The 57671-nt window shown below is 43.3% G+C and carries 57 protein-coding genes and 1 tRNA gene (2 of these 58 running past the window's edge); 25 read left to right on the top strand and 33 right to left on the bottom strand.

Features of this window, described 5'->3' with window-relative positions; translation table 11 throughout:
- The 3 genes from HFD85_RS21860 to HFD85_RS20910 form a co-directional block, all read left to right on the top strand.
- Positions 1–701: the final stretch of a helix-turn-helix domain-containing protein gene (locus tag HFD85_RS21860; RefSeq protein WP_167614233.1), read on the top strand. The gene continues 1750 nt to the left of window position 1, outside the view; the window shows 701 of its 2451 coding nt (coding positions 1751–2451); its start codon lies beyond the left edge, outside the window; it ends in the stop codon at positions 699–701.
- 101 nt (positions 702–802) lie between these two features.
- The gene (locus HFD85_RS20915; RefSeq protein ID WP_167614231.1) at positions 803–2440 is read left to right on the top strand and encodes an ABC-F family ATP-binding cassette domain-containing protein; all 1638 of its coding nucleotides are present in this window, start codon (positions 803–805) and stop codon (positions 2438–2440) included.
- Between the two features lie 109 nt (positions 2441–2549).
- Positions 2550–3260, top strand: a complete 711-nt coding sequence (locus HFD85_RS20910) for a L,D-transpeptidase family protein (RefSeq protein ID WP_167614229.1) — start codon at positions 2550–2552, stop codon at positions 3258–3260.
- Positions 3261–3360: 100 nt separating this feature from the next.
- Here HFD85_RS20910 and HFD85_RS20905 read toward each other — a convergent pair whose 3' ends face one another.
- The 3 genes from HFD85_RS20905 to HFD85_RS20895 all read right to left on the bottom strand — a co-directional run bounded on the left by HFD85_RS20905 (position 3361) and on the right by HFD85_RS20895 (position 7986).
- Positions 3361–4635 carry a zinc-binding dehydrogenase gene (locus HFD85_RS20905; protein ID WP_167614227.1) on the bottom strand — a complete coding sequence of 425 codons (1275 nt, stop codon included), beginning with the start codon at positions 4633–4635 and terminating at the stop codon, positions 3361–3363.
- Between the two features lie 108 nt (positions 4636–4743).
- Entirely contained in the window at positions 4744–6708 is a 1965-nt protein-coding gene (locus HFD85_RS20900; RefSeq protein ID WP_167614225.1) for an SDR family NAD(P)-dependent oxidoreductase, read from the bottom strand.
- 39 nt (positions 6709–6747) lie between these two features.
- A complete protein-coding gene (locus HFD85_RS20895) occupies positions 6748–7986 on the bottom strand; it encodes a hypothetical protein (protein ID WP_167614223.1) in 1239 nt (412 codons plus the stop codon).
- A 136-nt stretch (positions 7987–8122) separates the two neighbouring features.
- Here HFD85_RS20895 and HFD85_RS20890 point away from each other — a divergent pair, with 136 nt between their 5' ends.
- On the top strand, positions 8123–8491 hold the full coding sequence (locus tag HFD85_RS20890) for a DUF423 domain-containing protein (RefSeq protein ID WP_167614221.1): 369 nt from the start codon (positions 8123–8125) through the stop codon (positions 8489–8491).
- 113 nt (positions 8492–8604) lie between these two features.
- Positions 8605–9390, top strand: a complete 786-nt coding sequence (locus HFD85_RS20885; protein ID WP_167614219.1) for a peptidoglycan DD-metalloendopeptidase family protein — start codon at positions 8605–8607, stop codon at positions 9388–9390.
- 404 nt (positions 9391–9794) lie between these two features.
- Here the strand turns inward: HFD85_RS20885 and HFD85_RS20880 are convergent, their stop codons facing one another.
- Positions 9795–12263, bottom strand: a complete 2469-nt coding sequence (locus tag HFD85_RS20880; protein WP_167614217.1) for an alpha-ketoacid dehydrogenase subunit alpha/beta — start codon at positions 12261–12263, stop codon at positions 9795–9797.
- Positions 12264–12364: 101 nt separating this feature from the next.
- Positions 12365–13642: a dihydrolipoamide acetyltransferase family protein gene (locus HFD85_RS20875; RefSeq protein ID WP_167614215.1), complete on the bottom strand. Its 1278-nt coding sequence runs from the start codon at positions 13640–13642 to the stop codon at positions 12365–12367.
- Between the two features lie 183 nt (positions 13643–13825).
- On the opposite strand from HFD85_RS20875, the gene HFD85_RS20870 reads away from it, so the two are divergent.
- The 3 genes from HFD85_RS20870 (at position 13826) to HFD85_RS20860 (ending at position 16946) form a co-directional block, all read left to right on the top strand.
- Complete coding sequence (locus HFD85_RS20870) at positions 13826–14533, top strand: GntR family transcriptional regulator (RefSeq protein WP_167614213.1); 708 nt, start codon at positions 13826–13828, stop codon at positions 14531–14533.
- A 90-nt stretch (positions 14534–14623) separates the two neighbouring features.
- Positions 14624–15514, top strand: coding sequence for an alpha/beta hydrolase (locus HFD85_RS20865; RefSeq protein WP_167614211.1), 891 nt, complete (start codon positions 14624–14626; stop codon positions 15512–15514).
- 115 nt (positions 15515–15629) lie between these two features.
- Complete coding sequence (locus HFD85_RS20860; RefSeq protein ID WP_167614210.1) at positions 15630–16946, top strand: aspartate kinase; 1317 nt, start codon at positions 15630–15632, stop codon at positions 16944–16946.
- A gap of 61 nt (positions 16947–17007) precedes the next feature.
- Here HFD85_RS20860 and HFD85_RS20855 read toward each other — a convergent pair whose 3' ends face one another.
- Genes HFD85_RS20855 through HFD85_RS20845 form a run of 3 tightly spaced genes read right to left on the bottom strand, consistent with a single transcriptional unit; the run spans position 17008 to position 18984 of the window.
- Positions 17008–17769, bottom strand: a complete 762-nt coding sequence (locus tag HFD85_RS20855; protein ID WP_167614209.1) for an MBL fold metallo-hydrolase — start codon at positions 17767–17769, stop codon at positions 17008–17010.
- Positions 17770–17773: 4 nt separating this feature from the next.
- Positions 17774–18316: an isochorismatase family protein gene (locus tag HFD85_RS20850; RefSeq protein WP_167614208.1), complete on the bottom strand. Its 543-nt coding sequence runs from the start codon at positions 18314–18316 to the stop codon at positions 17774–17776.
- 50 nt (positions 18317–18366) lie between these two features.
- Positions 18367–18984: a KpsF/GutQ family sugar-phosphate isomerase gene (locus HFD85_RS20845; RefSeq protein WP_167614206.1), complete on the bottom strand. Its 618-nt coding sequence runs from the start codon at positions 18982–18984 to the stop codon at positions 18367–18369.
- A gap of 290 nt (positions 18985–19274) precedes the next feature.
- Between HFD85_RS20845 and sucC the strand changes: the two genes are divergently transcribed.
- A complete protein-coding gene (gene sucC, locus HFD85_RS20840) occupies positions 19275–20408 on the top strand; it encodes an ADP-forming succinate--CoA ligase subunit beta (RefSeq protein ID WP_167614204.1) in 1134 nt (377 codons plus the stop codon).
- A gap of 26 nt (positions 20409–20434) precedes the next feature.
- On the top strand, positions 20435–21307 hold the full coding sequence (gene sucD / locus HFD85_RS20835) for a succinate--CoA ligase subunit alpha (protein ID WP_167614202.1): 873 nt from the start codon (positions 20435–20437) through the stop codon (positions 21305–21307).
- Between the two features lie 77 nt (positions 21308–21384).
- On the opposite strand, the gene HFD85_RS21720 is transcribed toward sucD, so the two are convergent.
- The 16 genes from HFD85_RS21720 to HFD85_RS20760 form a co-directional block, all read right to left on the bottom strand.
- Positions 21385–21675, bottom strand: a complete 291-nt coding sequence (locus HFD85_RS21720) for an ORF6N domain-containing protein (protein WP_206082046.1) — start codon at positions 21673–21675, stop codon at positions 21385–21387.
- 38 nt (positions 21676–21713) lie between these two features.
- Entirely contained in the window at positions 21714–21890 is a 177-nt protein-coding gene (locus tag HFD85_RS21960) for an ORF6N domain-containing protein (protein WP_206082045.1), read from the bottom strand.
- Between the two features lie 155 nt (positions 21891–22045).
- The gene (queF, locus tag HFD85_RS20825; protein WP_167614200.1) at positions 22046–22516 is read right to left on the bottom strand and encodes a preQ(1) synthase; all 471 of its coding nucleotides are present in this window, start codon (positions 22514–22516) and stop codon (positions 22046–22048) included.
- On the bottom strand, positions 22513–23172 hold the full coding sequence (queC, locus tag HFD85_RS20820; RefSeq protein ID WP_167614198.1) for a 7-cyano-7-deazaguanine synthase QueC: 660 nt from the start codon (positions 23170–23172) through the stop codon (positions 22513–22515). The genes queF and queC overlap by 4 nt, the downstream gene beginning before the upstream one ends.
- A 1-nt stretch (position 23173) precedes the next feature.
- Positions 23174–23854 carry a queuosine precursor transporter gene (locus HFD85_RS20815; RefSeq protein WP_167614192.1) on the bottom strand — a complete coding sequence of 227 codons (681 nt, stop codon included), beginning with the start codon at positions 23852–23854 and terminating at the stop codon, positions 23174–23176.
- 114 nt (positions 23855–23968) lie between these two features.
- Positions 23969–24307, bottom strand: a complete 339-nt coding sequence (gene arsC / locus HFD85_RS20810; protein ID WP_167614190.1) for an arsenate reductase (glutaredoxin) — start codon at positions 24305–24307, stop codon at positions 23969–23971.
- Between the two features lie 11 nt (positions 24308–24318).
- Positions 24319–26403, bottom strand: a complete 2085-nt coding sequence (gene ppk1, locus HFD85_RS20805; protein ID WP_167614188.1) for a polyphosphate kinase 1 — start codon at positions 26401–26403, stop codon at positions 24319–24321.
- 87 nt (positions 26404–26490) lie between these two features.
- Positions 26491–27580, bottom strand: a protein-coding gene (gene prfB / locus HFD85_RS20800; RefSeq protein WP_167614186.1) for a peptide chain release factor 2 whose coding sequence is annotated in 2 segments (ribosomal slippage) — positions 26491–27516 and positions 27518–27580 — 1089 coding nt in all. Because the reading frame shifts where the segments join, the coding sequence is not laid out codon by codon here.
- A 109-nt stretch (positions 27581–27689) separates the two neighbouring features.
- Positions 27690–28067 (bottom strand): diacylglycerol kinase, encoded by a 378-nt coding sequence (locus tag HFD85_RS20795; protein ID WP_167614184.1) that lies wholly within the window; start codon positions 28065–28067, stop codon positions 27690–27692.
- Positions 28068–28112: 45 nt separating this feature from the next.
- Positions 28113–28583, bottom strand: coding sequence for a regulatory protein RecX (locus HFD85_RS20790; RefSeq protein WP_167614182.1), 471 nt, complete (start codon positions 28581–28583; stop codon positions 28113–28115).
- Between the two features lie 77 nt (positions 28584–28660).
- Positions 28661–29389, bottom strand: a complete 729-nt coding sequence (locus HFD85_RS20785) for an ABC transporter ATP-binding protein (protein WP_167614180.1) — start codon at positions 29387–29389, stop codon at positions 28661–28663.
- Positions 29390–29442: 53 nt separating this feature from the next.
- Positions 29443–30906, bottom strand: a complete 1464-nt coding sequence (locus HFD85_RS20780) for a DUF5687 family protein (RefSeq protein ID WP_167614178.1) — start codon at positions 30904–30906, stop codon at positions 29443–29445.
- Positions 30907–30980: 74 nt separating this feature from the next.
- The gene (locus tag HFD85_RS20775) at positions 30981–31688 is read right to left on the bottom strand and encodes a hypothetical protein (protein ID WP_167614176.1); all 708 of its coding nucleotides are present in this window, start codon (positions 31686–31688) and stop codon (positions 30981–30983) included.
- Positions 31689–31694: 6 nt separating this feature from the next.
- Complete coding sequence (locus tag HFD85_RS20770) at positions 31695–32399, bottom strand: hypothetical protein (RefSeq protein ID WP_167614174.1); 705 nt, start codon at positions 32397–32399, stop codon at positions 31695–31697.
- Positions 32400–32732 carry a PadR family transcriptional regulator gene (locus tag HFD85_RS20765; protein ID WP_167614172.1) on the bottom strand — a complete coding sequence of 111 codons (333 nt, stop codon included), beginning with the start codon at positions 32730–32732 and terminating at the stop codon, positions 32400–32402.
- A 51-nt stretch (positions 32733–32783) separates the two neighbouring features.
- Positions 32784–34223, bottom strand: coding sequence for a lamin tail domain-containing protein (locus HFD85_RS20760; protein WP_167614170.1), 1440 nt, complete (start codon positions 34221–34223; stop codon positions 32784–32786).
- 80 nt (positions 34224–34303) lie between these two features.
- Here HFD85_RS20760 and HFD85_RS20755 point away from each other — a divergent pair, with 80 nt between their 5' ends.
- Positions 34304–35314: an aspartate-semialdehyde dehydrogenase gene (locus tag HFD85_RS20755; RefSeq protein ID WP_167614168.1), complete on the top strand. Its 1011-nt coding sequence runs from the start codon at positions 34304–34306 to the stop codon at positions 35312–35314.
- Positions 35315–35415: 101 nt separating this feature from the next.
- Positions 35416–36951 carry a bifunctional GNAT family N-acetyltransferase/carbon-nitrogen hydrolase family protein gene (locus HFD85_RS20750; RefSeq protein WP_167614165.1) on the top strand — a complete coding sequence of 512 codons (1536 nt, stop codon included), beginning with the start codon at positions 35416–35418 and terminating at the stop codon, positions 36949–36951.
- On the opposite strand, the gene hflX is transcribed toward HFD85_RS20750, so the two are convergent.
- Complete coding sequence (gene hflX / locus HFD85_RS20745; RefSeq protein WP_167614162.1) at positions 36948–38156, bottom strand: GTPase HflX; 1209 nt, start codon at positions 38154–38156, stop codon at positions 36948–36950. The two genes, HFD85_RS20750 and hflX, sit on opposite strands and share 4 nt — an antisense overlap.
- A gap of 72 nt (positions 38157–38228) precedes the next feature.
- Positions 38229–38918: an energy transducer TonB gene (locus HFD85_RS20740; protein ID WP_167614160.1), complete on the bottom strand. Its 690-nt coding sequence runs from the start codon at positions 38916–38918 to the stop codon at positions 38229–38231.
- Between the two features lie 320 nt (positions 38919–39238).
- On the opposite strand from HFD85_RS20740, the gene HFD85_RS20735 reads away from it, so the two are divergent.
- Positions 39239–39315, top strand: a tRNA-Ala gene (locus HFD85_RS20735).
- A gap of 61 nt (positions 39316–39376) precedes the next feature.
- Positions 39377–39628, top strand: coding sequence for a GIY-YIG nuclease family protein (locus HFD85_RS21955; protein WP_167614158.1), 252 nt, complete (start codon positions 39377–39379; stop codon positions 39626–39628).
- 401 nt (positions 39629–40029) lie between these two features.
- On the opposite strand, the gene HFD85_RS20725 is transcribed toward HFD85_RS21955, so the two are convergent.
- From HFD85_RS20725 to HFD85_RS20700, 6 genes are all read right to left on the bottom strand, one after another.
- Positions 40030–41706 carry a carboxylesterase/lipase family protein gene (locus tag HFD85_RS20725; protein ID WP_167614156.1) on the bottom strand — a complete coding sequence of 559 codons (1677 nt, stop codon included), beginning with the start codon at positions 41704–41706 and terminating at the stop codon, positions 40030–40032.
- A 33-nt stretch (positions 41707–41739) separates the two neighbouring features.
- A complete protein-coding gene (locus HFD85_RS20720) occupies positions 41740–42555 on the bottom strand; it encodes an MBL fold metallo-hydrolase (RefSeq protein WP_167614154.1) in 816 nt (271 codons plus the stop codon).
- A 91-nt stretch (positions 42556–42646) separates the two neighbouring features.
- The gene (locus HFD85_RS20715) at positions 42647–43840 is read right to left on the bottom strand and encodes an esterase (RefSeq protein WP_167614150.1); all 1194 of its coding nucleotides are present in this window, start codon (positions 43838–43840) and stop codon (positions 42647–42649) included.
- A gap of 172 nt (positions 43841–44012) precedes the next feature.
- A complete protein-coding gene (gene aqpZ, locus HFD85_RS20710; RefSeq protein WP_167614148.1) occupies positions 44013–44699 on the bottom strand; it encodes an aquaporin Z in 687 nt (228 codons plus the stop codon).
- A gap of 151 nt (positions 44700–44850) precedes the next feature.
- Complete coding sequence (locus HFD85_RS20705; RefSeq protein WP_167614146.1) at positions 44851–46086, bottom strand: efflux RND transporter periplasmic adaptor subunit; 1236 nt, start codon at positions 46084–46086, stop codon at positions 44851–44853.
- Positions 46087–46342: 256 nt separating this feature from the next.
- The gene (locus HFD85_RS20700) at positions 46343–47047 is read right to left on the bottom strand and encodes a hypothetical protein (RefSeq protein ID WP_167614144.1); all 705 of its coding nucleotides are present in this window, start codon (positions 47045–47047) and stop codon (positions 46343–46345) included.
- Between the two features lie 41 nt (positions 47048–47088).
- Between HFD85_RS20700 and HFD85_RS20695 the strand changes: the two genes are divergently transcribed.
- From HFD85_RS20695 to HFD85_RS20675, 5 genes are all read left to right on the top strand, one after another.
- Positions 47089–47787: a M48 family metallopeptidase gene (locus tag HFD85_RS20695; RefSeq protein ID WP_167614142.1), complete on the top strand. Its 699-nt coding sequence runs from the start codon at positions 47089–47091 to the stop codon at positions 47785–47787.
- 131 nt (positions 47788–47918) lie between these two features.
- Positions 47919–48248: a hypothetical protein gene (locus HFD85_RS20690; RefSeq protein WP_167614140.1), complete on the top strand. Its 330-nt coding sequence runs from the start codon at positions 47919–47921 to the stop codon at positions 48246–48248.
- Positions 48249–48343: 95 nt separating this feature from the next.
- Positions 48344–49810, top strand: a complete 1467-nt coding sequence (locus HFD85_RS20685; protein ID WP_167614138.1) for a TrkH family potassium uptake protein — start codon at positions 48344–48346, stop codon at positions 49808–49810.
- Positions 49811–49890: 80 nt separating this feature from the next.
- A complete protein-coding gene (locus tag HFD85_RS20680; protein ID WP_167614136.1) occupies positions 49891–51219 on the top strand; it encodes a deoxyguanosinetriphosphate triphosphohydrolase in 1329 nt (442 codons plus the stop codon).
- A 158-nt stretch (positions 51220–51377) separates the two neighbouring features.
- Complete coding sequence (locus HFD85_RS20675) at positions 51378–51977, top strand: helix-turn-helix domain-containing protein (protein WP_167614134.1); 600 nt, start codon at positions 51378–51380, stop codon at positions 51975–51977.
- A 91-nt stretch (positions 51978–52068) separates the two neighbouring features.
- On the opposite strand, the gene HFD85_RS20670 is transcribed toward HFD85_RS20675, so the two are convergent.
- Complete coding sequence (locus HFD85_RS20670; RefSeq protein WP_167614132.1) at positions 52069–52839, bottom strand: TIGR00266 family protein; 771 nt, start codon at positions 52837–52839, stop codon at positions 52069–52071.
- 99 nt (positions 52840–52938) lie between these two features.
- On the opposite strand from HFD85_RS20670, the gene HFD85_RS20665 reads away from it, so the two are divergent.
- The 6 genes from HFD85_RS20665 to HFD85_RS20640 all read left to right on the top strand — a co-directional run.
- On the top strand, positions 52939–53895 hold the full coding sequence (locus tag HFD85_RS20665; RefSeq protein ID WP_167614130.1) for a pseudouridine synthase: 957 nt from the start codon (positions 52939–52941) through the stop codon (positions 53893–53895).
- A 97-nt stretch (positions 53896–53992) separates the two neighbouring features.
- Positions 53993–54481 carry an RNA polymerase sigma factor gene (locus HFD85_RS20660; protein ID WP_167614128.1) on the top strand — a complete coding sequence of 163 codons (489 nt, stop codon included), beginning with the start codon at positions 53993–53995 and terminating at the stop codon, positions 54479–54481.
- Positions 54482–54485: 4 nt separating this feature from the next.
- A complete protein-coding gene (locus HFD85_RS20655; protein ID WP_167614126.1) occupies positions 54486–55169 on the top strand; it encodes a hypothetical protein in 684 nt (227 codons plus the stop codon).
- A gap of 172 nt (positions 55170–55341) precedes the next feature.
- Complete coding sequence (gene glmM, locus HFD85_RS20650; RefSeq protein ID WP_167614124.1) at positions 55342–56724, top strand: phosphoglucosamine mutase; 1383 nt, start codon at positions 55342–55344, stop codon at positions 56722–56724.
- 245 nt (positions 56725–56969) lie between these two features.
- On the top strand, positions 56970–57443 hold the full coding sequence (locus HFD85_RS20645) for a methylglyoxal synthase (RefSeq protein WP_167614123.1): 474 nt from the start codon (positions 56970–56972) through the stop codon (positions 57441–57443).
- Positions 57444–57531: 88 nt separating this feature from the next.
- On the top strand, positions 57532–57671 hold the start of the coding sequence (locus tag HFD85_RS20640; RefSeq protein ID WP_167614121.1) for a carbohydrate-binding family 9-like protein. It continues 967 nt past the right edge of the window; the window shows 140 of its 1107 coding nt (coding positions 1–140); its start codon is at positions 57532–57534; the stop codon falls past the right edge of the window.

The following is a 57671-nucleotide window of genomic DNA, read 5'->3' as shown; positions in this document are numbered from 1 at the left end:
GCGAGCATTTCTCGGTCAAAGAAATTATGGATGCACGGGCCTTAGCACTGATCGATACCGGCAGCTCAAAATCCAAAAAGAAAAAAGCACGTGAGTTGGAGAGCTATACAAATATTCCGCATCCGGAAGTATATAATCTGCTGCGTTCGTGGCGATATGAGAAATCACAGGAACTTGGCCAGCCTGCATATATGATTTTCTCGCAGAAATCTTTGGTCGAATTGGTAACTTATTTACCGGTCAGCTCAGCAGAGCTGAAACTGATCAACGGACTGGGAAAACGAAAAATCGATCAGTTTGGTGAAGATATAATCGATTTGATCAGGGAGTATTGTGAAGCGAATACTATTGATCGTGGAGAAATTCCCTTAAAAGACAATCCGAAGAAGGAAAAGAAACCCAAAGTGGATACAAAAAAGGTAAGTTTTGAAATGTTCCAATCAGGAAAAACCGTTGAAGAAATTGCAAAAGAACGCGGTCTGGTGGAGACTACAATAATAAGTCATCTGGCGCACTTTGTAAAAGTGGGCGAATTGGATGTGCTTCAGTTCGTAGAGAAAGAGAAGCTCGATAAAATCGTGGACTATTTCAAAAGTACCGAAGACAGAAACCTGGGATCTGCCCGCGAAGCTTTGGGAGCAGCCTTTACTTACGGCGATTTGCGCATGGGGCTGAGTTACCTGGAGTCATTACAAAGTTAAACATTAAGCTCTAAGTAAAATCCTTGGTGACTTAGTATCTTTGTGTTCAGTTATCTACTTCAGATGATTATCTTTGCCGCCTAATTTTTCAGAAGATAATTATGATTTCGGTTGACGGACTGGCGGTTACTTTTAGCGGTACAACTTTATTTAAAGACATCAACTTTGTGGTGAACGAAAAGGACCGCATTGCATTGATGGGGAAAAACGGGGCTGGGAAATCCACACTGCTGAAAATTTTGGCAGGGGTTCAAACTCCTTCAGCAGGAAGAGTTTCGGCACCCGGTGATGCGGTGATCGCTTACCTTCCGCAGCATTTGCTGGTGGATAACAGCCGCAGTTTATTCGACGAGGCTTCGCAGGCTTTTGCCGATGTGCTCGAAATGCAGCAGAAACTGGATAAGTTAAACCACGAACTCACAGTCAGAACCGACTACGAATCGGATGAATACAGCAAGATTATTGAAGAAGTATCGGATTTAAGCGAGAAATTATACAGCCAGGGCGAAATAAATTTTGATGCTGAAGTTGAAAAGATTTTGCTGGGTCTGGGATTTTTGCGGGAAGATTTTCAGCGGCCAACTTCCGATTTTAGCGGGGGCTGGCGTATGCGGATCGAACTTGCCAAAATTCTACTGAAAAAGCCCGATTTAATTTTGCTCGATGAGCCAACCAACCACCTCGACATCGAATCGGTGCAATGGCTCGAAGAATTTCTGGTGAACGAAGCCAGGGCAGTTATCGTTATTTCGCACGACCGTGCTTTTGTCGATAACATTACCACCCGCACAATTGAAGTCACCATGGGACGTATTTACGATTACAAGGTGAATTATTCCAAATACCTGGAACTTCGTAAGGAACGCCGCGACCAACAGCAGAAAGCTTACGACGAACAACAAAAAATGATTGCGGAAACCGAGCAGTTTATTGAGCGGTTCAAAGGCACTTACTCGAAAACATTGCAGGTGCAATCACGGGTAAAGATGCTTGAAAAGCTCGAGTTGGTTGAAGTGGACGAAATGGACACCTCCCACCTGAAACTTCGCTTTCCTCCGTCGCCACGTTCGGGTAATTTCCCGGTAATTGCCGATCAGGTGGAAAAATCGTACGGCGATCACCTGGTGTTCTCGGGGGCGACCTTTACAATCCACCGGGGGGATAAAGTGGCTTTTGTCGGGAAAAACGGTGAAGGAAAAACCACACTGGTAAAAGCCATCATGGGCGAGATAGAACACGGCGGAACCTTATCACTTGGTCACAATTCGATGATCGGTTATTTTTCGCAAAACGAAGCTTCACTGCTGGATGAAAAGTTAACGGTTTTTCAAACCATCGACGATGTTGCAAAAGGTGATATTCGCACCAAGATTAAAGATATTTTAGGTGCTTTTATGTTTGGGGGCGATAGCTGGGACAAACAGGTAAGCGTGCTTTCCGGAGGAGAACGAACCCGTCTGGCCATGATCAAATTGCTGCTGGAACCGGTGAATCTGCTGATTCTTGATGAGCCGACCAATCATTTGGATATTCGTACCAAAGACATCCTGAAGCAAGCTTTGATGGAATTCGACGGAACCTTGATACTCGTGTCGCACGACCGTGATTTCCTCGACGGGCTGGTACACAAAGTGTATGAGTTCGGAAATAAACGTGTGAAAGAATACGAAGAAAGTATCCGCGAGTTTTTGGAGCGCAAAAAGATGGAGCACTTACGTGAGCTGGAAGTGAAAAAGTAATTGAACGTTATCTTTTGCGTTTGATAATTTCATCCTTTTGCAAGTTGTACTTCAATAGTAAAGATTGTTTTTGAGATTCATTATCTTTCGCGGTATGCGAAATGATCCCATGAAATATTTGAAATACATCAGTTTTGCTTTCCTGCTTCTTTTGGCGTGCTCCTCTCCCAAATCAGAAAAGGAACAGATTAACCAAATTATACAAGTGCAGGAATCTTCCATTCCGGCAAATGTAAGTCAGTTGTTGGTTGCAATTGCTGAACAGCCCGGAAATACTCAGGTGAGCCTTTTTGCTATGGAAAAATTGGATGGAGAATGGAAGATCAGAATCGGTCCTGTTGCCGCCGGAATTGGTGATAAGGGATTTGCTGATCCCAGGCAAAAAGTGGAAGGCGATGGTAAATCTCCAACAGGAATGTTTAAACTCGATCAATTATTCACTTACGAAAATCTGGTAGATACAAAAATGCCGTTTACACAATCCACGTCCGAAGACAAGTGGATTGATGATCCGGATTCAGCGGATTACAACCGGCATGTACGGGGAGAAACTTCAGCAAAATCGTATGAGAATTTGAAGCTGAGCAGCGATGCTTACAAATACTGCATGGTAATTGAATACAATACCGATCCGGTTGTAAAAGGAAAAGGAAGTGCCATCTTTTTTCATCTCCGGGAAAGCGATACCGAAACGACTTCAGGCTGTGTGGCGGTTTCTGAAAAGGATATGCTTCAGGTTTTAAAGTGGCTCGATCCTGATTCCCATCCGATGATTGTAATGGGGGACAGGCAGACCTTGCTAAATAGTTCTGTTCAATAGCTTATGATATTAAACACGAAGACACAAAGTCACGAAGAAACAAAGTCTCTACGAAATGGTTTTTTAGTGTCTTTGTACCTTTGCGTTCATTTTCTGAAAATTAAATCTCAGGTGCGTTCGCCAGCAGATATTCTTCAGCTTTTATGTTCCACAAACCTTTGGTTTCGGCTACCAGTTTAGCCAGTTCTGCATAGAACGGATCGTTTTTACCCAATTCTGCAAAATCAGAAATAGCAACCAACGGAAGATTCTTGTGTGTGTAAATCAATTTTTTTCCTCCCGGAATATTGGGTAGGTTCAATGTGGTTTCTGCCACGGCATTTAATCCGCCAATATGCGTGATCAAACCTGCCGGATCAAGACCTTTGCTCATCACATCAAGTGCTTCCACCATGTCGTCGTTGTTTCCGCCGGAAGTTCCAACAATGTGTGTGTAAGCATAGTGAACGTTGTAGAAATTCAGTTTTGCTGAGAACTCAGTATTCGACGGTCCTGCAAAAAAGTTCAGACAGCCGTCGTGTGCGAGAATTGCATCGCCCTGTTCAACAACAGGAGCTACAGGGGCAAATACAAATACATCGTTGTATCCTTCTCCGCCCGAAACTTCCTTCAACTTAGCAACCGGATCTTCAACATTTCCTGTATTCAGGTAAATCAACTCAATGCCTTTTTCTTTGGCCCATTCAACCGGGAAAATTTCGGCAGCTCGGTCCAAACGATCCTGTGCAATATCAGTTACTACCAACAACGACGGTTTGCGGTCTTCGCGACTGATCACATAATTAATGGCTGCCAGACCCATCGGGCCAACACCTGCGAGGATGGCCATTTTGCCACCTTCCACAATTTCCATTTCGTGAACATACGAACCCGGTGTAGTGTGGTAGTTGGCATGCATTGCACCAATTACGCAGCTCAGTGGCTCCGAAAGCGATGCCGGGTAAAATCCGGGACCGTCGTAGGCCAGCAAACAATCCTGTTCCAACACATCTTTCGGAATGATTACATAAGTTGCGTCACCACCAATGTATTGGTACGAATAACCGGGTGCACTTAAAATCCCTACTGGGCCGTCTTTGTAATAAATGGCCGGCTGGATCGAATATTTCTGACCGGGCTTGAATTTATGTTGCCATTTTGCACCTACTTCCACAATTTCTCCTGAAAATTCGTGTCCGATCATGATCGGATTTTCTGCAATATTATTTGGAACTCGTTTGTGGTCGGTTGCCTGCGTGGCAGCTTTGTAGCTCGACATACAAATGCTGTCGCTCACTACCTTTGCCAAAATTTCGTCATCTTTTATCTGCGGAAGTTCAAATTCTTCCAAACGCAAATCTTTTTTGCCGTATAATCGTACTGCTTTTGTCTTCATCTTTATAGCTGTTAGCTGCTAGCTTCAAGCTGCTAGCCTGTTATTTTTTAATTGATAAGCTCATCTATGCCACAAAAAAACTTAAAGCTTGTAGCTTGAAGCTTGTGTCTAATTCAACATTATCTGTCCGCCACTTACCGGAATGGCCTGTCCTGTTTCATTTTCCTGATCGATGGCATAGAAAACCGCCTTGGCAACATCAACCGGGGAGCATCCTTTTCCGAGCGGAACCTGTGCCAGGTAAAACGCTTTCACATCGTCAATGGTTTTGGCTCCCGGCACTTTTCCTGCATTTAAGTATTGAACAAACAACCCATTTTCAGGATCGCTCCATAACGGACCTTCGTAAAAGTTACCCGGGCAAATGGAATTCACTTTAATTCTATCGGGTGCCAACTCCAGTGCAAACGACTGGGTTAAACCAATGCCACCAAATTTTCCACCGGCGTAAGCAAAGTTTTTCTTGCTTCCGGCCAGTCCTGATTTGGAGTTGATCTGAATCACATCGGCATACAACTTCGCATTGTATTTATTCTGCAATTTCATGATTGGAGTAGCCGCCTTAGTGCAATAGAAATAGGCGTTATAATTGATTTTTGTAACCAGGTCGAAATTCTCAGGAGTCATTTCTTCCAGTCCGCCGGCGCGTAAAATACCCGCATTGCTGACAAATACATCCAGTCCCCCAAATTCACAAACGGTTTGGTGCATCAGGTTCTTTAGTGAATCCTGGTCAGCAACATTGGTTTGAACGAAGATAGCGCGGCTGCTGTTTTTTATTGCATTGAACGAGTTAGCAGTGGTTTTACCAACTGTTTCGTTGAGGTCGGCGACGACGATGTTCGATCCGTTTTCTTTCATTACGCGCGCAATGCCTTCGCCAAATCCCTGGGCTGCTCCGGTTACGATCGAGATTTTGTTTTCAACACGTCCGGCAGAGGCTCCGGCAGAAACTTTACGACGGTAATTCTCCACTTCCCAGGTATCGATGAAATTGATCTGCTCCGGCGTCATGAAATGCTGGCCGCCGAAGGATTCAGATAACCACGAAATTTTCATGGCATCTTCAAAAACCTCTTTTATGATGTTTGATTGAGCTGCATTGTCGCCAATCGACAGCATTCCGATGCCTTTGATAAATACTACTTTTGGTGCGAAACCGTAGTCAGCAACAAAGGCTTCATATTTTGTTTTAAAGGCTTCGATCGTTGATTCCGGCGATGCTACTTCATCAACATAAATGTATTTCGATTTGCAATAAACGATCAGGTCGGGAGTGAACGGGTAATTCACTTTCTCGAAAGCTTCGGCACTTGCATTGAATTTCTCAACCAATGCCGAGTTGGTTACTTTGATTGTTTTCAATCCATCCTGCGAAACAATCGCACGAATGGCCGGAACCACAGCAGTAACATGTTCAGCAACGGGAAGTACTGTTTCGTCAACCGGAGTTGCGACTGCTTTTTCGATGTTGGCGATGATTTCGTCGTAGATGTCAATCACCTCCTGCGTGGTGTCGGCACTTACAAAAATCCCGTGATTTTGTAGTAAAATAACTTTCGGGTCGTATCCTTTTTCTGCTCTGAATGCAAGGATTTTAGCTTCAACCGCTTTAAATAAAATGTAACCCGGATCGATGTAAGGAATGTAAACGGCTTCGTCACCAAATACAGGTTTCACCAACTCTTCAGCTTTGTTGCTACACATGATTCCGTTTACCGCAGTCGGGTGCAGGTGGATAACGAACTTATAATTGATGGCGTTGTGGAACGATGTTTCCACCGACGGACGTTTGTCTTTTGTTATCGTTGCCGCTGCCAAATCATCCTTAATCTGACTTTCGCGTTCGAAAGAATCCGAGCTGTATTCGTTTTCAGAAATTTTATCCAGCTTGCTGCGATCCATCACCCCAAAACCTTCTTCACTTATCGTAGCCAAAGCGAATCCACTTGCTTTGATCCAAAGCTGATTTTCGGTTTTAAACGAAGTATTACCGCCACCGGCAATCACATATTCTTTCTTACTTCCGTATGCTCTCGATATTTCAATTAATTCTTTTACTCCCTGGTTCATGGTTGTTATTTTTTGCACCGCTCTATAGGACGGTTCAATTTATAAAGCAAGAAATTTAGAAATTACAGCTTTGCCCAATTCAATAAAATCAGCTTTTTCATCTGTTTTGGCAATACCGTTTTTCAGGTAACCTTCTTTGCCGTTGGCCAGCAGATATTGATGTGCTGCAATCACTGCGGTTCCTTCGTAGTTGATTTGTTTCAATTCATCATCCAAATCAATGCCACCTCCGGCGCTCAGTTTCATCGGGTCAAGTTTTGGTGTATTGTGTTCGCTTCCAAAAGTGATCACAAATCCGTTTTCGTTGAAAAACTTCACAAAATCTTTCAGGATGTGGAATTTGTTTCTTCCCGGAATCAATTCAATACTGTACACATTTTTGCTTTTCAACTCGGCCAGTAATTTTTCCTTGTCTTCTTCGTAGTCCGTGTAGTTCTCATTGCCGAAATCGAGTAATACTGGATAACAAGGAATTCCGCCTGCATCGATGATCAGTTCCTGCACTTCTTCCAGCGAAAGAAAGGCTTTCGGATCTTCCGGTACAAAGGCAGCACCGCCGGCTTTCAGCAAATTATTGCGGATCTCGTTTTCAAGACCTGCCACATCGTCGATAGCCGATTTTACATCCTTCCCACCAAATATGGCATTGAACAGAACTGCTCTGCCAAGATCTGTCTCCTCTTTTTCGAAAACAGCAATCCGGATGGCCTGTGCAATGTGGCGCTCGCGGAAAAGGTTTTTTGCCAGTCGGTTTTGCAATTCTTCAGCGTCGAACTGGAGGTAAATATCGTTTTCAGCTAAGAAAGCATTCAGTTTCTCCACCATCTGAAAAGTTTGGCGGTTGCTTTCTTCCTGCAAGTCTTTTATTTTTTGAGCTGACTCCGCACTCAATTTAGCCGGTTGTCTCAGCCCCTTTCCACTAAAATAAGTACGTCCGGGATTGCTGGGATCATTCACACGAATGCCGGCTTCCTGCAAATCATTCTGCAGTGCCATGAATTCGATGTTGAACAAAGGAAAGATCCTGTGCTTTTCTGCCATCTCAGCAAACTCATTGTACCCGTCGGTGGTGTAAAAATCGTTGATGCCGAGCACCGACACGCCTTCCGATTTTGCAAGTAAAAAAGGTTGTTCAACCTCTGAGAACGCACTAAACGAATGTGGCGTGTGAATGTGACCGTTGATGTCGGGCATTGCGCTAGTTGCTTGTTCCTTAAACCATGCCAGTAATTCTTCCGGTTGCGGGAAGGTTGTAAATATGCTTTTTGAGTCTGTCATATGCTTTAATCTGAATGTACATGCAAAGAAACAAATCTGCTGTTTTTTAGGTGTCCTTTGGTATCCTGTTTTTGCTGAATGAAATCAAACATTCAAACTACTTTCTTGTTGTGCTAATTGAATAAAAACTGGAATCATGGGCAAAACAATCCTAATGACCGCATCTGTTCTGCTGGCAATGGCTGTTGCAGCAGGTGCTTTTGGCGCACATGCCTTAAAAACGCATCTCTCGGCAGAAATGTTACAAACGTGGAAAACCGCCGTGGATTATCACTTTTATCATGCACTTGGACTTTTGTTGATAGGGGTGCTGGCATTTGTTATGCCCGATGTAAATTTCAAGTGGCCGGGTATTTTCTTGTTTGCAGGTATCCTTTTATTTTCAGGAAGTTTATATACAATGGCGTTGAGTGGGATAAAAACCCTTGGTGCAATTACTCCGATTGGGGGTTTGTGTTTTATTGCAGGTTGGTTAATTTTGTTGATAACAATCTGGAGGAAATAATAGGTTCAGTTGCACGTTGTATATTCTGAAATGTTAACGATAATCAAATTTAGTCCATATCGGGATGACGGATTTGTTTTTTCCTTAGTATTGCGACCAAATTTATTGAAAAGATGAAGGGCATTTTATTAGCTTTTGTTTTTCTAATTGTATTGGTATTTAGTGGTTTTGCTCAGTACGTAAATACTGATGAACTTATGGTTGTGCCGGGTATAGAAGAACCTGTTGGTTTGAAGGATTACGAGTTGATAAGGGAGCAGGAACTAAGTGAATATCAAAGTTATTTGTCGCAGTTCCGGGTGCCGGGAGCTGGTGGCTACATCATCAGCCGCTATGGGCCGCGTTCGGGTAGAATGCACTACGGAACCGACATAAAAATGGCAAAAGGTGATACCGTTCGTGCCGTTCAGGATGGTTACCTCACACGTTCGGGCTGGGGCAGTGGCTTTGGAAATATCATTATTATTCAACACGATAACAACATTGAGACCTATTACGCGCACTTATCGAAATTCCTGAAAACAAAAGGGGAATGGGTGAAGAAAGGCGAACCGATTGCTTTGGCCGGGAGCACAGGTCGTGCGCGGGGTCCGCATTTACATTTCGAAATGCACGAAGAAGGCCGGGCTTTTGATCCGGAGTTGGTTTACGATTTCTCGCAGCAGCAAGTAAGGCCGATAGCTCAAAATTTTGAAACACTCATAGCCCTGCATCGAACTCTGAAACCACAAGGATATTCTACCAACCTGGCTGTTCCTGAATACTACAAGGTGCGTTCGGGCGATTCGCTGTGGGTTATCTCGCGCCGGTATAAAACGCCTATACAGGAAATCTGCCGCCTGAATAAAATCTCGGAAAATACCGTGTTGCAAATCGGACAACCCTTGAAAATGTATTAAAGGAGCTGAGAGCCTTGGGCTTTGAGCTAAGAGTAGTTGTTCTGGATTCCTTATTTCAGCCTTGACAGTATTACGTATATATAAATCAGTTCGACGATAAATGTTATACCGGCAGCAGCATAAAGCGCTATCGTTAATTTTGGGTGGAAGTGTTGCAGTTTTGCAAAGGAAGCTGAAATTAAAAATACAGAGAAAAGAATGCTTATTAGGATAATTACGGTTCGGTGGCTCTTTTTCATAATGTTGAACGGTGTTAAAGAGTTAGTTTCTCAAAAATAACATTTTTGTCGAAAAAAGATGCATTAAACATAAAAAAATCCGGTCTCGTTTGAAACCGGATTTTTCGGGACCGGAAGTTCAAAACTTCCGGGAGAAACTGCGGTTACAAACCGTAGTTCGCAATATTATATACCTCTGGCATTTCTGTCCAGTTGTTCTGCCTCAGTAAAGTCATTCACGGCAACATGGCCTTCCAAAGGAAGAATGCGCTCATGAATAACATCAATGATCCACTCAGGCTGCGGGAAGAAATAATCTTCCAGTTCGTGAGCCGGTGTGATCCAGTTACGCGAACCCACAACAACCGGAGGTGCATCAAGGTAATCGAACGCAAGTTCGGTAATGTTTGAAGCCAGGTCGCGTAAGAACGAGCCTCTTGCAGATGCGTCACCCGAAATTACAATGCGTCCGGTCTTTTTCACCGATTCTATCACGGCTTCGTAGTTAAACGGAACCAGCGAGCGTGCATCGATCACTTCGGCTGAGATACTGTATTTTTCTTCCAGTGTTTTTGCTGCATCCAGTGCACGGTATAAAGTAGCGCCAATTGTAAGAATGGTAATGTCGCTACCTGCTTTCTTCACATCCGGCTCGCCAAACGGAATTTCGTAGTATCCTTCGGGAACACCACCTTCGTGGAACTGCTCACCAATGTCGTACAAACGCTGGCTTTCAAAGAAAATTACCGGATCGGTTCCCTGAAGCGCAGTGTTCATCAAACCTTTGGCATCGTAAGGAGATACCGGGAAAACCACTTTTAATCCCGGAATATGTGCCGCAAGTGCTGTCCAGTCCTGCGAGTGCTGAGCACCATATTTCGAACCTACCGAAACGCGGATCGTTACCGGCATTTTAATCACATTTCCACTCATTGCCTGCCATTTAGGAAGCTGGTTAAATACCTCGTCACCGGCGCGTCCCAGGAAATCGCAATACATGATCTCGGGAATTGCACGGCCGCCACACATGGCATAACCGATGGCGGTTCCAACGATAGATGCTTCAGAAATAGGCGAGTTGAACAGGCGGTGATAAGGCAGTGCTTCAGTCAGTCCGCGGTAAACGGCAAAAGCGCCTCCCCAGTCGCGGTTTTCTTCACCATAAGCGATCAAGGTTGGATCTTTATAAAAACGATCGACGATGGCTTCGAAAAGTCCGTCGCGCAAACCGTAGGTTTTTATTTTTGAATGAGCTTTTCCATTGGCATCGAACATGAAGCGCTCTTTTTTTGCCAATTGCTGAACACGTGGATTTTCTTCCATCGGATGGTTCACTTCCACCGGACGGTCTTCCATTTTATCCACCGACTCGTTGCTGAACATCATATCACCAATCAGGTTCGGATACTTTTTCATATCCATGTGCGGCGAAACCTCATCGTCGATGGCCAGTTTCAGCGCGTAAGTGATCAGGTCGGTAGTTTCAACTTTAATTTTTTCGAGTTGCTCTTCAGTTGCAACACCGGTTTTTACCAGTTCTTTTCCAAACCAGATGATCGAATCCTGTGCTTCCCAGGCTTCCACTTCTTCTTTAGTTCGGTATGATGATGCATCAGAGGGAGAGTGGCCACTGTAGCGGTAAGTGAGTACGTCGAGCAGTACCGGTCCGCGTTTTTCTTCCAGAATTTTGCGTTTACGTTTGTAAGCATCAATAACAGCCAGCGGATTATAACCATCCACACGTTCGGCATGCATTTGGTCGCGGTTTACGCCGGCACCGATACGTGCTGCCACGTCGTAGCCCATGGTTTCGCCAGTGGTCTGTCCACCCATTCCGTACTGGTTGTTCATGATGTTGATGATCAACGGCAGTCCGCCTTTCATATCACCTTCCCAAAGTTGCGTGAACTGATCCATTGAAGCAAAAGCCAAACCTTCCCAAACCGGGCCGCAGGCCATTGAAGCGTCACCTATATTGGCAACCACTATTCCGGGTTTGCGGTTTACCTTTTTATATAATGCTGCACCAACCGAAATATCGCCCGAACCACCCACAATGGCATTGTTCGGATATACTCCAAATGGTGTGAAGAAAGCATGCATCGATCCACCCAAACCTTTGTTGAATCCGGTTTCGCGAGCAAAAACTTCGGCCAGAGTTCCGTAAATCAGAAATTTGACAGCCAGCTCTTTTGTTGTGCCGGTATGTCCTTCTTTTACCGGAGCCGCAGTAACGCCGTTAAAATGCGAATCCATGATTTTTTCAAGCGTTTCATCGCTGAGTTTACCAATGGCGGAAAGTCCTTTGGCAAGAATTTCGCCGTGACTGCGGTGCGATCCAAAGATAAAATCTTCAACATCCAGGGTGTAGGCCATACCAACGGCAGCTGCTTCCTGACCAATTGAAAGGTGAGCAGGGCCGGGGTGATTGTAAGGTACTTCGTTGTACTCGCCACGTGTTTTTATCAGGTTCAACATGGTTTCGAACTCGCGAATTACCACCATGTCGTGATAGATTTTAACAAGCTCTTCGTTGGTGAAGTTTTCTTTTTCTTCCTCAACGGTTTTGGAGTACTGGTTTACCGGGATCGGCTTGAACTCCAACTGACCTGGTTTACGTACCTCGTCAGGATTTATATATTGTACTTTTGGCATCTTATCTTAGTTTATTTGTTATTCAAAGTTATTTGTCTGATAGTTTAGAGTTTGAAGTTCAGTGTTCAGAGTAAAGCACTTTGAACTTTGAACGCTGAACTCTAAACTTGTAAATTTTCTATCTGGTTTTTGATTTCAGCCAGGAAAAGTGTTGCTTCACCGCCGTCCAACGCCTGGTGATCGTAGGTGAGCGAAAGTCCCATCATAGGAACAAAACCATAAACACCTTCTTCCAGTTCTTTCGGACGAGGAACAATGGTACAAACACCAAGTATCGCGGTTTGCGGCAGGTTGATCACCGGAGTAAACATTTCCACACCGTAATTTCCAAGGTTCGAAACTGTAAATGTTGCAGCAGCAGGATTCAGTAAATCTGGGTTTACATTACCGTTGCGGGCAGCTGTTGAGAGTTCTTTTAACTGGCTTGAAAGACCGGATATCGAAAGATCGTCGGCATTTCTGAGCGCAGGAACCATTAATCCTCTTTCAGTATCAACTGCCAGACCAAGGTGGACTTTATTAAACCATTTCATTTTATCGCCCAGGTAATGTGTATTAACCTGAGGGAATTTCTCCAGAGCGCGGATTACAGCAAAACAAACCAGGTCGTTGATGGTCACATTTTGCTTGATCTCTCCGGCTTCGAGTTGCTTCTTGAATTTCTTGCGCAGTTTCATTACCTGGCGCGCATCAGCGCTCATGTGGTGAGTTAACTGGGCCGAATTTTGCAGCGACTGGTGCATGGCCGTTGCGATCAGTTTTCGAATATTTGGGATGGATTTTACTTCAAAATCGTCACCTGATTCGATGATTGCTGCCGGAGCCGGTTTGGCGGCCGGTGCAGCTTTGACAGGAGCTGCTGCTTTTTCAACTTTGGGAGCTGCAGCGGCCGTTTCAATATCGCGTGCGATTATTCGTCCGTGTGGGCCGGTTCCTTTTACTGAGCTGATATCAACACCCAATTTGGCGGCCATGTTGCGTGCCAGTGGCGAGATTCTGATCCGTGAACCTGTTTCACTTTCATCCACTTCAAATTCAAAAACTTTTGGAGCTTCATCAGCTGTTTCTACTGTCGATTCGCTCGCCGGAATTTCCTCGGCTGCAGCTTCGGCTCCCGGTCTGAATTCGTCAACCGATTCTCCTTTTTTCCCGACGACGGCGACATTGGTGAGTACCGGAATTTCATCGCCTTCTTCAAAAAAGGTTGCGAGTAGAACTCCGGCTTCTTTTGCTTCTTCTTCAAAAGACGCCTTATCGGTTTCGTAGGAGAAAAGGATGTCGCCTTCGTTTACCTCTTCGCCTACCTCTTTAAACCATTGACCAAGGATGCATGATTCAACTGATTGTCCTTGCCGTGGCATCATTACTGGTACTGCCATATAGTATAAGTTTGTAGTTTTCTTTTAACTTGTTGGTACAAATTTAAAAACTAATAATTTGTAAATGATTGAAATTCAAAAATATAAATATAATATTAAATTTTCGGAGTAAAAATATATTTTATAACTTGTATTTACAAGTTGTTTTGTACTTTTTGAAATTAGTTTAACTTTGAAGTCACAATGGACAACGTACCGCAATACCGAAAACTCTACGAATTGCTTCGCAAGCACATAATTAATGGTGTGTACAGGGAAGGCGATTTGTTACCCTCTGAAAATGAATTGTGTTCGGCCCACGAAATGACGCGACCAACTGTGCGTCATGCGCTGGAGACACTGGTAAAAGACGGACTTATTCTAAAAAAACAGGGAAAAGGCAGCATCGTAAGAAAGCCGCCACAGAACATTGGAATTTTATCCATAGCGGGTACCGCTTCGGCCGTTGGTGTTCGCTATCTGAAAACCGACATTCTGCAAAAACCTGTTGTGCAAACCTGGCCTGGCGACTTTCCTTTCGAACTTTCTGACCTGGAACAGGAATCGGGTTGTATTTATATGGAACGCTTGCGATACGTAGAAAACGAACCGGTTTTTTACGACGTGAACCACCTTCCAAATATTAATCTTCCGCGTTTCACGCAACGCTCCTTCGAAAACAAATCACTTTTTGAAGTGCTGCGTAAGAATTATCAGATTGAGATTCTGGGAGGCGAGCAAAAACTGAAAGCAGTAAAACCAACGGTTCAGGTTCGGCAGTTGTTGCATTTGAAACCCGGGCAGCCGGTGCTTTATATGGAACGAAAACTCACCACCAATAAGGAGCATTTCAACATCTATTCCACCATTTATTTTAATTCGGAGAAACACGCCATTTTTGGCAGTTTTTAGCAATTCAATATTAACACTGCGGTAAAAACGCTGTGCAGTTTTTGAGAGCCATTTCAATATTCCTACTTTTGTGTCACAATCAAATTTGAAATGGAACAGCAACAGCAACTTCCGGAAGCAGTAAACGCAGCCGGTGTAAGAGCAACATATTGCAACGAAACTTACGGACCTCACGAACGAAATACTTTTGATATTTGGCTGGCAGACTCGCAGGAGCCAACACCGCTGGTAATATTTATTCACGGAGGTGGTTTTATTGGAGGCGATAAATCGAGGTATTACGAATCGGAAGACTGGCCCCGACTTTTGGAAGCAGGAGTTTCGGTGGCCAGTATCAATTACCGGTATATGAACGAGCCGCCGTACGGAATTCTGAGCAGTATGAACGATTCGAAACGTTGCCTGCAATACATTCGCAACAACGCTGAAAAATTCAATATAGATAAAGAAAAAATTGCCTGTTCCGGAGGATCGGCAGGAGCTGGAACCGCTCTTTGGCTGGCTTTTTCGGATGATATGGCCGAGCCCGAAAGCGAAGATCCGGTATTGCGCGAATCAACAAAAATTGTGGCTGCCGGGGCATTTGTAGCTCAATCCACGTACGATATTTTGCGCTGGTCGGAGATAATCGGTCTTCCTGCTGAAAAAAGCCAACAGGAATTGCAGATGATTGCCCGTGCTTTTGGCCTGAATTCAGCAAAAGGAGTGGATCTGTATGCACAAACCGATATCAGAAATAACCTCGATTTCCTCAAGAAAATGAGCGCCGATGGTGCTCCAATCTTTGTGTACAACGACAAGGAAGCCGGAATACCGACAAATGAAGATGAACTTCAGCACCATCCCCTGCACGCCAAGGCGCTAAAAGACCGGGCTGATGAAGTCGGACTGGAAGCTGTTGTTTATGCGCCTTCTATCAGTCTGATTGATGAATCGGGAAAAGATCTTGTCGAATTTTTGTTGGAAAAGTTCAGAGATTAGAATGAGGTTTAAACATTCGCTGTGAAAGTAAATGCAGTTTGGTTTGATATCTTTTATAATTTCCTAAAAATAGTCATATTTGCCGTCTAATTAATTTCAAAGCTATAAACTGAAAATGAGAGTTTTAAAATTTGGAGGAACATCGGTTGGATCGCCTGAAAATATGCGGGCTGTAATGAATTTGGTAGCCGATGGCGAGAAAAAGATAATTGTACTTTCGGCCATGTCGGGAACTACAAATTCGCTGGTTGAAATTTCGAATTTCCTGCACAAGAAAAATAAAGACAGCGCCAGAATCGCAATCGGGAAACTGGAGGCAAAGTATAAGGAAGTAGTGGCAGAATTGTTCACTTCTGATGAAAACAAACAAAAGGGACTGGAAATCGTAAAGGAAAGTTTCGACACCCTTAAATCGTTTACAACCGGTAACTTTTCGCTGGTTGGCGAGAATACCATTCTGGCGCAGGGCGAGATTATTTCTACCAACCTGGTTACCATTTTAATGAATGAAAGTGGTTACAATACCAAGTTATTGCCGGCGCTCGATTTTATGAAAATTGATGAGGACAAAGCTGCGGACCTGAATTTTATTCGCGAGCACATTACTCCGGTTATTGAAGCGGTGGGAGAGGCCGACTATTACATTACGCAGGGATTTATTTGCCGCGATGTTAACGGCGACATCAATAACCTGCAACGTGGTGGTAGCGATTATACCGCATCGTTGATCGGTGCTGCTATCGATGCAGAAGAAATTCAGATTTGGACTGACATTGACGGATTCCATAATAATGACCCGCGTTTTGTGGAGAACACGAAGAAAATAGAACAGCTTTCGTTTAATGAAGCTGCTGAGCTGGCGTATTTTGGTGCCAAGATCCTGCACCCGCAAACCGTTTTGCCGGCACGTGTTCAGAATATTCCGGTGCGACTGAAAAATACCATGAATCCATCGGATGGAGGAACTTTGATCACCGCAGAGTCGGATGGTAAAGGCATAAAAGCAGTTGCCGCCAAAGATGGCATTACAGCTATAAAAATTCGCTCTGGCCGAATGCTGATGGCCTATGGTTTTCTGAAAAATGTGTTTGCCATTTTCGAAAAACACCGTACTTCAATTGATATGATCTCGACGTCGGAGGTGGCTGTTTCATTAACCATCGACGACACAAAACAACTGGATACTATTCTGGAAGAATTAAGCCAATTCGGAACAGTTGAAGTGGATTACGATATGTCGATTGTTTGTATCGTTGGCGATATTATTGAAGAAGAAAAAGGTTTTGCATCGAAGGTTTTCAACGCTCTGGATGGCATCCCGATCCGAATGATATCGTACGGAGGAAGTCGCCACAATATTTCTATTCTGGTGCCAGAATCACGTAAAAAGGAGACATTGGTTGCCTTAAGTAAAAACCTGTTGAATAATTAGAGAATCTAATTCATTATTGATAGTGTCCCGGATTAACAATGTTGGTCCGGGATTTTTTTGTCTACTGCAATGTGAATATTTCGCTGGCTTCGTAGCGGTAAGCCAGTTTAATATTGAATCTTTCAGAAAGCGGCTGCATGGTTTCAAAGGCTTTTTCGGGCGAGTTGTTGTCTTTCGACAAGTGACTTAAGAACACACACTGTAATTTCTCCGAACCATGTTCGTCAAGTAATTGGAAAGCCTGATCGTTGGAAAGGTGTCCCAGGTCAGAAGCCACGCGTTTTTTTAGAGGCCATGGATAATGTCCGTCCCACAGCATTTTTTCATCGTAATTCGATTCAAGGAACACACTGTCGCATTGGCTGAAATGCGTTTTTACGTTGTCGCAGGCTTCGCCAATGTCAGTAAAAACTCCGATGTTTTTATCGTGATATTTCACCCTGAAGGAACAGGGTTCGGCAGCGTCGTGATTTTTCAACACCGGGTAAACCGAAAATCCACCTACCTCAATCACGTCTTCCGGTTTGAAAAAACGCGGATAATCGGGGCGCAGGTTTTTATACGCACTGTTGTAAGTTTTTGCCGTGATGTATACCGGAATTTGCAAGCGCTTGGCCAAGACCCGTGCACCGCGCATGTGGTCGCCGTGTTCGTGTGTGATAAAGAGGGCTTTCAGTTTTCCGGGATCAAGCTCACGTTCCGCCATGCGAATTAAAATCTGTTTGGTTGAAATACCGGCGTCAATCAAAATTGCATCGGTGTTGTTCCCGATGTAATAGCAATTTCCGTTACTTCCTGAAGCGATGGCGCAGATTTCGAGCATACTATTATTTAACCAGTTTCGAAATGGCTTTGAACTCAGTTGTACCTGCAGCACGGGTCAGTTCAAAAAGAATCGATTCATACGAAGTCATCATAATTCCTTCGTTTCTGAAGCGTTCTTTAGCGATCTCGTAGTTTTCTTTTGTGCGCGACGAAACGCAATCCATCACCACAATCGGGTTGAGTCCGGCCTCCTTCATGTCAACCGCGGTTTGCAATACACATACATGCGATTCAATTCCGCAGATAATTACGTTCCGGGCGTTCAACTGCTGGAGCTTGGCATTGATTTCGGGCAGTTCGTAACAGCTAAAGGCGGTTTTCTCGATGTATTCGAAATCGGGCATTACAGCTTTAATTTCGGGCAGTGTTTCGCCTAAGCCTTTTGTGTATTGCTGGCTAACCAGCATTGGGATATTTAGCGTATTCAGGCCTTCGATTAATATTTTGCAATTTTTCAGGAGGGTTTCTTTTTCATTCATTACCGGGAACAAACGTTCCTGAATGTCGATAACCAATCCAATTGTATTTTCTTTTGTAATTCGCATTCTTTTGAATTTTTCGGTTTATGTTGTATGCTCTAATACAACACTAACAACTACTTCTTGCTTTCTGTTCTTGCCTGTGAACGGGATTTGTCGCCAAGGTAACCACCATGGTGACGTTTGGCGTAATCTTCGTTGCTAAAACCTATTTTGTTCATCATCGAAACCACCAGCGCGTCACCAATCACAGTCATTACCGTTGTTGACGTAGTTGGCGAAAGTCCGAGCGGACACACTTCTTTGGGATTTCCGGTGTAAATAAAGGCGTCGGCTTCCTGCGCCAGAACTCCTTCCGGATTGCTCGAAATAACGATCAGCGGCAGTCCTTTGTGCAGGTTTTCTGCCAGGTCGATCAGTTCGATAATCTCACGGGTTTTTCCTGAGTTGGAGATCACCAGCAACACGTCGTTTTCCTGCAGAACGCCCAAATCGCCATGTTGCGATTCGCTCGGGTGGAGAAACACTGCCGGAGTTCCGGTTGAACTAAAAGTGGTTGCAATGTTCAGTGCTATTTGTCCGGCTTTTCCCATTCCGCTGGTTACCAGTTTTCCTTTTTTTATGTGAACCTGGCGGTGAATGAGATTGATAGCCTCGATCATTCCATCTTCAACCGGGATGTTCAGAATTGCCTGCGCCTCGTGTTCGATTACCTTTTTAATTGTGTCCTTCATAAAACTCATTTAGCTTGCAAAACTACTCAAAAAAATATTTCCGCTAGGACTATTGTTTGGCATTTCAGCTGAATTAAGAAAACTGTGATTTTAGTTACGGTAGAAATGTGTTATAGGTCATAAAAAATCAAAACAATTTAGTGCTGCTTAGAGTTAAATAATTAATATTTTTAAGAAATAATTTGGCATTTTGATAAATCAGGAAAATTGTTCAACACAAGCTCCAGACATATCCAACGCAAATTCTTTAAAAAATCATCAATTGCTGATGATCTAAATAATAATATCATATGAAGATTCACGAATATCAAGCCCGAGATTTATTCAGGAAGTACGGGATTCCTGTTCCGGAAGGTGAGTTGTGCCATTCGGTTGATGAGGTTAAAAAGAAAATCTCTGACAAAGACAAATTGAGAGTAGTAAAAGCACAGGTTTTGGTTGGCGGCCGCGGTAAGGCAGGTGGTGTAAAACTGGCTACCACAAAAGCAGAAGCCATTGAAAAAGCCAAGCAAATACTTGGGATGGAAATCAAGGGAATTACCGTTGAAAAAATCCTTGTTGCCGATGCGGTTGACATTGAAAAGGAATTCTATGTTGGTTTGATCAACGACCGTAACACCAAGTCGGTAATGCTTATGGCAAGTGCCGAAGGTGGTGTTGAAATTGAAGAAGTGGCCAAGACTTCGCCCGAGAAGATCATAAAAATGCCGATCGATCCTACCATGGGTTTAATGGACTGGCAAGCCCGGAAAGTGGCGCTTCAGTTATTTGGCGATCCAAAACAGGTGCGTCAGGCAGCCGCAATTTTGGTGAAGTTGTACCAACTTTATATTGAAACCGATTCATCGCTGGCAGAAATTAATCCGCTGGTTCTTACTCCGGATAAACAGGTTCTGGCGATTGACGGTAAAATGAATTTCGACGACAATGCATTGTTCCGTCAGAGAGAAATTATTGCCATGCGCGAGGCTGACGAGAACGAGAAAAAAGAACTGGAAGCCAATGCAAAAGGTTTGTCGTACATTAAACTCGACGGAAATATCGGTTGTATGGTTAATGGAGCCGGTCTGGCAATGGCAACCATGGACATGATTAAATTGTATGGCGGAGATCCGGCCAACTTCCTCGATATCGGTGGTTCGTCGAATCCACAAAAAGTGATCGACGCCATGAATATTTTACTGAGCGACAAAAATGTGAAATCAGTAATGATCAACATTTTTGGTGGAATTACCCGTTGCGACGATGTTGCCCGTGGTTTGGTAGCTGCACTTCAGGAGATAAAAACTGATATTCCGATCGTAATCCGACTTTCAGGAACCAATGCGAAGGAAGGGTTGGAAATTATTGAACAAACCGGTTTGCCGGTGGTAAAAACCATGAGTGAAGCTGCTAAGAAAGCCATCGAGTTAAGTAAAAAGTAAAAAGTTGAAAGTAAAAAGTTAGAGTAATGAGTATACTTATTAATAAAGATACAAAGGTAATTGTTCAGGGAATTACCGGTCGCGATGGTGCTTTTCACACCAGTAAAATGAAAGCTTACGGAACCAACATTGTTGGAGGAATTTCACCCGGCAAAGCGGGTCAACAGGTCGAAGGTATACCTGTATTTAACACCGTTGAAGATGCTGTAAAAGCAACGGGAGCAAATGCTTCAGTAATTTTTGTTCCGGCACCTTTTGCAGGAGATGCTATTATGGAAGCCAGTTACGCCGGCATCGAACTGGTGGTTTGTATTACCGAACATGTTCCTGTTCAGGATATGATTCGCGTAATGCCGGTGTTGGAAAAACACGGTACGAAACTGATCGGTGCCAACTGTCCCGGATTAATTACTCCGGGCGAATGTCTGATCGGGATTCTTCCTTCCATGATTTTTAAGCCCGGAAACGTTGGTCTGATCTCGCGTTCGGGGACATTGACTTACGAGGTGGTAAACATGCTAACTGAAAGTGGTTTGGGACAAACAACCTGCGTTGGAATTGGTGGTGACTCTGTATCGGGTCTGTATTTTATCGATCTGCTCGAAATGTACGAGAACGATCCAAAAACCGATGCCGTAGTTGTTATCGGTGAAATTGGTGGCGACGCCGAAGAGCAGGCTGCAAAATTCATCAAGGAAAAAATGACCAAACCGGTGGTTGCCTTCATTGCCGGTCAATCGGCTCCTCCGGGAAAACGAATGGGACACGCCGGAGCGATTATTTCGAGTGGAGCAGGAACGGCCGAAGAAAAGGTTAAAGCCTTTAATGCTGCTGGTGTTCCGGTTGCGAAAGAACCTTCGGAAATACCCGGGCTGATCAAAGAAAAATTAGGAAAATAGATTGTCTTTTGCTTCAGGAAGAGGACAATTTTATATAGCCGGTTGCTGAAAAGTAGCCGGCTTTTTATTAAATATTATTACTTTGTTTTATAGCCGATTGGCTTGCGTTCTTTAAACTGAGGTTTGACCAATTCTTCAATAATGCGATAGATGTTGGCGATGTGCTTATTTTGTTCTGATTCCGATTGCTGGAGTTCTTCAATCTTTTTTATCAATTCGGTGTAGTTGCTTGCCCATTGCCGCATTTTCACAAATACCCGCATGATGGATATTTTTACTTCTATCGCTTGTGGGCTATTCAGTACAGAAGAAAGCATGGCAACTCCCTGCTCGGTAAAAACAAAAGGGGGATATCTTGTTCCTCCCATTTACTTGAGGTGCCAAATTGGAACCTCAAGTTATCCCACTATTCTTTCGAGAGTTCAAACATAAAATCATTTGGGAAACGTTCGGAATTTCTTCGCACTGCACGCTTTAATATCTTCGTTTCAATGCCATACATTTCTGCAAGATCAGCATCCAGCATTACTTTTTGATCACGAATCCGATAAATAGATTTGGTAATTCGTTCTTCGATTAACAATTCGTTGGCTATTTCCGGTTTTTAGGTGTGAATGAATTAACAAGGGTTTTATTATCTTCAATTTAGTAAAAAATCACAAAAACCTGGTTTTGCAATATTCAGGGGTTCCGGAAAAGATTTTACAGTTGAAATTGTTCTTTACGAATCAGCCTGTGTTAACGATTATCAATCTTTTCCGGATTCAGGTCGTGGTTTTGCAAGCGGTACCAGGCCAGTTCTTCATAACGGGTTCCTGGTTTTCCGTAATTGCAGTACGGATCGATACTCAGGCCACCACGCGGAAGAAATTTACCCCACACTTCAATATATTTTGGCTCCATCAGTTTCACCAGGTCTTTCATAATAATGTTAATGCAATCTTCGTGGAAAGCACCATGGTTTCGAAAACTGAACAGGTACAATTCCAGACTTTTACTTTCTACCAGTTTCCCATCTGGAATATAGCTGATGTAGATTGTTGCAAAGTCGGGCTGGCCGGTGATCGGGCACAGGCTGGTAAATTCGGGTGCATTAAATTTCACCCAGTAATCGTTTTCGGGGTGTTTGTTGTCGAAACTTTCGAGCACGCCGGGCGTGTAATCGAAGAGGTAGTTTGTATCTTTTCCAAGGTGTTGTAATTCGCTCATGATCGTTTTGATTTTAAGTAATTCTCCAAACCACGGTTACGCAACATGCAGGCAGGGCAGTGTCCGCAACCGCTTCCTTTTACGCCGTTGTAACAGGTTACGGTTTCATTTTGAATAATTTCCATCACACCCAGTTCATTGGCGAGCTGCCATATCTCCGCTTTGTTTTTCCACATCAGCGGGGTGTGAATGGTGTAATCGAAATCCATCGAGAGTTTTAGCGTTCCGTTCAACGACTGGATAAAATCGTTTCGGCAATCGGGATAACCACTGAAATCAGCCTGTCCCACACCGGTGATGAGGTGGTGAATTTCGTTTGCTTTTGCGAAGATGGCAGCGTAGGTGAGAAAAAGCATGTTCCGTCCTTCCACCAGTGTATTGGGCGGACGGTTTTCAGGTTTTACTTCTTCCACATTCATTTCCTGGCTTGTCAGTGCATTTTGCGTGAGTTGTCCCAACAGATCGATCTTGAAAACGGAAAGCGGAATGCCGGCTTTATTTGCAATTTTTTGAGCTGCTTCCAGTTCAATTTTGTGCCGCTGTCCGTAGTCGAATGCGATAGCCTGTACCGCTGCAAAGTTTTGCTTTGCCCAAAAAAGACAGGTTGTTGAATCCTGTCCTCCCGAGAACACCACCAGTGCTTTATCGGCGATCATATCAAACTTGTTTTAAGCTGAACGGATTGTAAGAAACATTGTAATCGAACGTGTCGATGCCCTCGATCTTTTTGACCTTGTTCACGATCAATATTGTAAGCGGAAGCACAAGAATTTCGTAAACAGTTTTGATGAGCGCCTGAGTAAGTATCATGGTCAACATCACCTGTAATGGGAAGATCCCGGCAAAAGCCACAGTAATAAAAATAAGCGAATCTGCTCCTTCTCCGGCCAGTGTGGAGACAATGGCACGCAGGGAAAAATTCTTCCCTTTACTCATGATTTTAAAGCGACTCATTACGTAAGCGTTCAGAAATGAACCCACCAGGTAAGCGGCCATACTGGCGGCAACAATTCGCGGAGCATTGCCCAGAGTAGTGGCGAATGCATCCTGTCCTTCCCAGAACGGAGCTGAAGGTGCGGCAATGGCTAGTGTGAAGAACAAAGCTGCTAGAATATTTACACCGAATCCGGCCCAGATGATCAGTCTTGCTTTTTGGTAGCCCCAGACTTCTGCGATCACATCGTTGATAATGTAGGCCAACGGAAAAATCAGCACTCCTGCCGGAGCTGACCACGGTCCGATCATCATGATTTTTATTGCAAGAATGTTGGAAAGGATAAGGCAGGCAGCAAACAGAATGCCCGCCAACATAAAAGTTACGGATACTTTTGTTTTCATTTACTTGTTTTTTACGTGGTTATCAAGCACACGTTGTTAATGCGGGCGCAAATATATAACAATTTCACAGATTTGTAGGTTCGCCTATAATCTGGTCAATCTGCTGTTTTTGTCTTAAAGGATGCTGTCAATATTTTCAGGCGGATTCCCCAATACAGCTTTATCTCCATTTACCACAATCGGACGTTGCAACAATTTTGGATTTTCTACCAATACTTTTATCCATTCCTTATCGCTCAACGTTTTGCCTTTGAATTCATCTTTATAAACCTGTTCCTGGGTGCGAACAAAATCAAACGCCGGTCTTCCTGTTTTGGCAATCAGGTCACTCAATTCTTTTTCACTGATGCCATCTTCAAGGTATCGTACTTCTTCAAAATCACAGCCTTTTGTTTCAAGATATTTGAGCCCGTTTCGGCTTTTCGAGCAACGTGGATTATGGTAGATTTTCATGGGTCAGAGTGTTATTTCGTTGTATCAATTGTCTCGTCGTTTACAGTATTAATTTCCTTAATGTAATTGTAGAAGTCTTCCTGTGCACGGTATTTTTTATCCGTGTTTCCGTCTGAATATTCGTTTAAGAGTTGCGGATCGAGTATACGGGCTTTCGAATTATCGCGTAACTGGATAAAGAGCTGTTCTTTTAATTCAGCTTTGATCGATTCATCGTAAATAGGGCAGGCTACCTCAATTCTGCGGTTCAGGTTACGCGACATCCAGTCGGCCGATGAGATGTACATTTTTTCTTCGCCACCGGCACCGAAGAGGAAAAGCCGCGTGTGTTCGAGGTACTTGTCAACAATGCTGATGGCAGTTATGTTTTCGCTGTAACCATTGAGCCCGATTTGCATCCCGAAAATCCCACGAATGATCAGCTGTATTTTCACTCCGGCCTGTGCCGCTTCATACAGTTTGATCATCATTCCCGGATCGATCAAACTGTTCATCTTCAAAATCATCCAGGCGGGTTTTCCCTGTTTGGCCAGCTTTATTTCGTGATCGATGTTTTTTACAAAGTGTTTTCGCATCGAGAAGGGGCTCACCACCAGGTGCTCGTAGTTAAAATGCAGATAGTTTTGTTTGAAGAAGTTGAATACTTTTTCCACTTCGTCTGCCAGTCGCGGATCGGCGGTAAGCAGGCCTTTGTCGGTATAAACCCGTGCTGTTCCTTCGTGAAAGTTACCGGTGCCGATGTACGCGTAGTTACGCATTTTACCATTTTCTTTACGTTGTACCCACGCCAATTTGCTGTGTACTTTCATCCCGGGTACTCCGTTGATCACATTTGCACCTTCTTCCTGTAATTTATTCGACCAGTAAATATTGGCTTCTTCATCGAATCGCGCCTGAAGTTCGACGACCACAGTAACCACTTTTCCGTTTCTTACTGCATTCAGCAGTGCATTTACCACTTTCGAATCGGCAGCAACACGGTAAATTGTCAGCCCGATTTCTTTCACCTGCGGGTCGATGGCCGCTTCACGAAGAAAATCGAGTACATGGTTAAAAGTGTGATACGGGAAATGCAACATGATGTCCTTTTGCCGCATCATTTTCAGCACACTGGTAAAAGGCGGCAAATCCTTATGTCGCGAAGGAGGAAGGTTGGTATAATAATGTTCTTTTTTCCCAATTTCGGGGAAATTCATAAAGTCTTTGTGATTATGGTAGCGCCCGCCGGGTACTGCATCACCTTTTGCCAACTTCATCTTTTTAAGTAAAAACGAAAGCAGATCATCGGGCATGTAACGGTCGTAAAGCAAACGCACAGGCTTACCTTTTTTGCGTCTTTTCAGACTGGTGCTCATTTTCTCGATAAAGCTTTTCGAGATGTCATCATCCAGGTCAAGTTCAGCGTCGCGTGTAATTTTAATGGTAAACGCGTCGTATCGGTCGTAATCAAAGTAGAAGAAGATGTCGGCCATGCAATAACGAATGATATCGTCGAGCATGATTACAAATTGCTTTCCTTCATCTCCGGGAATGACCAGGAATCGTGGTACCGAACGACCCGGAATTCGGATCAGTGAATAAGCTTTGTCCTCGGGCGCTTCTTCTTTCCATAATTTGATGGCCAGGTACACCGAGCGATCGCGCAGGTAAGGGAATTTGTTCTTGCCCAACATGATCGGCACCAGGTTGGGAAGCACTTTATCGTAAAAGTATTTCCGCACGAATTCACCCTGACTCTCGCTAAGCTCCGTTTCATCGATCATGAATATGTCGTTGGCCTTCAGTTCTGTAATGATGTCCTTGAAGATCTCCTGTACTTTTTCCTGTTGCTGATGGACGGTTGCATAAATCTTGTTGTGCAGTTCCGTTGGAGTCATTTCACCCAGCAGGTTTTCTTCGTCTTTACCAATGTCGACCATTCTGCGAACGGTAGCCACCCTCACCCGGAAAAATTCGTCGAGGTTGTTCGAGAAAATACCGATAAACCGAATTCGCTCGAATAGGGGAGTCTCCGGATCTTCCGCTTCCTGGAGCACCCGCTCGTTAAACGACAACCAACTGATTTCCCTGTTTATGAATTTTTCGTTTGTATACATGTGAGGCCTTATTTACTGGTTGAGAACAACTTTTACAAGATGATAAAAGCCTGCGTAATTTGCAAGTAGAAAACGGTTGTTTTCGGCTTATTCGCCACCGAATTCCATCAGGTAGGCTTTTATAAAACCATCGAGTTCGCCATCGAGAACAGCGTTTACATTGCCGGTTTCATAACCTGTGCGTACGTCCTTCACCATTTTGTAAGGCTGCAACACGTACGAACGGATTTGTGAGCCCCATTCGATTTTCTTTTTCGAGGCCTCAATTTCGGCAGTTTTTTCGCGGCGTTTGCGCAGTTCCAGTTCATACAACTGCGATTTCAATAAACGTAGCGCGTTTTCCTTGTTGCCCAGTTGAGACCGGCTTTCGGTGTTTTCAATGGTGATTCCGGTGGGGGCGTGTTTCAGCCGCACACCTGTTTCCACCTTGTTTACGTTCTGTCCGCCGGCGCCTCCACTTCTGAAAGTATCCCACGAAATGTCTGCCGGATTGATCTCAATTTCAATTGAGTCGTCGACCAACGGAGCAACATACACCGAAGTGAACGAAGTCATTCGTTTGTTCTGCGCATTAAAAGGCGAAAGTCGAACGAGGCGATGCACGCCGTTTTCGCTTTTCAGATAACCGTAGGCAAAATCGCCTTCAATTTCTATGGTACAGCTTTTTATCCCTGCTTCGTCGCCAGCCTGCATGTCGGCAATTTTCATTTTGTAGCCGTTCTTTTCAATCCAACGGGTGTACATGCGGAAAAGCATGTCGGCCCAGTCGTTACTTTCGGTTCCGCCGGCTCCGGCATTTATACGAAGTACTGCTCCCAAACGGTCTTCCTCGTTTCGGAGCATGTTTTTGGCTTCAAGCTCTTCCACCAGTTTTTCTGTGTCGGCAAAAGCCTGATCCACTTCTTCTTCGCTGGCTTCTTCCATTTCGAAGAATTCGTACAATACCAGAAAATCTTCAGTGGCCTGGTTTACTTCTTTGAATCCATCGGTCCACACCTTGATGGTGCGGATGGTTTTCATTTGGGCTTCAGCTTCTTTGGGATTGTTCCAGAAATCGGGATCCTGTGTTTTGAGTTCTTCCTCTTCGAGTTGAATTATTCTTGCATCGTAGTCAAAGATGCCTCCTCAGCGCATCCCGGCGCTCAACAAGGTCTTTAACCTGTTCCTTTAAAATCATGTTTTTGTTTTATTTTTTGTTGGAACGCAAAGGTAATCGGAAAAGTTTAGAGTTTCATGTTCAAAGTTTAAAGAATTAGTAAGTAGTCGCAGTCTCAGTTTTCATAATCTTATCTGAGTAAAATAAAAACCTTAGGTAAAAATATAATTACTCCAATTACGAAAGCTGCGATGGCAGCCACCAGTACACTGGCCGCAGCAAGGTCTTTTACTTTTTTTATTTGATGGTGTTTTTCAGATGAAACAAAATCGGCGATGTTTTCGATGGAAGTGTTTATGATTTCAGCGGTAATAACCAGGCCACACGCGAAAATAATTGCGATCCATTCGAAGGTTGAGATTTTGAGAGCGACTCCGGCAGCTACTGCGAAAACACACGCTATTACATGAATCCGTGCGTTTGGTTCTTCTTTTAACAGGATTCTTAATCCGGAGAAAGCAAATCTGAAACTTTTGAATATTTTTCGTATGGAAAATTGGAGATTCATTACTGAATTATTTTCCGTCAACCAACTGAAAACTGCGACTGAACTCTATTCCAGTGCCAGGTTCATATAACGGTGAATCAATTCAGGTTCGAAACCACGACTTTGCGCAAAGCGGATGACCTGTCCCATTTTTTCGAACTTGTTTTTCTTTTTAATGGTTTTAGCCTTTTCTTTCATCGTCTTCACCAGCACATCTTTGTATTTGTCATCGTCGATCACTTCCATGCCGCGTTCGATTACATCATCCGACAATCCTTTCGATTTCAGGTAATAACGCATCTTGATTTTGCCCCACTTATTGAATTTAAATTTGTCTTTCACATAAGCCCGCACATAGCGCTCGTCGTCGATGTATTTCTCGTCGATCAATTTATCGATGATTTCGTCCACAATTTCATCCACGATCTCGTAAGCCATGATTTTTTTTCTGATATCAGCCGAACACTGTTCAGAACGGCTGCAAAGCTGTGCCATTTTTGAATAAGCCTGTTTTATATTCTGATCGTGATTTTCCATGAAGCGAAAATTTCTGTTAAAATTACAGAAAAAACAGGTGCTGACCTAACGTTTTAATCCTCCGTATTTTGATGCTTTTACAACTCTTCGTGAAAAGAAGTTTCCACCTTCACACCCGTAAAGAATTCTTCGAGTTCGGCCAGTGTGGTTTCGGTTTTTTGTACGTCGCGCACTATTTCTCCTTTCTCCAGAATTACAATTCGGGAGCACACATCGGCAACATGGTCCAGGTCGTGACTCGAAATCAGAATGGTTTTGTTTTGCTGCTTTCCAATTTCCTTAATGATGTTGCGAAGCTGGTACTGCGACGAAGGATCGAGGTTGGCAAAAGGTTCGTCGAGGACAATAACCTCGGTGTTTCCCATAAAGGCGCCAACCACACCCACTTTCTTCTGATTTCCTTTTGAAAGGTTGCGAATGAATTTCTTTTTCCCCAGAATTTCATCCTTAAAGAAATCATTGAACCTGCTGAGAAATGCGCTAACATCGGTGTCGTTCATAGTACGGAGTTCGCCAATAAAACTGAAATACTCATCGGGAGTGAGGTACCCGATTGTAAAACTTTCGTCGATATAAGCTGCTACCAGTTCTTTCCAGTCTTCCGATTTTGCCACGGGAATTTCGTTGATCAGTACTTTTCCGCGGCTGGCGCGAATCAAATCAAGAACGAGCGAGAAGAAAGTAGTTTTACCGGCGCCGTTGTTGCCAACCAGTCCAAAAATTTCACCTTTTTCAATACTCAGTTCGGGGATGTTTAATACGGTGGTTCCGTTGTATTCTTTTTGTAAGTTGATTACTTGTATCATGATGTTTTAATTTTCGTTTTAAATTTTAATTCTTCATTTACCATTTTAGTTGCCTAAGTGGACTTATACCCCGCCAGCATTTTGTGTTTGCGTTTCAGGTATTGACCGGTAAAATAATCGATCAGTTTTGGGTGAAGGATGATGCCGATCAAACCAAGCACACCGAGTATCACGTATGCGGCAATATTTCCGAAGGCCAGGGTTAATAGTCCGTAAACGGCAAGAGGACCGAATATTATGGGGAAGGTAATCAGCCAATTAGTGGCACTCATTCCCTGGTAGTTGAAGGTTGCCCGTTGGTCGAGGTCGATTGACTTTCGGCTGTTCAGCCCCAAAGCAAAAATTACCCAGGTATTTACCCCAATATTGTACAGCATTACCACAAAGTGTATGTAAAGCACTTTGGGCGTGATGTACATGTAACCCAGCGAAAGCAGGTAAAATATAATGTTGGTGACCGCCATCAGGAAAAAAGCCGACTGCAGCACCTGTTTCATTTTCATATTTTGGGCCATCAACAGCGGGTAATAGCGACTGTGCCAGGCCGGGAAGAACTGACCGTACATCATACTGAAAACGCCGGTCATAAACATACCGCCAAGAACGATGATAAATTCCGGCCCGTCGGGTTTATAGTCGCGGTAAATCAGCAGGCCATAAAAAATAAACAGGACCGACATCATAGCCGATTGTCGCGGACGTTTGTTGCGGGCGATCATTTTTACTTCGAGCGACAACATTTTTCCGTATTCGCCAACCTGGTTCAGCCACGAAAAATCGTGCGTGGTGCCTTCTTTTTTCTTTTGCGTGAGTTCGTCGATGTAAAACCGGCTCCACAGGTATTGCTGGTTAAGCAGATACAGCAGAACGATTAGTGCCGGGAACAACAAAGCCGTGATTGGTTGTGCTATTACCAGGTCGAATAGTTTTCCGAATTGTATGCTAAAATCGAAAATGCCAAAGTAATCGATGGCAAAAACGCCGGCTGCCAGGGCCAGAAAACCGTAAAATAAGGCATTCGATTCGTTGGTTCGCCACTTGATATAAATGGCCAGAAAATGATTCACAAATATCATCAGGATTAATGATGCCAGCCAGACAGTCAATACCGGAGTTTCCAATTCGGTAACGGCTATTCTGAACGTGAAAGGCAACATTAAAAAGAAGGGCAATACGTTAAAAAAATGCAACAACGATTTATTCAACATGTAGCGGGCGATGCGTTTTCGCCTCACCGGTGTGATAAGAAATGGCTGATAACCAAAGGTTGGCAGATTTTGCATCATTACCCTGAAAATGAGGTCGAAACCCACATAGATAAAAATTAGTGCATTAAAAGCCTGCATTTTATTTGGTACTTCTGCCAGTTGCTCGGTGAGTTGAAACCCAAAAAAAATGCCGACTAAACTGAAATACAGCGCCAGGAAAATCAGGATGCCTTTGGTCGCCATGTTTTTACTCATGGAAGCCGAACGCACAAATTCGCGCCAGGCAAAATAAAAGAAATTACGTTTCATTGTATTGTTGTGAAATTTTTGATTTTACTACTGAGACTTTGGTTTATTTGTTAGTAATGCGCAAAACGCTAAAGTTACAAAGCAAATTCAGGAAATTGTTGGCTGAAGTGTTCTTTTATCTTTTCGGGAACATAAAATAGTTCTCCATAAATACCTATAGAAATGCCGACAATTACAAGTGAGACAGCAAATATTCCGGCAGTATTTTGTAAAGAAGATAAGTTTAAGATATTCCAAAAATGAAAAGCTTGGAAGGGAATCTGGCTAAAGAAGATAATCATAAACTGAGTGTCTTTTAAGCGATCGAGCAGCATAAACTTTTTGCCTTTTATTTTAGTTACTTGAAATCTTTTCGGAAAAATTCGGTAGTAGTAATATACCAGGAAGATGATTATGCCTCCAAAATATGGGACAAGGATCAACAGGTCATTCTTTATTACTTTGAAAAGTGTTGCAAGAACTATTGTAAAAGCAAAAGTCATCACAATTTTTGGCCAGCTAAAAAACTCAAACAAATACTTCCACAAAAGCCGGTTGTATTTTTTTCGGAGTTCGCGTTGCTTTTGTTCTTTTATTTTGCTGAAGCCGTGAATACCGAATTTCCTGAAAGAATTCCTTAACGCATTTTCAAATGAAAGTTCAGGCTTCTCCTGCCACTGCTCCTCGATCGATGAGGCGAGGTGATCGACCAGTTCAACCTGCAAATCGTAATGATAAACGTAATGCTTTCGGCAGAACTCAAAGAGAAATTGGGTTTCGTTGTTTGTGATGGTGCGGTTCATAGGTGGTTATTTTACAAATTCGGGAAATTGTTCAGTAAAATGTTGCTTGATTTTTTTTGGTAGAAAAAACATATTGGCGTACAGTAAAATGCTGGCTCCAACTAAAAAGAAAGACAATGCAGCAAGTAGCATTTTGTTTTCAACGGATTCAATTTTTATCCAATTAAAAAGCGAATGAATAAGATTGGGTAGTTGTAGCAATATTATTATCAAGTACATTGATTGGCTTTGCCGGCTAGCCAGCAGAAACATTTTTCCGGTTTTACCCGATATTTTAATCTTTGGAAAAATAAAAAAGAGATAGATGGTAAATAAAACTAAAATTATTCCTGAGTAGATCAGAAGAATGCTTTTGGTTTGCGAAGTGGTTTGGAATACGATAAATACACCGAGCGTAAGCACAAACGTCAGCAGTATTTTGGGCCATTTGTAAAACTCCAGTAAATATTTCCAAAGCAGTAAGTTGTACTTCCGGTTAACTTCTTTTTCTTTTGTGCGAACCATCTTTGTGAAGTTGTTTTTGCCAAAGCTGGATATTGCATTTTTTTGAGCCTGCTTAAATTCCAGTTCAGGGTTTTTCTTCCATTGCTCTTCAATTATTGAAGCAAGATGATCAACAATTTCGATTTGCACATCGTAGAAAAACACACCATAATTTTCGCAAACCTTGAAAAGTTCGGTAGTTTCTTCTTGTGTTACGGTTCGGTTCATTTATGCCAATTTTGGGTTCAACAAAACATCCATATGCTGGATAAATGTTTTCATTTCGTTTAGCAGGTTAACGGTTTCCCTTTTTCCGTTTTCGGTTAGAAAATAATATTTGCGCGGGCGGTTATTTACCGTTTTTATTTCAACGCTCAGCAGGCCTTTCGCTTCCAGTTTATGCAGGGTGGGGTAGAGTGCGCCTTCGGTAATCACCAGTTCGCCGGTAGTAATCTTCTCTACTTCGCGGGTAATTTGGTAGCCATACATTTTGCCTTTATCATTCAGTAATTTCAAAACGATGGTTGAAAGGCTCCCTTTGTACAATTGGTTTTTTTGCATGTAATAAAAATAAGTAAAAAATATATACCTAAGAAACTTGGGTATGTGAAATTATTCTAAAACATCTGTCAATACTACGCCGTCTTTAAATTGTTTAATATTTCCTTTTAAATCGTAGAGTTCAACCAGCACCACATACACACCGAGGTTTTGTCGTTGTCCGTTTTCATTTGTTCCATCCCAATCAACAGTTTCAGAAGTTCCTATCACAATGTTTCGGGCCAGGGTATTTACCAAGCGGCCGGCTGAATCGAAGACTTTTATGGTACACAGGTAGCCGGGTTTGTCGAGCTCGAAATGAATGGAATAGTTATCGTGATAACCGTCGTTGTTTGGTGAAAATGATTCCGGTTCGAAAGTGACTGATACTTTTTCGTTGCCTTGAATATCGGCCTGCGAATTTTTATAGCCCGGTGTTGCGTAGCCTGCAAACGATGAGGCAGAATGCCAGTTGTCAGGATCATTGGTTGGGGCTTCAAACGAAATGCGTTCGAGCGAAACGCCTTCGCGATCATGAAAAACAGGAAGGTGCAGCTCTTCGGTGTAAGCGAATTCATCTATGATTTCCAGTTCCTTATTCAATAAAACCACCACGTCTTCATCGTTATTGAAGGATGGAAACTTCTCCATTTGCAGAAAGCAATCGGGACACTCAACGTAAAACCAGGGGAAAACACCGTTTGTGTCATTTGTAAGTGCGAGGTAGGAATTGGGTTCGAATGTGATTTTTTCTGAAGTTAGTGAATAGACTTGTGTTAGCTCGTTCTCCTTGTCGCGTGATGCCAGGTAGAGTTTATTTAAAGGAATTTTTTTTTCGGAATAGTTGTAGATCTCCACAAAATCTTCGCCATCAGGAACGGGATTGAACAACACTTCATTGATCAGCAGATCGCCGGATTCAATAAACACCGGATTTTTCTCTTCCCCGGAAACTACAACTTCATCCAGAATGACTTTGTCTGATGCGTAATGGTTGTTCATATAAACTACAATCTGAAGAATGTTGCCATTCAGCCCGGTTTGAGTTGCAGTATCGGTGCCCCAGTTTCCTGCGTTTTCGCCTTTCGTTTCAAAAAGAATTTCTTCACCATTGTCGAGTTTGGAAAAAGCTTTCAGGTATTTGGTGGCTTCGTTCGCACCACTGCCGGTTTCAGAGGCTTCAAGTGTTACGGTAATGTTTTTATTGGCTGAAATGTCGATGAGTTCAGAAGTCCAGATGACTTCAGCATTAATATCGCGGCATTCAAACCGGCCACCTGAAGTAGCTACTGTTTTAGCATAATCGTCAGAATTCGAGAGTTCTACAGCGGAATATTCTAAGGTCCAGCTAGTAATTCCATCAAAATCGCTAATGATTTCCGAAGTTGTATCATCGCCCCATACTCCTTTTTCGGGCATGTTAAAGCTTTCGCGCCACACTTCCTGGGCGGACGAAACCAAAGACAAACAGCACAACAAGAATGTTAATATTTTCGGAAGATTGGGTGCCACCTTATTAGCAATTTAGTGCAAAATACTAACTTTGACGCACTTATTTGATAGCAAGGACTTTAAAATTAAAATTATTAAAAATGAAAGTTGCAATTGTTGGTGTGAGCGGCGCTGTAGGACAGGAGTTCCTGCAGGTATTGGCCGAGCGTAATTTCCCGATGGATGAGTTGGTAATTTTTGGATCGGCAAGAAGTGCCGGTAAAACCTATGAATTCAAGGGAAAACAGCTAACGGTTAAGGAACTGAAGCACGGCGACGATTTTAAAGATATAGATATTGCTCTAACTTCGGCGGGAGCAGGTGTATCGAAGGAATATGCTGAAACCATTACGAAGCACGGTGCAATTATGATCGATAACTCCAGTGCGTTTCGTTACGACGACGACGTGCCGTTGGTCGTACCTGAAGTGAATCCGGAAGATTCGCGTGTTCGCCCGAGAAACATTATTGCCAATCCAAACTGTTCTACCATTCAAATGGTAGTGGCACTGAAACCAATCGATAATATGTCGAAAATTAAACGTGTTCGCGTTGCAACCTACCAGGCTGCCAGTGGTGCCGGTGCACAGGGAATTGCAGAATTGGAAGAACAAGTGCTGGATGTGGCTCAGGGTAAACCGGCAAAAGTTGAAAAGTTTGCGCATCAGCTGGCTATGAATATCATCCCGCACATCGATGTTTTCCTGGATAACGATTATACCAAGGAAGAAATGAAGATGAACTGGGAAACCAAGAAAATTATGCACACCGATGCAGAAGTAAGTGCAACCTGTGTACGCATTCCGGTAGCCCGTGCTCACTCTGAAGCTATTTGGGTTGAAACGGAAGCACCCGTTTCGGTAGCTGCGGTTAAAGAGGCTTTCGAAAATTTTGAAGGGCTGACTGTAATCGATAATCCAAAGAAAAACGAATATCCGATGCCGTTGTTTGTGTCGGGAAAAGATGATGTTTATGTTGGAAGGATCCGTCAGGATGTTACCGATCCGAACAGCATCACTTTCTGGTGTGTTGGCGATCAGATTAAAAAAGGAGCTGCGCTAAATGCAGTTCAAATTGCCGAATGGCTAATTGCAAATGGTGAAGTAAAATAATCTACAATATTATTAATACTGAAAAGCTCGGGTGTCCGGGCTTTTTTTGTGCCATTTTCCTATGAATTTTGTTATCTTATAAAAGACAAAATTAAGCGTGTATGGAACAAATTGATATGGTTGAATTAAGGCAGCTAAATGCCGGCGATTACGAAGAGTTAAAGAAATCGATGATTGAAGCATACTCCAACTGGCCGGGTGCCTACTGGAAGGAGAGTCATTTTATGAAGTTACTCAAGATTTTTCCGGAAGGGCAGCTGGCAGTTTTGGTGAACGATGTGGTGGTTGGGTGCGCCCTTTCCATCATTGTGAAATACGAGTTGTTTGGCGACGACCATACCTACCAGGAAATTACCGGTAACTACACTTTTAATACACACAATCCGAAAGGCAATACCATGTACGGGATCGATGTTTTTATTCGTCCGGATTACCGTGGTCTGCGCATAGGACGCCGCTTATACGATGCCCGGAAAGAGTTGTGTGAAAACTTAAATTTGAAAGCGATTGTTTTTGGCGGACGTATCCCAAATTACCACCTGCACGCCTCGGAAATGACTCCAAAGGAATTTATTCAGAAAGTAAAATTGAAGGAGTTATACGATCCCACGCTTACCTTTCAGCTGTCGAACGATTTTCACGTGAAGAAAGTGCTGCGCGGATATATGCCGGGCGACAAAGAATCGAAGGAGTTTGCCGTGTTGTTACAATGGGATAACATTTATTATCAGAAGGTTTCGGATAAAGCAAGTGCCTACAAATCGGTTGTGCGGCTGGGGTTGATTCAATGGCAGATGAGGCTGTACAAAGACATTGACGAACTGTTTACACAAGTGGAATATTTTGTGGACGCTGTGGCGAGCTATAAAAGTGATTTTGTACTCTTTCCGGAGTTTTTTAATGCTCCTTTGATGGCCGATTATAATCACTTGACAGAGGCAAAAGCAATCAGGAAACTCGCTGAATACACCGATGACATCAGGGAACGGTTTATGAAACTGGCCATTTCATACAATATTAATATCATTACCGGAAGTATGCCGCTTTTGAAGGAAGAGAAGCTCTACAATGTTGGGTTTTTATGCCGCAGAAACGGGACCTATGAAACCTACGAAAAAATTCATGTAACTCCCGATGAATCAAAAGCCTGGGGATTATCGGGTGGCGATACCATTGAGGTGTTTGAAACCGATTGCGGGCCTGTCGGGGTTTTAATTTGCTACGATGTGGAGTTTCCGGAATTGCCGCGAATTCTTGCGCAGCAGGGGATGAATATCCTCTTTGTGCCATTTCTTACCGATACTCAGAACGGTTATTCAAGGGTTCGCTACTGTGCCCGTGCCCGTGCCATCGAAAATGAGTGTTACGTGGCCATTGCCGGATCGGTGGGTAACTTGCCGAAAGTTGAGAATATGGATATTCAGTTTGCGCAGTCGGTTGTATTTACTCCCAGCGATTTTTCTTTTCCGGCTAACGGGATAAAGGCCGAAGCAACTGCAAATACCGAGATGATCCTGGTAGCTGATGCAGACCTTGATCTACTAAAGGAATTACACACTTTTGGTGCTGTACGTAATTTAAAAGACCGGCGCACTGATTTGTATTCGGTTTGCCTGAACAACGGGAAAAAGAGTTAATCTTCCTCTGTCCAGCTGGTCTCGTACAGGTAATCGTTGTAGGGGAAACGTTGCGAGTGAATTTCTTTCACTGCTTCGTACAATTTCTCTTTGAAATCCTCGATGTTTTCTTTTTCGATTGCCGAAATAAATAATGCCGGTGTATTGTGTTTGCCCATCCACGAATTTTTCCATTCGTCGAGCGTGAAGTTAGCCTTGGTTTTTGGAGTCAGGTCATCTTCGTCTTTTTCGTCGTACGAAAAGGCATCTATTTTATTAAAGATATAAATAGTGGGCTTATCGCCGGCTTCAATTTCTTTTAAGGTGCCGTCAACTGTTTCAATCTGTTCCTCGAAACCGGGATGTGAGATGTCAACAATATGCAGCAAAACATCGGCTTCGCGCACCTCGTCGAGTGTCGATTTAAACGACTCGACCAAACCGTGTGGCAGTTTGCGTATAAATCCAACGGTATCGGCAAGCAGGAAAGGCAGGTTGCCAATCACCACTTTTCGAACTGTGGTATCGAGTGTTGCAAAAAGCTTGTTTTCGGCAAAAACCTCCGACTTAGCCATCATGTTCATAATGGTGGATTTACCAACGTTGGTATACCCTACAAGGGCTACTCGTACCAATTTACCCCGGTTTTTACGCTGTGTGGCTTTTTGCTTATCAATCTTAACCAACTGTGTTTTTAGTCGCGCGATTTTATCGAGGATGATCCTGCGGTCGGTCTCGATCTGGGTTTCACCCGGACCACGCATTCCGATACCTCCCCGCTGACGTTCGAGGTGGGTCCACATTCGTGTGAGTCGTGGCAACAGGTACTGATATTGAGCCAGTTCAACCTGTGTTTTTGCGTGAGCCGTTTGAGCGCGCTTTGCAAAAATATCGAGGATCAGGTTGGTTCTGTCAAGTATCTTGCACTCCAACTGACGTTCGAGGTTACGAAGTTGTGTTGGCGACAATTCATCGTCGAAAATTACGGTGTCGGCTTCCACCACTTTTATATAGTTGCCAATTTCTTCGAGTTTACCGGGGCCAACAAAAGTTGCTTTGTTCGGGACGTCAAGCTTTTGCGTAAAACGTTTAAGCACGACGGCACCGGCAGTATCAGCCAGAAACTCAAGTTCATCGAGGTATTCCTTTACCTGATTTTCATCCTGATCCTGGTTAATCAAACCAACTATTACGGCTTTTTCTGTTATTGCTGCTGTCTCTATCATTGCTTATTATTTTTCACAAAAAAACTCCTGCTTCATATTGAAACAGGAGTGCAAAAATATTGTTTTTATACTTTACTGCAATACGAAGTTAATTGGTACCGTGTAAGATACATTAACCGGCTTGCCACGTTGTTTTCCAGGTTTCCAGGTCGGAAGGCTGTTAACCACGCGCAATGCTTCTTTGTCGAGCGATGGGTCAACTCCCCTTGCAATGCGGGCGTTGCTAACTTTTCCATCTTTACCAACAACAAAGGTTACATAAACTTTACCCTGGATTCCGTTTTCCTGCGCAATAACCGGATATTTAATCTGGCTGGCCAGGTATTTACGAAGTGCAAGGTCACCACCAGGGAACTCAGGCATGTCTTCTACAATAAAGAAAACCTCAGTATCCGAAGCTTCTTCTTCTTCAGCAGTTTCAATAACCGGAGCTACATCGATAACGGTAGTTTCATCGGCTTCTGAATCTTCAATTTCCAACTCATCTTCGATCTCAACATCGTCGTCCACAATGTTCAAAACCTCAACAACTTTTGGTGGTGGAGGTGGTGGCGGTGGTTGAACCTGTTGCTCGCGAGTGATCGGAATAATCTCTTCTTCCACTTCCTGGGTTTGAATTTGTCCCAAACCTTCTACTTTTTTAGGCTTGGTTGTCCATTCAAAGGCCAGCAGTGTAATGCCTAATGCAAGCACCAATCCTACTAGCAGAAAGGTATTCCTTTTGCCTTCAAGATCGACTTTTGGCGATTTTTTAAGTTCCATACTAAGCTATTATTTTAAGTTTTATTCGAATTTTTGTCCCTAAAATTGGGGCTTAAAGATAAGAAATATTCTTTATATCCAAGTCTATTCGATTTAAATTTAAGATACCGGAGAAGTCTCCGTTATGAACACTGTTCATGGCTTTAGGCGCATCAAATTCTATTTGTTATACAACAAAAACTTTACCAAAATTTTATTTGAGTAATCAAAGAAAATATTTTTATATTTGCAGCGCATTTGGGGGATTAGCTCAGTTGGCTAGAGCGCCCCGAAGGCTTTCGGGGAGGTCCTCGTTGTTCTCAACATGATAATTGAAAAAAGGGGGTTTAGCTCAGTTGGCTAGAGCGTTTGACTGGCAGTCAAAAGGTCACCGGTTCGATTCCGGTAATCTCCACCAAAAGGAGCAGTTCGAAAGGATTGCTCCTTTTTTTGTATCTTATTGTTCTCATTTGCAAGCCATGACTTATTACCTGTATATCTTACAAAGTGAAAAAAATGGTAGGTACTATGTTGGTAGTACGCAGAATGTGAACGAACGTTTGCAACAACACAATTGGAGCAGGACACCTTCAACAAAATCTGGAATCCCGTGGAAATTGGTCTATACCGAGGAATTTTCTGACCGGTCTCTGGCAATTCAACGGGAATATGAAATCAAACGAAAGAAAAGTAGAAAGTATATAGAGTTTCTAATAGGCTCAGTTGGCTAGAGCGCCCGAAGGCTTTTCGGGGAGGTCATCGGTTCCCCCGAATATTTATCGGGGCGATATTCTCCACAAAAGGAGTAGTTCGAAAGAGTTGCTCCTTTTTTGTATCCTTTGTTTCTCCTTTGTTTATTTAAGAAATAGGTATTCGTTCGAATAACGTCGTCTAAAAATTTCTCGCATTCTGCTTTTGCGAGATCGCTGGATCCCGATGTCGCGTTAATATGCAATGCCTTCAGCATGTCCGGTGCAGAAGCTTTTCAGGGTGGAAACCCTTTGCCACTGGGAACACTGTTTTTGTCCGAATTTAAATTTGCTAATTATAAGTAAGCTTTAGATGATGTTTTCATCAGTGCATGAAAAAGGACCGGTTTCCAGCCGATCCTTTTGGTTATCCTAATATATTTCTATAACATTTCGCGTGCTTCGCGATCCGGATCATTTTTCACCTCACACACATCATTCAAAATCATGGTCTCGCCATTTTCGATAGTGAATTTTGGCCACTCGGGTAGTGCTTCGCAATTCGGATCGCCGGTGCGCATAAAGTTCAGCAAAGCATCCGACATTTTTTCGGAAAGGTTACGTGGCCTCGCACCTCCTCCTGTATGTGTCAGCATGAGGTCGGTATTGTAAAACCAGAAACAAATATCGAGGCAGTGGAAAGCCCGCATGCGATTGTCAAACAAAGGCGGTTCCCATCCGAACCAGGCCAAATAAACAGGCGCTTGCTGATTGCTTTTTGCAGTAGCTGTTTCTATAACACTTTTACGGTTGCTGGCAGCCAGCGTCATAATCTCGATAGGTTTGGCATCGGGGAAAGCTTTGGCATAAGCATCGTAAACTGCCGGTGCCTTGTCGCCTAACCCGCCTCTGAAGCCGGCACGTTGTTTTAGCATTTCTTTTGCCTGATCTGCCGTTATCTCTTCCATTTCGGGCATGTTACGCGCCATTCCCCATTCGTGGAAAGTGGTACAGATCATCATCGGAACATCCGAAGAAATGCCGTGTGGATCGCTGTAAAATTCTTCTTTCGGAATATTTATTCCATCCGCCACCGGGCTAAATCCAACGCGGGAATAGTCGGCAGATTCAAGCTCCTCGCGCAGTTTCTGATTGGCTCTATTCGCGATCAGGATGTATTCTTTCCAGGGCAGTTCCTGTAACTTATCGATTTCATCAGGTTTCAGTCCCGCTTCTTTTAATACATAAGCACCCAGTTTTTGCGACATTTCCTGATCCATCGCTTTAATGCTTGAACCGCTTAGTGGAACAACTTTATGTACCAAGCCCTGTGCGGCCGGCATGGCAGCCAGTGTGCACACTTTTGCACCTCCGCCCGATTGCCCCATGATGGTTACATTATCCGGATCGCCACCAAAATTGGCAATATTCTCTTTTACCCATTCCAGCGCGGCTACCATATCGAGCGCGCCAACATTCCCGGAGTGCTTATACTTATCGCCACCTACTCCCGAAAGATCTGAAAATCCGATCGGGCCTAAACGATGGTTGATCGAAACAAAAACCACATCTCCTTTGCGGCTGAGGTTTTCGCCCATATAACCGTCCTGTTCAATTCCGTTTCCGTTGGTATAGCCACCGCCGTGGTACCACACCATAACCGGGCGTTTATTAGCGTCGATGGCCGGTGTCCAGACATTTAGCCTCAGACAGTCTTCGCTTACATCGTCGTAATTCCAGTGATCGACAAACGAAGCATAAGCATTGGCATAGCGATTATCCATGATCTGTGGTGCCGAGTTTCCCCACCAGACTGCCGGGCGAATATGATCCCAGCTTTCGGGTTTTTGCGGTGGCATAAAACGGTTTTTACCGCCGGTGTCAGCGCCGTATGGAATTCCGCGAAACTGGGTAATTCCGCGGAGAATGAATCCTTTTACTTTACCGTAAACAGTTTCGGCAATGGCAATGTCGTCGCCAATGAACAGGATTTGTTCATCATCAGTATCTTTCATCGTTGCAGGAGCTGCACACGAAGCTAATGGAAGGGTGGTCGCCAGTCCAAATCCGGCGGCTCCGGCTCCCATGGTTTGAAAAAAATCTCTTCTGTTGGTTTTCATCGAATTCGATTTAGGTGATTTAGATTTATTGCTTTATTTAAGATGTTCCGGATCAAAAACAATGCTGGCCTGCCCCAGGGTGGCGATCATCGGATTTTGCGAACCAATAGAAACTTTCACCTCGTATGGTCTGGCTTCGGGTGCCGTGCCATTTTTTAATCCTTCCGCTAAATTTTGCATATCGGTTAAATAACTTTTATCAAATGCTGTTTTTACATATGGATAATGTCCGCAATAGATTTTTGTGATTCCCTCACTGTTCATTTTAGCCAGCATTATTTTGCACGACCGAATGTAGGTATCAATAGAAGAATGAGGCTCAAGTTGCAGCCAAACCTGTCCTGAGCCAAACGCATCGCCCGTAAAACAACTGGAGGTTTTTGTGTCAAGCAAAACAATGGACCCGGGCGTGTGTCCCGGCGTATGGATCACTTCAATCTTTCGGTTTCCAAGGTCAATTTCATCACCATCAAGCACATATTCAATTTCTCCGTTGTAAGGAATTTTCAGCATTCTAATAAGTGCGGTATCACCTTCATGCATATAAACCGTATCGAAATAGGCAATATTCCCTGCATGATCGGGATGAAAATGCGTAAGAACCACCTCCAGCGGTTTATCGGTAATCTTTTTTACCACCTTGTCCAGGTCCTTGCATTTGGTGCCCACATCAATTAACATGGCTTTTTTATCGCCTTCAATAATGTACATGGTAGTGTTATCTGAAGTTTCAACCACCCAAATGCCTTTTTCAAGCTGGGTAATGCTTAGGTCGTTGTTGGAAAAAACCTGCGAATAACCAAGTTGACTGCAAAACAGCACTCCAATGAATAAAATTAAGTTTTTCATAAGTAAGGACTATCGGTTTATAGTTTGTTTGTACCCAGCTTATTCATCACCGGAGAAACAGGTTCCGGTGATGAATAAGTTCAGGATGATTTTATTTAAATAGCAGTGGCACGAAATCGGAAAGGTAAACCCTCCAGTTTCGCCATATGTGTCCGCCTTCGGTTTCGGTGTATGAATATTTCATGCCCATGGCATCCATTTGCTTGCGTAGGTCGGCATTCGCCTGGTAGAGAAAATCGGTTTTTCCGATTGCTATCCAGTATAATTCATAGCCGTTCTCCATTTGTTTTTTAAGTGTGCCGTCAATGTCGTCATAAACTTTACTGGTAGCATCTTCACGAGGCATTATTGCTGCCGAGAATAATCCTACATAATCGAATGTATTGGGATAATACCTTGAAATATGGAACGAATGGAAGCCGCCCATTGAAAGACCGGCGACTGCGCGATCGGCTTTATCAGCCTTTACACGGTAATTGCTTTCCACAAATTTAATGATGTCCATAAAGTTGGCTTCATAGGTGCCGTCCATGGTTTTGGGTACCATAAACTGAGGTTTGTAAAAACCTTCGTGGCCTTCGCCGGGAGCTGCATCCTGAATCACATTGCCATTAGGCATTACAACAATCATTGGTTTGGCTTTGCCCTGAGCAATCAGGTTATCCATAATCTGAGCTGTACGTCCCAGCGAGATCCACGCTTCTTCATCACCTCCTGCTCCATGTAGCAAGTACAAAACAGGATATTTGTCTGATGAAGTTTCGTAACCCGGAGGCGTGTAAATAGTCACTCGGCGGTCCATTTCCAAACCTGGCGATTCGTACCAACGGCGTGTTACCGAGCCGTGTGGAATGTCGTTAACTTTGTACAAATCGGCACGACCACCTCCAACAATAAAAATGTTGGTAATTGAAGCTACATCGCGAATGAGAAAGGGATTACTTGGATCGGTGGTTGAAAAACCATCGATGATGAAGGAATAGCTGTACAATTCCGGACTCAAGGTCTGTGAGGTAAAACTCCACACACCTTTGTCATCTTTGGTGAGAGCAGCTTTTCCCGGGCCATCGAATTCGCCCATTGGAGTTTTAATTTTTTCGGTAGGTAAAAAATCTCCTGTTACAAATACCGAATCGGCACCAGGTGCCATCAGGCGAAAAGTTACGGTATTATCACTGTTTATCTCAGGCGAAACGATTGCTTGTCCTCCCCATAATGCCTGCTGGGCACTGATATTTGTTACTAGCAGCGTCATTCCCATTAAAAATATTAAAATACTTTTCATTCGTTGATATTTGTTAATTGATTTAAACAAAAATAGTATTTCTGTGTGTGTATGACACAATAAGGAAATAAAAGCCACAAATTATGTTGGTCGGGTGTCTTAGTGTTGTGGTATTCAACAAAAAAAAAGAGTTGCCCACAGACAACTCTTTCCCTATAGTATATAAGTCAGATTATTCATTTTCCGGAGCAAGCATTTTGTAAACAAAGCCGGCGATGAGTGCGCCAATAATCGGAGCTACCCAGAACAGCCAAAGCTGACCAAGTGCCCAATCGCCAACAAACAATGCCTGGCTGGTACTACGTGCCGGGTTAACCGATGTATTGGTAATTGGAATGCTGATGAGGTGGATGAGTGTAAGCGACAAACCAATTGCCACACCTGCAAGACCTTGAGGTGCTTTCGAATGTGTAGCACCCAAAATTACAAACAGGAAAAAGAAGGTCAGCACAATTTCTGCAATCAATCCTGAAACCATGCCATAACCATCGGGAGAATGTTCGCCGTAGCCATTGGCAGCAAAAGTTCCGATCTCTGCACCCGGTTTTCCTGAAACGATGAGGTAAAGAATCAGCGCGCCAAAAGTAGCTCCCAAAACCTGCGAAATAATGTAGGGTATCAGGTCCTTGGCATCGAAACGACCACCGGCCCATAAGCCGATTGATACTGCCGGGTTGAGGTGACAACCCGAAATATGGCCGATGGCATAAACCATGGTCAGAACAGTTAATCCAAAAGCAAGCGCAACTCCCGCAAAGCCAATACCCAACTCAGGATAAGCGGCGGCAAATACTGCGCTTCCACACCCGCCAATCACTAACCAGGCGGTGCCAAAAAATTCTGCAACTAATTTTTTCATAATTGTGATTTAAGCATTTAGTACTACATGTAGTATGGTGAATTTCAATCAATTTAAAACAATTTGACGAAATATGCGGTACCTCAACTTAAATTAATTGTCAGTCGCTGAGCAGGCTTTGGGAGTTTATTAAAATGAAAAAGTAAAGGATTTAATTCAACTGGCTCTTTTTTACATGAAACCTGGCAGGGCCGCTTTCTGCATCACCGGTACCGATCAGAATCTGGTCTCCTTCACTTAATCCGGAAACAATTTCACACCATTCGTTACCGATGGTACCGAATATTACTTCTGTTTTTACGGCTTCCCGGTCATGGAGTACATACAGGTATTGACGATTACTGTATTCGAATTCGGGGAATTTCTTTATACGCAAAACATTATCGTGGTTGCGGCTGATGATTTCAAGAGAAACACTCTGGTTAATTTCCAGCCCCTGGTGTTTTTTGTCGGCCAGGTGAACATTGAAATGGATCATCTGGTCTTCAATCATTGGCGTGATCTCACCAACTACACCTTCCAGCTTTTCGTTTTCGAGGTTCACCAGCACACGGTTGCCGGTTTGTACACGCGATGCATACTTTTCGTTTACCCAGCCCACCACTTTAAACGACGACATATCCGACATGCGGAGCAACATGGCGTCTTCTTCAATGCGCTGTCCTTCGCTGTTGTTGATGGCCAGAATTACACCTTCAGCCGGTGCTGTTACACGTAATTTACTGAGCATTGCCTGTTTTTCTTTCAGGTTTTTTTCCTGGCTGTTGATTTGAAGTAACAATCCTCTTTCGTCGGCTTCCATTTGCTGGATTCGTATTGCATTCTTCTCAATTTGGCTTTGAAGATCTGTTTCGGCTGCTTCCACCTCTTGCCTGGTACGATTAACTCTTTCTTCGGCAATAGTCCCGGCTTCCAACATTTTTTCCTGTTCTGTCAGGTTCGATTTCAGCGTTAGTATTCTGAGTTTTTTTACTTCTTCGTTCCGGTCGAGGCTCAGTCGTGTGTTTTGCGCATTCAGTCTTGATTTTTCCAGAGAGTTGTGTTTGATATCCAGTTGGTTCTGCATGCGCTCAATTTCTTTCTGCACGCTTTTTTCGTCGAGTTCAATCAGCAGATCGCCCTTTTTTACCAGCGAACCTGCATTCTTATAAACCTTTTTGATGATACTCCGCTCAGGCGACCGGATGATGATCTCGTCGTCGGATTCAATTACTCCCGAAGCTTGTAAGGACGATATTACCGGCCCCATGCTCACTGCCTCAACAGTATACGATTCGTTTGAAACTTCGCCTGCAGGTTTGTTTTTCTGGAGCAGGAGTATGGCCAATAAAATGAAAAGACCTGAAACAGCGGCTATGATAAAGATTAACCTGGTGTTTTTTCCCATAGAAAGCACTGGTTTTGGTTGAATGACTATTTGTTCAAAGGTAAAAAAAATCAGACACTAAAAGGCACAAAAAATATTCCCGATGTTCGCAGTTGCAAACAGAATTCAAACTGTTTTGAACCCTTCTGACCTCCCCGAATGGAAGTAATTGTCACCTTTTGTGGAAATACGGCCGATCAGTTATTTTATTGGATAAAGCCATGAAAACAAAAAAGGTGGCACCTGTGTACCACCTTTTGTTTATATGCTTTGCAATTTATTTATTGATTTTTGCTTCGTAAAGCTTTTGAATTGCTTTCAGATAATTGGCATCCATTTTATCCGAACGGATACGTACAACTTCGTAAAGTGTTCCTTCTTTATAGAACGATGCACTTGCCGCGTCGAATTCATGTCCATCCCAGTTGTATTTCACATCCATCGAAACCTTGATAAATTCTTCGGCATCGAGGTATTTGGAAATCACGATGTAGGCAAAAGTTGTGTCATCGGAATTCAGATAAATTCCAGGCTCCAATTCTTCCAGGTTAAGGAATTTTACAATTTTGGTACGGGCCTCGAGCTTGCCTTTCAGTTTTTTATTCATCAGGAATTTGATGCCTTGTTTAACATAGGCTTCCTGTATTTTTTCTACCAGGTCGAGGGTGGGAAGGTGCCGCAATCGAATGGCATCCAGGCTGGTAGTGCCGATTGTGATATAGGCCTTTCCTGCATCAAAATTCCAGTCGTACTGTTTTTCAATGTTTTGTGTTGCCCGCAGAATTTCTTCCAGAGGATACTGACTGTCGAGGATCATGTAAAGATAAATCGAATCGGCATCAGTAGGTAATTCGTGATAATATCCCGGAAAAGGATTTAGCGAGTCGAAAACCAGGCTACCCGGTAAGATTTTTTGTTCGAGAGCTTGTACTGTGTCTTTTTTGGTAAGGTTAACAAATACTTCCATTTTTTTATTTGCCATGTTTGATATATTTGGTCTTTGTTATCAATATTCAATAACACATGCCGGAACAAGTAGTTCACTTAAAAGCTATTGGAATGGTGACTTTTTCAAAGAATCGCCGTTCTAAAAATATAAAATTAAGTGTAAAGCCCGATAAAACTGTGCGGGTTTCCTTCCCTTATTATGTTTCAAAAAAGAGAGTACTCAACTTTCTTCTCGAAAATCAGGAGTGGATAAGGCAGCAACAGGGCAAAATGGAGGAGCGAAAAACGCGGGTGGATGCCGGTACGGTGATCAAGAGTAAAATTTATTCGATTACGTTTGCCAATGGTCCGGCTAACAGGGTAAGTAAAATGGGCAGGGAACTTACAATCTGGGTGCCCGATTTTGATGCTGAAGACGCACAAGCCTACATCGAAAAGTGCCTGACTGAAGTTTACCGTTTTGAAGCCAAACAAATTTTGCCAGGTCGTTTGAAATCATTGGCCGAAAAACATGGTTTTGCTTTTCAGAGAGTTACCATTCGTGATAATCGGAGAAACTGGGGAAGCTGTTCGTCGCAAAATAACATCAGCTTAAACCTGCAAATGATGAAATTACCCGATAAACTCATCGATTACATTTTGTTGCACGAGCTGGTACACACCGAAATAAAAGACCACAGTGCCAAATTCTGGAGTCGTTTGGATGAGGTGACTGACAATCAGGCAAAAGAACTTTCGCGTCAGGTACGGAAATATTCAACCTACACCTTGTAATGCCTTTGATTGTCTGCAGTTTAAGAGACAATGATTAATAAATCCTCAAAACACCTTTACTTTGGGCGTCAAAAATTGCAGTGAAAGCGAAGAGGTGTTACTTTTGTTCGCGGGAAAATTGATCGAAAGCATTGAGTAAAATCTTCATATTATTTTTTAGCCTCGTTTCGGCCGTGTTTTTGAATGCCGGTACCCAGGTAGCGCCTTTGTCTTTTGAAACAAACGGCATTGAATGTGAGCAGTACATGCAGGAGTTGGCTTTTTCTGCCGATCTTGAAATGCTGAGTGCCTGCGAAAACGAGGATGACAGGTTTGATGTTTATGGTTTCTCCGATCTTTTTTCTACTCTTTTCAACAACAGGAATACCAATTTGCACGGAATACCCGATTTAACGGATTGTTTTAAGCAATGTCCGGTACCAATATTCTACACGAACCTGCCTCCACCTGTTTCTGCATAACGATAGGTTTCGTAAATTAGGATTTTAGAATTCAATTTTGTCGTTTCAGTTATTTGTAAAAAACACTGAATTGAAGCGGGTAATTCCCGCGTTATATGATGAACAAATCAAAAATAAATAGCGTACTCCTGATTCATTTTGTTTCAATTGTAATGGTTTTCGAAAGCATTTTTATGCTGATCGCCGTCATCCTTTCGTACTATTACCGCGAAACAGTTGCGCATAAAATGTTGCTGGCATTCGGTATAACTGCTGTAAGCGGAATTCTGCTGAATGTACTGACTCATAAAACGCGACACCAGGAGCCAAATATCCGCGAAAGTTTTATCATTGTTAGTCTGGGGTGGATTGTCATGGGGCTTGTTGGCACTATCCCATACCTGTTAACAGGAAGTATACCGACGTTTACCAATGCTTTTTTCGAATCGTTCTCCGGTTTTACAACAACGGGTTCTTCTATTCTTGCCGATATTGAAGCCCTGCCCAAAAGTGTACTGTTCTGGCGTGCCGAAACACACTGGATTGGTGGTATGGGAATTATTGTGCTGGTGATCGCTATTATGCCTTTTCTGAAAATACACGGGATTTACCTGTTTTATTCCGAAGCTTCAAGTTTGGATAACGACCGTATTTCAACGCGAATTACAAAAGTGGCCCGTAACCTTTGGTTTATTTACCTGGGGCTGACTGCGGTGGAAGTAATAATGCTGGTTCTTGGCGGCATGCCGCTTTTTGATAGTGTTTGCCATGCTTTTGCAACGGTAGCAACCGGAGGTTTCTCAACAAAAAACGACAGCATCGCCGGGTATTCTCCTTATATCCAGTATGTGATCATCCTGTTTATGTTATTGTCGGGGACCAATTTTGCGGTACACTTTCTAATGATCAAAGGCCGGATCAGGGACGCTTTCCGAAACGAGGAATTCAGGGTTTACCTTGCAGTTATTTTTATAATTACTGTTGCGCTGAGCCTTATTTTGTTTTACCAGCATCCGGAGTACAAGTTCGAGCACTCGATGCGAAACGCTTTTTTCCAAGTAGTGTCGATCATTACCGCAACAGGTTTTGCAACAGCCGATTATCTGCAGTGGCCCGAGCAGGCCATTGGGTTAATCGTTTTGCTGATGCTGATCGGTGCTTCGGCCGGATCGACGGGTGGCGGTGTTAAAGTTATTCGGCATGTGATTGCTTACAAACGATTAAAACAGACTTTCCTCGAAATTCTTTATCCGAACCGGGTAACGATAATTCGTTACAATAAACAAAGTATTAAGGATGAGTTCCTGCGTCAGATAATGACCTATATTTTCGTGTACTACATGTTCCTGTTTATTGGTACCATCATCATGATGTTCTGGACCCGCGATCTGCCTACTTCTTTTGGTGCTGTAGCCACCAGCATGGCCGGAATCGGTCCGGGATTTGGTACGGTAGGCCCGGTAAGCAACTTCCTGCATTTGCCCGGCGGTGCTAAGTATTTCCTTACTTTTCTGATGTTGATCGGTCGACTGGAAATCTATGCTGTTTTAGTCATATTCTCACGCACTTTCTGGCGCGATTAACCGGGTGTTCACTTTAATTATTCTGCTTTGTTCTTTCGGGCTCGAAGAATTCATTTATTTTCGTGGAACAAACTTTTAGCATGAATTGGGATAAACTGATTTCTACAAAAAGGCTGGGCATGGAAGACCACCAGTCGTTAGCTTCGCACGAAGACCGCACACAATTTCAGCGCGATTACGACCGGATCATTTTTTCGTCGCCTTTCCGCAGGATGCAAAACAAAACCCAGGTATTTCCTTTGCCCGAACACATTTTTGTACACAACCGGCTGACACATAGCCTGGAAGTGGCCAGTGTTGGACGTTCGCTCGGAAATCTGCTGGCAGAAAAGCTGGCGCCTCGTAATCCCGACAATCCGTTTATCCAGGAAATCGGAACCATTGTTTCCACCGCCTGTCTGGCACACGACATGGGAAATCCGCCTTTCGGACATTCGGGAGAAGCCGCCATCGCCAACTTTTTTTTAAAAGGAAATGGCAAACGTTTCGAAGCAGAATTAAGCGCAGGAGAATGGAAGGATTTTACGCATTTTGACGGTAATGCCAATGCCTTTAGAACATTGACACATCAGTTTAACGGAAAGCGAAGCGGTGGTTATGCACTGACTTATTCAAGCCTGGCGAGTATTGTGAAGTATCCTTTCGAATCGGTTCAGGCCACGAAACAAAAGTTTGGTTTTTTTCAGTCGGACAAGAACAATTATCAGCGCATTGCCGAAGCATTGGGGATCAGGAAAAAGGAAGACGGTAGTTTTTGCCGCCATCCGCTGGTATACCTGGTGGAGGCTGCCGACGATATTTGCTACCAGATCATGGACCTGGAAGATGCGTTCAAACTGGGGATATTAAGTTACGACCGGATAAAAAAGCTGTTTCTCGATTTTTACGATAATCAGGCTGAAGCAAAAACGCTTAAACGCATTGAAGATACCCTTGGAAAAGTAACCGATAAAAACGAACAGATTAGTTATCTGCGGGCCGGTGTTATCGGGAAGCTTATTTACGAAAGCATTCGGATTTTTGAAGAAAATGAGTCTGAAATAATGGCCGGCGAGTTCAAGGGAAGTTTGATCGACCGGCTGGCTGATGTTCCTGCAGAAGCCATGAAAACTGTTCAGGAAATTTCGTTCCGGGAAGTTTATGCTTCACGTTCGGTGGTTGAAATCGAGATTGCAGGTTATAAAATCATCGGTACCCTGCTCGAAGAGTTTGTGGACGCCATGATGAATCCACAAGACAAATACAGCAAAAAAATCCTGTCGTTGTTACCCGAACAATATATAAGCACGGAAGAAACAACGTATCACAAAATTCAGTCGGTAGTTGATTTTGTGGCCGGAATGACCGATGTTTTCGCACTCGATCTCTACCGAAAAATCAAAGGAATAAGTTTGCCGGGAGTGGTTTAGGAAAGTGATCAGTTTTCAGTAGCAGTTTTCAATATTAACCATTCCAAAATTGAGGTTTGGGAGTCCGGACATTGATGACGTAATAATGACGCAAGCATGACGCTATCAACAATACATACTCAAAATAATTTTGCCGGTACAATTTAAAAACTTGAAAAATGAGTAATCAAAATCTGGCGAAAAACATTAAAGAGTTACGCAACAGAAAAGGAATTTCACAGGAGTTACTGGCGGAAAAATCGGGCGTTAGTTTAAGAACTGTTCAACGCATTGAAAATGGTGAAACAGAGCCACGCGGAGATACACTCGTTCGGCTTGCTGAAGCCCTTGATACAGCTCCGGAAAATTTGAGCGACTGGAAGCTGACCGAAGATAAAAGTGCATTGATGACACTGAATTTATCGGCGTTGGGATTTATCGTATTTCCCTTGCTCGGAATTATTATTCCAATGGTCATCTGGATTAGCAAAAAAGGCAAAGTAAGGGATTTGGATAAACTGGCTAAAAGTATTCTCAATTTTCAGATTCTGTGGGTCGTCGTGTTGTTGTTGGTGTACATCTACTTTATAGCAAGTGCATACTACCGGATAAACCAATCAGGCGATATTTCTCTTTCTGTGGTAGGAAATCCTGTTTACAAGCTACTTGCTATCGGAGGATTATATCTGTATAATATTATTCAAATTGTAACGAATACCATGCGAATAAATGATGAGAAAGAAGTAAGATACTTTCCACTTGTAAAAATCGTCCGATAAAATAGAATAAATTGACTGGGAGTTATTTAGGAAAGCGTTCAGTCGCAGGATTCTTTTTCTGATCACTGCGACTGAACACTGATCACTAAATCTATCCTTCCAAAAGTTGATCCAGTATGCCGGAACGTCCTTCTTTCCGCGTATTTCCTCCACGTGGTGAGAGCTCAGCAATCAATTTTCGGATGGGCATACTTTGGAGCCATACTTTTCCGGTTCCGCGTAAAGTTGCCAGGAAAATTCCTTCGCCGCCAAACACCATCGAACGCAAGCCTCCTGCCTGTTCAATGCTGTATTCAATCGAGGGTTCAAAACCAACGATACAACCGGTGTCTACCCGAAGTGTTTCGTTGTGCAAATGTTTCTCAATCACAGTTCCTCCGGCATGGATAAATGCTTTTCCGTCGCCATCAAGTTGCTGAAGAATAAAACCTTCGCCACCAAAAAATCCGGCACCCAGTTTTTTACTGAAAGTAATGGATATTTTGGTACCGAGTGCAGCACACAAAAAGGCGTCTTTCTGCACAATCACCCGCCCACCGAAATCAGGCAGGTTTAACGGAATGATCGTTCCCGGATAAGGAGCAGAAAAAGCTACGCGTTTTTTTCCCCAGCCCTGGTTGGTGAAATGGGTAAGGAATAATGATTCTCCCGTAATCAGGCGTGAACCGGCAGACAATAATTTGTCAAAAAATCCTGAGCCGGGATTGCTTCCGTCGCCCATTTTGGCTTCAAACTGAATACCATCTTCCATGTACAACATGGCGCCGGCTTCGGCAATTACCGTTTCTGCCGGATCGAGCTCTATTTCTACCAATTGCACATCGTGTCCTTTAATTTCGTAGTCTATTTCATGTGATCGCATAACATTAAAAAATTTAATTTCCGACCTAAATTAAGGGATTTGGCCTAAATAAATCTGAAATCGGAATTTTTATCGATCTTTGCAGAAATAAATTAAAAAATGCAAAGACGAAACAGCACCGGAAAAAGCGGTGCAAGTGGCAGAAAAGAAACAGCCGGACCTTCAAAAAGAGTGACATCAAAAGGTACGGGTAAAAGAACAGGGAAGTCACGTCCTGTTGAAAAGAAATCACCCCGAAAAGAATTTGGAGCAAGTCAACCTGCTGCCCCCCAGCGACGATTCGATAAAGACCGGCCAAAACCGGCTGTAAAACGTGTGCGTGCCAAAAAGGAGGAAAGTGCACCTGCTGAAGGAATGCGTCTGAATCGGTTTATTGCCAACGCCGGTGTTTGCTCGCGACGCGAAGCAGATACCTACATCGAAACAGGCCTTGTAACCATCAATGGTAAACTGGTGACCCAGTTGGGAACCCGGGTGATGCCAGGCGATGAAGTGCGTTTCGACGGGCGACGACTTTCGGCTGAAAAGAAAGTATACCTTTTGTTGAACAAACCCAAGGATTTTGTGACGACAACCGACGATCCGCATGCCGAAAGAACGGTGATGGAACTGATAAAAGATGCCTGCGAAGAGCGCATCTATCCGGTAGGTCGCCTGGATAAACAAACAACCGGTTTGTTGTTGTTTACCAACGATGGCGAGCTATCGAAAAAGCTGACTCACCCCAGTCATCAGAAGAAAAAAATCTACCAGGTTTCCCTTGATAAACCGGTGATAAAAGCACACATTGAAGCCATTGCCGAAGGAATTGAACTGGAGGATGGTTTTATTGCTGCCGATGCGATTAGCTACATCGATCGCGAGGCAAAAACCGAAATAGGCATCGAAATTCATTCGGGAAAGAATCGCATCGTTCGCCGGATTTTTGAACACTTTGGTTACCGTGTAAAAAAACTCGACCGTGTATTTTTTGCCGGTCTTACCAAGAAAAATCTGCCACGCGGGAAATGGCGTATCCTGTCTGAGAAGGAAGTGAAATTCCTGAAAATGTTATAATCTGGTAACTTTTCCAAGGTGCTTAACTTTGGAAAAGTTATCGATCCAGCCTCGCCTCCTGTAATTTTTCGCCCGATCAAAGACTAATAAACCGATTTTGGAAAAGGAATTCTTACAAATAATTCAGAAGAACCAGGGCATTGTTCACAAGGTTTGCAATATTTATTGCGATACCGAAGAAGATCGTCATGACCTTTTCCAGGAAATTGTAGCCCAGTTATGGCGCTCATTTCCAACATTCCGGAAAGAGTCGAAGGTTTCGACCTGGATGTACAGAGTGGCACTGAATACGGCCATCACCACATTTAAGAAGAGCAAAAGAAGACCTGACCAAAATCGATTGACATTCGAGAATTTTCAGATTGAGGACGAAACCTACGATGCCGAAGTTGAGGAGCAGATAAAAAGCCTGCATAAGGCTGTCAATCATCTGACGGGTGTTGAAAAATCAATTGTTCTGTTGTTTCTCGAGAATAAGAAGTACGAAGAGATTGCCGAGATAACGGGGATCACTCAAAATTATGTACGTGTAAAAATGAACCGGATAAAAAAGAAACTGAAAAAATTGATGGACACTGAAGAATAAGAGTATGGAATTAGACAAGTTGAAAAAAACCTGGGAAAAAATGTCGGCCGTAAAAGAGTTGGATGAAACTCAGTTGCGGGAGATGTTACACAAAAGGACCAAAAGCCTGATCGAGCGGATTGACCGCAACATCAAAATTGGTTTTGCGGTACTTTTTGTGCTCATCCTGCTATTTGCTTTCGACGATTTCCTGCTGTCGCCCCAATTACTGAAAGATATGACACAAGGCGTAAGTATGCCTGATTGGTTAGTATTTCTGGGCGTATTTTCCAATGTCTTAATCCTAACAACATTTGTGTACTTTGTAATAAAATATTACCGGGTAAAACGTACCTGCGACGTTACTTGCGAACTTCACGAAACCCTCAAAAAAATAATTGAAACGCTGTTATTGTACCAGCGTTTGTTTTACCTCGCGCTGGCAACATTTATGGTAGCCATTGGTTTGGCCTTTGTTTCCGGAGTTTACGAAGGAGGAAGATTACAATTTGAAAATTCGGGCGCTGAACTTGCCGATGTAAATACCCGGCAACTTGTTTTGGTAGTTGTGCTTGGAATTATTGCACTGTCGCTAATCGTTGGCGGTATATTCCTGGTTCTGCGCTGGGGGTTTCGAAAATTATACGGCAACTACATTAAGAAGCTGAAAACCACCCTTAAAGAACTCGAAAATCTGGATGAAGACTAAGGTTTTTTATTCTGCCTGCTGCGTTTTTATTTGTGCATTTATTTGATTATTAGTTAGGTATGTGCTTTTGTTATGCAATTGTTGCATTTTGATCAATTCTGCTACATATGATTTTCGTTTGCTAATTATCCTGCCCCGATTTGTATATTTGAGCCCAAAATAATCGAACATAATGACCTTAATAAAATCTATTTCTGGAATTCGCGGAACCATTGGAGGAAAACCGGGCGAAGGATTAAGTCCGCTTGATGTTGTGAAATTTACGGCTTCGTATGCTACCTGGGCAAAGGAAAAGTCGGGTAAGGCAGCCATAACGGTTGTGGTTGGGCGCGATGCCCGTATTTCCGGCGAAATGGTAAGCTCGCTGGTTGTAGCCACGCTTAGCGGAATGGGATGCGCAGTGGTTAACATTGGTTTGGCTACCACGCCAACTACAGAAATAGCCGTTACCGAAGAAAAAGCGGATGGTGGAATTATCTTAACTGCCAGTCATAATCCGAAACAGTGGAACGCCTTGAAATTGCTGAACGCATCTGGCGAGTTTCTGAATGCCGAGGAAGGAGCACGTATTCTTGAAATTGCCGAGGCTGAGGATTTTAGCTTTGCCGAAGTAGATGATCTTGGTGCCATCACCGAAAAAGATTATACCGATTTTCACGTTCAGCATGTATTAAATCTTGATTTGGTTGACGTTGAAGCGATCAAAAAAGCCAATTTTTCGGTTGCTATTGATGCTGTAAATTCGGTGGGCGGAATTGCTATGCCGGCTTTATTTAAGGCACTCGACATTAAAAAAGTTGTGGAGATCAACTGCGAAGCCACCGGTCATTTTGCACATACTCCCGAGCCAATTCCCGAGAACCTGCTTGAAACTGCCGAGATCATTAAAAACAGTGGAGTTGATGTTGGTTTTGTTGTCGATCCGGATGTTGACCGCCTGGTGATCATTAACGAAGATGGCAGAATGTTCAACGAAGAATATACGCTGGTGGCGGTGGCCGATTATATTTTGGGTCAGACACCGGGTAATACAGTTTCCAACCTGTCGTCGAGCCGGGCATTGCGCGATGTTACTGAAAAACACGGATACACTTACAGTGCGGCAGCTGTTGGCGAGGTGAATGTGGTGGCAAAAATCCGCGAAACCAATGCAATTATCGGTGGCGAAGGAAACGGCGGAATTATTTACCCAACAAGTCACAGCGGACGCGACGCCCTGGTAGGAGCTGCTTTGTTCCTTACTCACCTGGCAAAAAGCGGTTTGAAATGTTCGGAGCTGAGAAAGACATATCCTGATTATTTTATCTCGAAAAATAAAATTGAACTGACGCCTGATATCGATGTCGACGGAATTTTAGTTAAAATCAAAGAACTGTATTCCAACGAGCAAGTAACAGATATCGATGGTGTGAAAATAGACTTTGCGGATTCCTGGGTGCATTTACGTAAATCGAACACCGAGCCTATTATCCGCATTTATGCCGAAGCCAAAACAATGGAAGCGGCCGCACAACTGGCAACAAGCATTATCGATAAAATAAAATCAATCATATAGTTCTATCTGATTGGTATTTATTTCTTTAGCTGCGGTAGATTAAATTAAGATAAATAAGTTCATCTATCGCGAATCTTATTGTCAAATTGTGGGTGAAATGGATATACCTTTGTAGCGAAAGGTATTTAGATCATTCCCGGCATGCCGGAGCTGAATAAAAAATGCTACTGAGAAAAACCACCTCACTAATCTCCCACATTTAAGAACTCTACTTTAGTATTGTTAAATTAAACAATTAATTAGCCATGAAGAAGAAAAAGAATATTGCTATAGTTGCCCACGATAATAGAAAAAAAGACATTATGGAGTGGGTGGGATTTAACTGGAAAGAGTTAGCCCAGCACGATTTAATTTGCACAGGAACTACCGGGAAACTGGTTGACGACACATTGAGAGCAAAGTGCGAAGAGCATGGAGCTGTTCCTCCGACAGTATTACGTTTAAAGTCGGGACCGCTTGGCGGAGATCAGCAACTTGGTGCGTTGATTTGCGAGGGAAATGTTGATCTGCTCATCTTTTTCTGGGATCCGATGCAACCACAACCGCACGATGTAGACGTGAAAGCTTTGTTGCGAATCACTGTTCTTTACAACATTCCAACTGCCTCGAACCGGTCGACTGCCGATTTTATGGTAAGCTCGCACCTGTTTCACGAGGATTATGAACCTACCATTAAAGACTACGCCGAATACATTACACGTGATGTGGATATGACATAGGTGACTTTTGTAATAATTTTATAAAGCCAGTCTTGAATTGTGATTATTTTAATATTTTTGTTTCGGTAGGAAACAAAAATATTGAGATATGCAGTGGAGGAATCGAATTGTTTTTCTATTAATCGGACTTAGCTTTGCTTATACTTCTATAGCCCAAAACACTTTTCGCGGGAACGACCATTTACTGACTTTACCCAAAAGTTACGTGATTCAGCGGTCAACAGAAGA

It is taken from the genome of Maribellus sediminis (assembly GCF_011799805.1).
Lineage (GTDB): Bacteria > Bacteroidota > Bacteroidia > Bacteroidales > Prolixibacteraceae > Draconibacterium > Draconibacterium sediminis_A.
Note: the sequence above shows the minus strand (reverse complement) of the source record. Positions and strands in the feature narration are given on the sequence as shown.

What these genes read in the sequence shown, in the direction of transcription:
- HFD85_RS20915 (WP_167614231.1), top strand. Translation starts at nt 803, where the DNA reads ATGATTTCGGTTGACGGACTGGCGGTTACTTTTAGCGGTACAACTTTA.
- HFD85_RS20910 (WP_167614229.1), top strand. Translation starts at nt 2,550, where the DNA reads ATGAAATATTTGAAATACATCAGTTTTGCTTTCCTGCTTCTTTTGGCG.
- HFD85_RS20905 (WP_167614227.1), bottom strand. Translation starts at nt 4,635, where the DNA reads ATGAAGACAAAAGCAGTACGATTATACGGCAAAAAAGATTTGCGTTTG.
- HFD85_RS20900 (WP_167614225.1), bottom strand. Translation starts at nt 6,708, where the DNA reads ATGAACCAGGGAGTAAAAGAATTAATTGAAATATCGAGAGCATACGGA.
- HFD85_RS20895 (WP_167614223.1), bottom strand. Translation starts at nt 7,986, where the DNA reads ATGACAGACTCAAAAAGCATATTTACAACCTTCCCGCAACCGGAAGAA.
- HFD85_RS20890 (WP_167614221.1), top strand. Translation starts at nt 8,123, where the DNA reads ATGGGCAAAACAATCCTAATGACCGCATCTGTTCTGCTGGCAATGGCT.
- HFD85_RS20885 (WP_167614219.1), top strand. Translation starts at nt 8,605, where the DNA reads ATGAAGGGCATTTTATTAGCTTTTGTTTTTCTAATTGTATTGGTATTT.
- HFD85_RS20880 (WP_167614217.1), bottom strand. Translation starts at nt 12,263, where the DNA reads ATGCCAAAAGTACAATATATAAATCCTGACGAGGTACGTAAACCAGGT.
- HFD85_RS20875 (WP_167614215.1), bottom strand. Translation starts at nt 13,642, where the DNA reads ATGGCAGTACCAGTAATGATGCCACGGCAAGGACAATCAGTTGAATCA.
- HFD85_RS20870 (WP_167614213.1), top strand. Translation starts at nt 13,826, where the DNA reads ATGGACAACGTACCGCAATACCGAAAACTCTACGAATTGCTTCGCAAG.
- HFD85_RS20865 (WP_167614211.1), top strand. Translation starts at nt 14,624, where the DNA reads ATGGAACAGCAACAGCAACTTCCGGAAGCAGTAAACGCAGCCGGTGTA.
- HFD85_RS20860 (WP_167614210.1), top strand. Translation starts at nt 15,630, where the DNA reads ATGAGAGTTTTAAAATTTGGAGGAACATCGGTTGGATCGCCTGAAAAT.
- HFD85_RS20855 (WP_167614209.1), bottom strand. Translation starts at nt 17,769, where the DNA reads ATGCTCGAAATCTGCGCCATCGCTTCAGGAAGTAACGGAAATTGCTAT.
- HFD85_RS20850 (WP_167614208.1), bottom strand. Translation starts at nt 18,316, where the DNA reads ATGCGAATTACAAAAGAAAATACAATTGGATTGGTTATCGACATTCAG.
- HFD85_RS20845 (WP_167614206.1), bottom strand. Translation starts at nt 18,984, where the DNA reads ATGAAGGACACAATTAAAAAGGTAATCGAACACGAGGCGCAGGCAATT.
- sucC (WP_167614204.1), top strand. Translation starts at nt 19,275, where the DNA reads ATGAAGATTCACGAATATCAAGCCCGAGATTTATTCAGGAAGTACGGG.
- sucD (WP_167614202.1), top strand. Translation starts at nt 20,435, where the DNA reads ATGAGTATACTTATTAATAAAGATACAAAGGTAATTGTTCAGGGAATT.
- HFD85_RS21720 (WP_206082046.1), bottom strand. Translation starts at nt 21,675, where the DNA reads ATGGGAGGAACAAGATATCCCCCTTTTGTTTTTACCGAGCAGGGAGTT.
- queF (WP_167614200.1), bottom strand. Translation starts at nt 22,516, where the DNA reads ATGAGCGAATTACAACACCTTGGAAAAGATACAAACTACCTCTTCGAT.
- queC (WP_167614198.1), bottom strand. Translation starts at nt 23,172, where the DNA reads ATGATCGCCGATAAAGCACTGGTGGTGTTCTCGGGAGGACAGGATTCA.
- HFD85_RS20815 (WP_167614192.1), bottom strand. Translation starts at nt 23,854, where the DNA reads ATGAAAACAAAAGTATCCGTAACTTTTATGTTGGCGGGCATTCTGTTT.
- arsC (WP_167614190.1), bottom strand. Translation starts at nt 24,307, where the DNA reads ATGAAAATCTACCATAATCCACGTTGCTCGAAAAGCCGAAACGGGCTC.
- ppk1 (WP_167614188.1), bottom strand. Translation starts at nt 26,403, where the DNA reads ATGTATACAAACGAAAAATTCATAAACAGGGAAATCAGTTGGTTGTCG.
- HFD85_RS20795 (WP_167614184.1), bottom strand. Translation starts at nt 28,067, where the DNA reads ATGAATCTCCAATTTTCCATACGAAAAATATTCAAAAGTTTCAGATTT.
- HFD85_RS20790 (WP_167614182.1), bottom strand. Translation starts at nt 28,583, where the DNA reads ATGGAAAATCACGATCAGAATATAAAACAGGCTTATTCAAAAATGGCA.
- HFD85_RS20785 (WP_167614180.1), bottom strand. Translation starts at nt 29,389, where the DNA reads ATGATACAAGTAATCAACTTACAAAAAGAATACAACGGAACCACCGTA.
- HFD85_RS20780 (WP_167614178.1), bottom strand. Translation starts at nt 30,906, where the DNA reads ATGAAACGTAATTTCTTTTATTTTGCCTGGCGCGAATTTGTGCGTTCG.
- HFD85_RS20775 (WP_167614176.1), bottom strand. Translation starts at nt 31,688, where the DNA reads ATGAACCGCACCATCACAAACAACGAAACCCAATTTCTCTTTGAGTTC.
- HFD85_RS20770 (WP_167614174.1), bottom strand. Translation starts at nt 32,399, where the DNA reads ATGAACCGAACCGTAACACAAGAAGAAACTACCGAACTTTTCAAGGTT.
- HFD85_RS20765 (WP_167614172.1), bottom strand. Translation starts at nt 32,732, where the DNA reads ATGCAAAAAAACCAATTGTACAAAGGGAGCCTTTCAACCATCGTTTTG.
- HFD85_RS20755 (WP_167614168.1), top strand. Translation starts at nt 34,304, where the DNA reads ATGAAAGTTGCAATTGTTGGTGTGAGCGGCGCTGTAGGACAGGAGTTC.
- HFD85_RS20750 (WP_167614165.1), top strand. Translation starts at nt 35,416, where the DNA reads ATGGAACAAATTGATATGGTTGAATTAAGGCAGCTAAATGCCGGCGAT.
- hflX (WP_167614162.1), bottom strand. Translation starts at nt 38,156, where the DNA reads ATGATAGAGACAGCAGCAATAACAGAAAAAGCCGTAATAGTTGGTTTG.
- HFD85_RS20740 (WP_167614160.1), bottom strand. Translation starts at nt 38,918, where the DNA reads ATGGAACTTAAAAAATCGCCAAAAGTCGATCTTGAAGGCAAAAGGAAT.
- HFD85_RS21955 (WP_167614158.1), top strand. Translation starts at nt 39,377, where the DNA reads ATGACTTATTACCTGTATATCTTACAAAGTGAAAAAAATGGTAGGTAC.
- HFD85_RS20725 (WP_167614156.1), bottom strand. Translation starts at nt 41,706, where the DNA reads ATGAAAACCAACAGAAGAGATTTTTTTCAAACCATGGGAGCCGGAGCC.
- HFD85_RS20720 (WP_167614154.1), bottom strand. Translation starts at nt 42,555, where the DNA reads ATGAAAAACTTAATTTTATTCATTGGAGTGCTGTTTTGCAGTCAACTT.
- HFD85_RS20715 (WP_167614150.1), bottom strand. Translation starts at nt 43,840, where the DNA reads ATGAAAAGTATTTTAATATTTTTAATGGGAATGACGCTGCTAGTAACA.
- aqpZ (WP_167614148.1), bottom strand. Translation starts at nt 44,699, where the DNA reads ATGAAAAAATTAGTTGCAGAATTTTTTGGCACCGCCTGGTTAGTGATT.
- HFD85_RS20705 (WP_167614146.1), bottom strand. Translation starts at nt 46,086, where the DNA reads ATGGGAAAAAACACCAGGTTAATCTTTATCATAGCCGCTGTTTCAGGT.
- HFD85_RS20700 (WP_167614144.1), bottom strand. Translation starts at nt 47,047, where the DNA reads ATGGCAAATAAAAAAATGGAAGTATTTGTTAACCTTACCAAAAAAGAC.
- HFD85_RS20695 (WP_167614142.1), top strand. Translation starts at nt 47,089, where the DNA reads ATGCCGGAACAAGTAGTTCACTTAAAAGCTATTGGAATGGTGACTTTT.
- HFD85_RS20685 (WP_167614138.1), top strand. Translation starts at nt 48,344, where the DNA reads ATGATGAACAAATCAAAAATAAATAGCGTACTCCTGATTCATTTTGTT.
- HFD85_RS20680 (WP_167614136.1), top strand. Translation starts at nt 49,891, where the DNA reads ATGAATTGGGATAAACTGATTTCTACAAAAAGGCTGGGCATGGAAGAC.
- HFD85_RS20675 (WP_167614134.1), top strand. Translation starts at nt 51,378, where the DNA reads ATGAGTAATCAAAATCTGGCGAAAAACATTAAAGAGTTACGCAACAGA.
- HFD85_RS20670 (WP_167614132.1), bottom strand. Translation starts at nt 52,839, where the DNA reads ATGCGATCACATGAAATAGACTACGAAATTAAAGGACACGATGTGCAA.
- HFD85_RS20665 (WP_167614130.1), top strand. Translation starts at nt 52,939, where the DNA reads ATGCAAAGACGAAACAGCACCGGAAAAAGCGGTGCAAGTGGCAGAAAA.
- HFD85_RS20655 (WP_167614126.1), top strand. Translation starts at nt 54,486, where the DNA reads ATGGAATTAGACAAGTTGAAAAAAACCTGGGAAAAAATGTCGGCCGTA.
- glmM (WP_167614124.1), top strand. Translation starts at nt 55,342, where the DNA reads ATGACCTTAATAAAATCTATTTCTGGAATTCGCGGAACCATTGGAGGA.
- HFD85_RS20645 (WP_167614123.1), top strand. Translation starts at nt 56,970, where the DNA reads ATGAAGAAGAAAAAGAATATTGCTATAGTTGCCCACGATAATAGAAAA.